We start from the raw sequence: 46,644 nt of genomic DNA on the forward strand, positions 1-46,644 counted from the left end.
AACGATTTATTTGCGTGTCCGGCATAAAGCCGAACAGAAGATTAAATGATAAACTTGTTAAAGAACTCGTCGAGTTTGCAGCAATTGCTGCATGATTCGTATATTAAATAATTAACGAACTATTGATTATACATTCTCAATTAATTTACGTTTACCCATACAAATTCATATAGAACCTTTATTTTTTGCGATTGCAATGGCCGAAATTGATCATTGTGCCGTGATCAAGTAAAAATAGAGACTGCCTCCTACTTTCATTAATTCATACAAACCAAGAAATATCCGACACAAATCCCTCAAAACATAATCATTCCTGCTTTTTCTCATTAATTTATTGGAAATTCGGAACAAAATTGTCATCTTTACGTTTTAAAAAATCACAACAACCGAAAAAAAAACAATGGATACCAACAACCCTATCGGGACGATGGACTTGGATGCCATCGAGGCTCTATACAAACAGTACAAAGATGATCCGAAAAGTGTAGATGCCAGCTTCCAATTTTTCTTTCAGGGATTCGATCTGGCAACTCGCCAATACCCCGTAAAACCGACTACCGGGGTTTCCTACTCCGAAAACTTTGCCAAGGAAATGGCTGTCTTAAACTTGATTGCAGGATATCGGCGTCGCGGGCATTTATTCACAAAAACAAATCCGGTTCGCACTCGCAGAACCTATTCGCCTACACTTGATCTCGAAAATTTCAATCTCACAGAAGGTGATCTGGATACTGAGTTCGAGGCAGGCAACGAAATCGGAATCGGTAGAGCCAAGCTTCGAGATATCGTTTCTCATTTGCAGGAAACTTACTGCAAATCTATCGGCGTGGAATATCGCTACATGACAAAGCCCGAAATCGTGCAATGGCTTCAGAATAAGATGGAAGGATCGAAGAACCAAGAAGTTCTCTCTAACGAAACCAAACTGCACGTTTTAGACTCTTTGGTAGAAGCCTCGGGGCTGGAGGATTATATGCACAAAAAATTTGTCGGTCAAAAAAGATTTTCTCTCGAAGGGTCCGAAGCGATTATTCCCGCTCTCGATACCATCATATCACATGGAGGACAATACGATGCCAACGATATCGTCATCGGAATGGCTCATCGTGGACGGTTAAACGTGTTGGCCAATATCATGAAGAAGCCTTATTGGGAAATTTTTCGAGGATTTATTGCTCAGGGATATGAAGACGGAATCTTATATGGCGATGTGAAATATCATCTGGGATACAATAATACATTCGAGTATAACGGACGAAAAATATCGATCAGTCTCGTGCCCAACCCATCGCATTTGGAATCATCAACACCTGTAGCCGAAGGTGTGGCGCGTGCGATAATCGAAAACGACCGCGATTACAACTATCAGCAAGTGATACCCATTCTCATTCACGGCGATGCCGCCATTGCCGCTCAGGGGGTTGTTTACGAAGCAATTCAATTCTCCAAACTCGATGGATACAAAACCGGTGGAACCATTCATTTCGTGATCAACAATCAAGTAGGATTCACCACAAATTATTTGCAGGGACGTTCGAGTACCTATTGTACCGATATAGCGAAAGTTACCCAGTCGCCTGTTTTCCATGTCAACGGCGACGATGTGGAAGCGATGATTTTTGTTGCCAAACTCGCACTCGAATTTCGTCAGAAATTCAACATCGATGTGTTTATAGATTTGCTTTCGTACCGGAAGTACGGACACAACGAGGGTGATGAACCCCGTTTTACACAACCCAAACTTTATGACATAATTGCCAAGCACAAAAATCCGCGTGAAATTTATGCCGAAAAATTGATGGCCGAAAGTGTGATTTCGCAGCAGGAATATGATCGAAAAGTTTCGGATTTTCACCAACGGATGGAACGCGAATACGAGAAATCAATCGAAAGTCCCCGATTGCGAATTTTACCTTTTCTCCGGGAGAAGTATCAAAATATCCGTTTGCCTCGTGCAGAAGACTTTGAATCACCGGTTGACACGGCTTTCCAAAAGGATGAGTTTCTTGATTTGGCAAGACGAATAACGACTTTGCCTTCTGACAAACATTTTTTCAATAAAACCATTCGTTTGTTCGCACAACGTGCAGATATGATCGAGTCCGACGCCTACGATTGGGCGATGGGCGAGTTGATGGCTTATGCAACACTGGCAAAGGAAATGCATGCCGTACGATTGAGTGGACAGGATTCGGAACGCGGAACCTTTTCGCACCGACATGCCGAAATAGTAACCGAAGACGGCGAGGAAAAATATTTTCCTCTCAAACATTTGGGAGGAGAATTTGCTCCCGTTCGTGTTTACAATTCGCCTCTGAGCGAATATGGTATTCTGGCATTCGAATATGGATATTCACTCGCTTATCCCGACGGACTCACCATTTGGGAAGCACAGTTTGGAGATTTCCTCAACGAGGCACAGGTGGTTGTGGATCAATACATCGCTTCAGCTCAAGAAAAATGGGGGGTAAAATCGGGTTTGGTTCTTTACCTTCCGCACGGTTACGAGGGACAGGGTGCCGAACATTCGAGCGGTCGCGTCGAGCGCATTCTCAGTCTGTGTGCCAATTACAACATGCAAGTGGTAATTCCTTCCACGCCGGCCAATCACTACCATGCCCTGCGCAGACAGCTGCATCGGGATATTCGCATACCTTTAATCGCTTTCACCCCGAAAAGCCTGTTGCGTCACCCCGAGTGTGTTTCGTCTCTTGCCGACTTCACCGAAGGACATTTTCAGGAAGTGATCGCCGATAAATCGGTTTCAGATTTTTCAAGAATAACTAAGTTGGTGCTTTGTACCGGAAAAATATACTACGAACTCGATGCCGCTCGCAAAGAAACCAATGCAGATCATGTTTCGATTGTTCGCCTCGAACAATTGTATCCTTATCCCGAAAACCAACTTAAAGAAATTCTAAAAAATTACGGTCCTAACGTCGAAAAAGTTTGGGTGCAGGAAGAACCCTACAACATGGGTGCCGGCTTGTTCGTCAAAGATCATTTTGGAGAACCTCTCCAAATTATCAGTCGCCCTGCAAGCGGTGTTACCGCCGAAGGATTACCCGCTATGCACAAAGTGAATCAGTCAAAAATTATCCGCGAAGCAATCAAATAACATCTCACAGATATGGCAATTATAGACATAAAAATCCCGACACCGGGCGAATCTATCACGCACGTCGAACTCTATCGTTGGCTCGTTGAGGATGGTGCGATAGTAAAAAAAGGAACAGAGATAGCCGAACTCGAATCGGAGAAGGCTACGCTTACTCTTGTTGCCGACGAGGCAGGCAAAATTTCTCATAAAGCAACCGAAGGTTCCCTATTGGAAGTTGGCTCGGTGGCTTGCACAATCGATACTTCATTCCAACCTGATGCGGCAGAAACTCCTGACGAAACGGTCAAAAAGGAACCTTCGGCGCAAGAGCAAACAAAAGTGGATACCTCACCTCAACCGGAAATACCTGCTTACGAAGAAAAAAGCTCGCCACAAGTCCAAGACAATTCTTCAACTTTCGAGAAGGTAAAAATCACGCCGTTAGCCAAAAAGATGATGCAAGAAAATGGCTTGTCGATAGAAGATGTGATTAACGGCTTGCGTCGGCTGAAAGCTTCGGATATCGAAGCAGCGATGGATGATAGTACAATGGCACCCGGTGTGCGCAAGACAGCAACTCGAGACTACAAAACCGAGCGCATGAGTTCGCTCCGCCGAAAGCTGAGTGAACGCCTCGTTTCTGTAAAAAACGAAACAGCCATGTTGACTACTTTCAACGAGGTGAATATGAAAGCAATTCTCGATTTGAGAAAAAAATATCAGGATCAGTTCGTCGAGAAACATGGCATAAAGCTCGGACTTATGTCATTTTTCATGAAAGCATCTTCTATCGCTTTGCTCGAATATCCCAATGTCAATTCGTCCATCGAAGGCGAGAATATGATTTTCTATAACTATACCGATATTTCGGTTGCGGTAAGTACTCCCAAAGGATTGATGGTACCTGTGGTTCGAAATGTGGAAAGTTTGAGTTTGGCAGAAATCGAGAAACAGGTAGCTTCATTATCCGAAAAAGCTCGAAAAGGGAAACTTTCGATTCCCGAAATGAGTGGCGGCACTTTCACCATCACCAACGGAGGCATTTTCGGTTCGATGATGTCCACTCCGATTATCAACCCGCCTCAGTCGGCTATTTTGGGTATGCACAACATCTTGGAACGTCCGGTAGCCATCGAAGGACAAGTGGCGATACGTCCCATGATGTATGTTGCCTTGTCATATGATCATCGCGTGATCGATGGCAAAGATTCGGTCGGGTTTCTCGTCAGGGTGAAAAAATTGCTCGAAAATCCCGTTGACATGCTTTTCGGAGAAAGCAGTGGCGAACGTGCCTTGCTCGAATTGTAAAACCGGTTTTCAGGAAATGATTTTGAATTTGGCAAATTTCAGTAACAACTGTTTGGTGCCGGCCGATTCAAAATCTACAAAGGCTCGTTTGTCGCTACCCGACTGTTCTATGGCCGAAACCACGCCGCGTCCGAAACGCTCGTGTTCGATGACATTGCCTTCGTGCAATGCTTCTGCTTCTTTCGATAGGGGTGTCGAACTTGCGGAACGTGCAACGGGCGATATCTTTTTCGGTTCATTTATAAACGACGGTTGTTCGGGTTCCTTACGGAAAACCTGCTGATTGCGAAGCGATCCCCAAAATCCGTCATTGGATGCTTCGCGTTGCGTCGAAAGGGTATTGCGTTCCATCGATAGATATTCCGGATCGATATCTCGCAAAAAGCGACTTTCGCGTGCCGGATTGATTTGCCCGTTCTTAAACCGACTTTTGGCGAAGGTAAGGGTGCAGGTTTTTTTGGCTCGGGTGATGGCCACATAAAAGAGCCGGCGTTCTTCTTCCAATCCTCTCATCTCGTTCATGGCCATGCGCGAGGGGAACAGATCTTCTTCCAATCCCACCACGAAAACGTGATTAAATTCGAGACCTTTGGCCGAATGAACCGTCATCAACGTTACCTTTTCGTCTTGGGCTTCCTGATCGGTATCCTGGTCGGTGAGCAACGATACTTCCGAAAGGAAATCGATCAGTCGAATATCTTCCGCGCCTTCTTCAGTGCGCGTCGAAACGAACTCGTTCATTGCATTAAGAAGTTCTTCGATGTTTTCGGCACGGCTCATGCCTTCCGGCGTTTTGTCGTCGTAAGCCTCTCGGTATATTCCCGATTTTTGAACCACCAAATGAGCCAGCTCATAGGCATTGAGCGTTTCGTTCTGTTCGATAAATTCGCTGATCAGTGCACGAAAATCGGCCAGTTTTTTGGCTGTTCCCGAATTGATGTTCAAATTATATTGCAGTGGATCGCTCAACACTTGCCACAGACTCACGCCGTGAAGTTGGGCGGCCGACGCAATTTTCGCGAATGTAGTTTCGCCGATCCCTCTTGCAGGGTAATTGATGATGCGCCGCAAGGCTTCTTCGTCGCCGGGATTGACGATGAGCCGAAAATAGCAGATCACATCCTTGATTTCTTTTCGTTGATAGAACGAAACTCCACCGTAAATGCGATAGGGAATGTTTTTTTTGCGTAAAGCTTCTTCAAAAATACGCGATTGTGCATTGGTGCGGTACAGGATGGCAAAATCACCATACGAAGCATGCTCTTCGTAGCGCATTCGCGCTATTTTATTGGAAACGATCAATCCTTCCTCGAAGTCCGAAAAAGCGCCGGCAACTTCCAGCTTTTCGCCTTCGTCGTTCTTCGAGAATACGTTTTTAAAGATTTGCTCCGTATTTTTCTTGATAAGGCTGTTTGCCGCATTCACAATAGTTTGGGTCGATCGATAGTTTTGCTCGAGTTTGAAAATCCGGGTTTCGGGAAAATTGGATTTAAATTTGAGAATATTGTCGATATTCGCTCCCCGAAACGAATAGATGCTTTGGGCATCATCGCCTACGGCGCAAATGCGGTGATGCTTGTCGGCGAGTTGCTTCACGATAAGGTGCTGCGAAAAATTCGTGTCCTGATACTCGTCAACCAAAATATACTGAAAACGGTTTTGATAATTTTCGAGCACTTCCGGATGGTCACGGAACAGTATATTGGTGTACATGAGCAAATCGTCGAAATCCATGCTGTTGGCCGAACGAAGGCGGTCCTGATATCGTTGGTAGATTTCAAATAGTTGTGGCCGTTTTGCCGCCCGGTCGTATTCCTGAATTTCGGTGTTCTGGGCATACATTTTGGGTGTGATCAGATTGTTTTTGGCCCTCGATATCTGATTATGCACACTGCCCGCTTTGTAAATCTTGTCATCCAGATTCATGTCCTTGATGATCTGTCGGATGAGACTTGCAGAATCTCCCGAATCAAAAATCGTGAAATTCGATTTAAATCCGATGTGTTCGGCTTCGCTGCGCAATATGCGTGCAAAGATGGAATGAAATGTTCCCATCCACAACTGTCGGGCTTTCTTTTCACCTACCAAATCGGCAATCCGCATCTTCATTTCGCGTGCCGCTTTGTTCGTAAAGGTCAGGGCAAGAATGTAATAGGGCGGAAGTCCTTGTGCCAAAAGATAAGCTATCTTGTAGGTCAGCACACGTGTTTTGCCCGAACCGGCGCCGGCTATCACCAGCGATGGTCCGTCGCAATAGGCAACGGCCTCGCGTTGAGCTTCATTTAATTGACCGAGCAGTTTCTCGGAAATATCCGGATCTTTGTCTTGCATAGCTGCAAAAATACAAATTTTATCCGCACGAAAACAGAAAACCGCCTTATAGAAGGGCGGTTTTCTGTTTAATATTCTCTAAAAAATTATCTGAGCGTATAACGCAGAGTCAGTGCAAATCCACTATACCAATAGTCGTTGTAATCGTTTGTGAAGTTAAACGACGGTTTCCAATCCAAAGAGACGGCAAAAGGTGCTTCGGGGAATGTATATTCCAAGCCGCCAATGATGTCTGCCCCAATCAAAAAAGCGTTGTCGTATTTATCCTTGTGATGGTGAATGCCTCCGATATGGGCTCCAAGACCAAGATACCAATCCAGATTGTCGACCCCTTCGAGTGGTCGCTGGTATTCATAGAGTCCTACCAACTGAAAATAATTGGGCGAGATACTCAGGATGCCTTCGAACGCACTGCTATTGGTGAAAAAGTTTTTGTAAGTCAATCCGCTATCGTACCCCAATCGTACGCCAAGACCGGTGTTATAATTCTGCGCACTCAATGTAAATGTAGTGGTCAAAGCCGTCGCCAAAAGTGTGGCAACAAAAAATCTTTTTAGTTTCATACGTCAATGTTTTTGTTAATAGTTTGTTTTGCAAATAAAATAAGATTCCTACTATAATAACGTTATATCTCGGCGATTGTTTATTTTCGTTAATCAAAAAAATCAATTATGCAGATAACATCACGATTTTCAGCAACCGGATAAGCATTTACAATACCGTTTAATCGATGTTTAGAAACTTTTTCAGCCTCTACCCGGAGTATTTTTTCATGCTTTGTTCGTGTTGGGTTTCCGTCGTATTTGCGCCGTACTTGCGTCGTATTTGGTTCGAATAGAGTTTAACCCAAATTTTGGACTTTTGGGGGCTCGATTTCAAGATTCGTATGTGAGAAATAGAGACATTTTTCCGATTTTTAAGATTTTTAAGATGTAAGAAACAGTAAACAATCTTCTTTGCCGAATTTTCTTTATGTGCCGAAGCAGTTGCTCCTATTTTGTTGTGGCCTGCAGATAACAAGTTCGGCACAGTGGCTGATATTCCTGTGTCTCGCCCAGCAATACCTGTTTGTCGATTGCCACAAGTCGATGCGAATAATTGGCCAGCCGGCCACATTTCACGCAAATGGCATGAACTTTGGTTACATCGTCGGCAATGGCACACAAGGCCGGCATTGGCCCGAAGGGGACACGTTTGAAATCCATGTCGAGACCGGCCACGATCACACGAACTCCCTGGTCGGCAAGTGCTTGGCAAACTTCCACCAGGCCTTCGTCAAAAAACTGTGCCTCGTCGATCCCCACCACTTCCACTTCCGAGGACAACAGCAGGATGTTGTTCGAATGTTCCACCGGCGTGGATGGAATGGAATTTTGATCGTGCGACACCACATCGTCTGCCGAATAGCGATTGTCGATGCATGGTTTAAAAATTTCCACCTTTTGATGTGCAAAATTGGCTCGTCGTAATCTGCGAAGCAATTCTTCGGTCTTACCCGAGAACATCGAGCCGCAAATCACTTCGATACGGCCGCTACGAACGGTTTCTTCTATGCTGTTTTCGTTGTACATCTTTGAATAATTGAGGAAAGTTATTTTCCTCTCACGATTTTCTTGATTTCGTTTAATTTGTTGAGCGCTTCAAGCGGCGTCAAATTGTTGACATCCAAATGGAGCAATTCGTCTCGGATTTGGCTGAGCACCGGATCGTCCAACTGAAAAAAGCTCAACTGATAGCCTTCCCGTTTTTCGATGAAATCGTCAATGGGTTTTTTGATGCCGTGTTTGCGGTTTTCCGATTCCATCTGTTTCAGAATGGCTTGCGCTCGCTTGGTGATGCTTTGCGGCATGCCGGCCATTTGGGCTACGTGAATTCCGAAACTGTGCTCGCTGCCGCCGGGTTGTAATTTTCGCAGAAAAATCACGTTGTTATCCACCTCCTTCACCGATACATTAAAATTACGTATCCGCTTAAACGATTTTTGCATTTCGTTGAGTTCGTGATAATGCGTTGCGAAAAGTGTTTTGGCTCGAGCACGCGGATGTTCGTGCAGATATTCCACAATGGCCCATGCAATGGAAATGCCGTCGTAGGTGCTTGTCCCACGACCGAGTTCGTCGAAGAGCACCAGGCTTCGTTGCGAAATATTGTTGAGGATATTGGCGGCTTCGTTCATTTCTACCATGAAGGTGGATTCACCCAACGATATGTTGTCCGAAGCGCCAACACGCGTAAAAATCTTATCTACCAGACCTATTTTTGCCGATTCGGCAGGGACAAAACTGCCGATTTGTGCCATGATGACGATGAGCGCCGTTTGTCGCAGCAAAGCCGATTTGCCTGCCATATTCGGGCCGGTGATGATCAGAATTTGTTGCGATTCGTTGTCCAGAAATACATCGTTCGATATGTAGGGCTCGTCGGGCGGCAACTGTTTCTCGATGACGGGATGGCGGCCTGCCTTGATGTCGATAACGTCCGATTCGTCGATTTCGGGACGAATATATTTGTTTTCCCGGGCCACCTTTGCAAACGACAACAAACAGTCGGCACGTGCTATCACATTGGCATTCACCTGGATGGTCGGAATGTATTCTATCAGGCTTTCTACCAGCGAAGAATAGAGTTGTGTTTCGATAACCGAAATTTTATCTTCGGCACCCAATATCTTTTCTTCATATTCCTTCAATTCCTGAGTGATATAGCGTTCGGCATTCACGAGCGTCTGCTTGCGAATCCAATCGTCGGGGACTTTGTCCTTGTGGGTGTTGCGCACCTCGATGTAATATCCGAATACATTATTAAACCCCACTTTAAGCGAGGGGATGCCGGTTCGCTCGCTTTCGCGCCGCTGGATATGCAGCAGATAATCTTTTCCCGAATAGGCAATTTCGCGCAATTCGTCGAGCTCGGCGTTCACACCTTTCCGAATGATTCCTCCTTTGTTAAGAAGTGCAGGGGGATCGGGCACAATTTCTCTTTCGATGCGGTCGCGAATCACAGGACACGGATTCAGCTTTTCGCCCATTTCTTTCAGACTGATGTTGTCCGATGCCAGAAACGCTTCGCGTATGGGTTCGATGGCTGTCAAAGCTACTTTCAGCTGCACCACTTCACGCGGAGCAATTCGCCCTACGGCTGCTTTCGAAATGATTCGTTCCAAATCGCCGATGAGCGAAAGCTGTTGTTCCAACAGATCTTTCAATTCCGGCTCGCGAAAGAAGTTTTCCACCACATCGAGGCGATTTTCAATCGGTTTTTTGTCTTTCAACGGAAACACGATCCAGCGCCGCAACAGGCGCGAGCCCATTGGCGAAACGGTTTTGTCGAGCACATCGAGCAGACTTTTGCCTCCTTCGTTCATCGGCGCAATCAATTCGAGACTCCGAACGGTGAATTTGTCGAGCCGCACATAGCGGTCTTCTTCGATGCGGCGCAATGCCACGATGTGGCTTATTTGCGAATGTTGTGTGATGTCGAGATAATGAAGAATGGCTCCCGAGGCAATGATGCCGAGCGGCAAATGATCTACGCCGAATCCTTTCAGGTTTTTCGTCTGAAAATGTTTGAGGAGTCTGTCACGAGCGGCATCCGATGTAAAAATCCAATCGTCGAGCTCGAAAAGGAAAAACAACGAACCGAAACGTTCTTCGAATTTTTTCCGACTGCCGCGTTCGATCAGAATTTCTTTCGGAGAAAAATTGGACAAGAGTTTGTCGATGTCGTCTCTCGTTCCTTCCGACGTCAGAAATTCACCGGTTGAAATATCGAGAAAAGCAATGCCGAAATGTTTGCCGTCGGCTGTGTGTATAGCACAAAGAAAATTATTCTCCTTGTGGTTGAGCATATTATCGTCAATGGTAATGCCCGGCGTTACCAATTCGGTAATGCCCCGCTTGACGAGTTTCTTGGTTGTTTTGGGGTCTTCCAACTGATCGCAAATGGCAACTCGTTTGCCTGCTCTCACCAGTTTGGGCAAATAGGTATCGAGTGCGTGATGGGGAAACCCGGCAAGCTCCACAAACTGGGCAGCGCCATTGGCACGTCGGGTGAGCGTTATGCCCAAAATTTCGGAAGCGATGATGGCGTCATCCGAAAAAGTTTCGTAAAAATCGCCTACACGAAACAGCAGTATGGCATCGGGATGTTGTTTTTTGATCTCGATGTACTGCTTCATCAAAGGTGTTTCTACGATTTCTTTGCTCACTGTCTTATTTTTTAGTCGAACAAAGATAGTGATTTCTGAAGATTGATGGTAATTTTGATTGTGAAGAGTTGATCGGTTATTGATCAAAAAAAGCTGGTGAGAATATGAATTTACGGAATGACCTGCGAGGAAGGATTTTTTATATTCTTCTCATAAAACAAAGCTTTCGGCAAAAGATTCAAAGAGCTTTCACGATAACATAAAAAAGAAGGGCTTTCGAAGTCAATCGAAGCCCCTCTTTTTGCATTATGAGAGTAAAAAAACTTTTATTTGATTTTTTTATATCCATAAACGGCGCGATCGCCCAATTCTTCCTCAATGCGAAGTAGCTGGTTATATTTCGCCATACGATCGGAGCGGCTCAGAGAACCGGTTTTGATTTGTCCCGAGTTCGTTGCCACAGCGATATCGGCAATGGTAGCATCTTCGGTTTCGCCCGAACGGTGCGATATTACCGTAGTATAACCGTTGCGCTGAGCCATTTCGATGGCATTGAGCGTCTCGGTTAATGTACCGATCTGGTTGACCTTGACCAGGATGGAGTTCGCACAACCCAACCGTATCCCCTTTTCGAGAAATTCTACGTTGGTTACGAACACATCGTCGCCCACCAACTGACATTTTCCGCCAAGCTTGTCGGTAAGCAGTTTCCATCCGTCCCAGTCATTTTCGCTCATTCCGTCTTCGATGGAATCGATGGGATATTTCGAAATCAGTTGTTCCAGATATTCGGCCTGTTGAGCGGATGTTCTCTTCTCACCTTTACTGCCTTCGAATTTGGTATAATCGTAAATGCCGTTTTCGTAAAATTCGGAAGCCGCGCAATCGAGGCCAATCGTCACGTCTCTACCCGGTTCGTATCCTGCATTTTTGATGGCGATAAGAATCGATTCGAGTGCTTCCTCTGTTCCACCCGAAAGATTTGGAGCAAAACCACCCTCATCGCCTACTGCCGTACTTAATCCCTTATCGTGAAGCACTTTTTTCAGCGAATGGAAGATTTCTGCACCTGCACGCAATCCTTCTTTAAACGATTTCGCACCTACAGGACGAATCATAAATTCCTGAAAAGCGATAGGAGCGTCGGAGTGTGAACCTCCGTTGATAATATTCATCATCGGAACAGGCAACACGTAAGTATTTGTGCCGCCGATGTAGCGATAAAGAGGCAATCCGAGATAATCGGCTCCGGCTTTGGCTACTGCGAGCGATACTCCCAACAAGGCATTGGCTCCGAGATGCGATTTGGTTTTTGTTCCATCAAGTTCGAGCAATTTGGCATCGATTCCCATCTGATCCAATGCGCTCATACCAAGGAGAGCAGGAGCGATCACATCGTTTATATTTGCTACTGCTTTCTGAACGCCTTTTCCCAAATATCTTTTTTTGTCACCATCGCGAAGCTCAAGGGCTTCATTTTCGCCTGTGGATGCTCCGGAAGGAACGGCAGCACGGCCAAAAGCTCCCGATTCGGTAGTTACATCTACTTCTACTGTGGGGTTTCCTCTCGAATCGAGGATTTCACGTCCCAAAATACTTACAATTCTCATGTTTGATTGATTTTGATAAATTAATTATATCTTTTGTGATAATCTAAACTCTTGACCTGTACATCAATTTGATGGCACAAATATACTCTTTTTTTGTTAAATTCGAAATACAGTTGCTCAAAAAAATTGGGAGTAGAATAAAGGGAAAAACAGGGATCGTAAACCGAAAAATCCCTTTTCACTGGAAAGAGGCAATGAGTGTGCTCATGTTGGACGTGAGCAGACGGATAGAAATGGCCATGAGAATGACGCCAAAAAATTTTCGGAGAATATAGGCTCCACTTGCACCTAATATTCTTTTCACAGGATCTAAAAACCGCAAAACCAGATACACAATCGCAAGATTCAATAAAATGGCCACGATGATATTGATCGTTTGATATTCTGCGCGCATCGAAAGCAAGGTAGTGAAACTTGCCGGCCCGGCAATGAGAGGAAATACCACCGGCACCAGAGTGGATGAATTGCTGTCTCCGGACTGATCATTTTTGAATATTTCGACGCCTAAAATCATCTCTACCGAAAGTATCAATAATACAATCGCCCCTGCTACGGCAAACGACGAAATATCGACCTGAAAGAGTCTCAAGATCCATTCGCCTACAAAAAGAAAAAGCAACATGAAAAAAAGCGAATAAATGGCCACCTTCGGCGGATTGATGACCTTGTTTTGGCTACGAAGATTGATAAAAATAGGCACTGATCCAGATACATCGATTATAGCGAACAATACCAGGAATGCACTTACGATTTCAACTCCGTTTATACCCCACATAACAATAAAAAAGAATAAAGTCAGTTTTTCCTATCAATCTGACCACAAAAATAGCAAAATTTGTCTTAACTTCCAATAGCTTCAGAATATTTGTCAAGAGCAGTAATTAGTGAAGTTAATCCAAAGGCATTTTGATGAGCAAAATTCAGATATTTGATAATTTTAAACGCATTAAAATGATGGAAAAATCTTTTTTGAAAGGATTTTAGCGTCGCCGCATTAGCATTGCAATCCTGGATATCGAGCAGAAAATTGTTCTCTGTCAAAAATTCCTGCAACATGGGATGTAGACAGCGGATCATTTCGATGATGCGATCTTGCGACGCGCCGTAAAAACTGTCTTTCATGTCGAAGAACTGTCTCAACGACTGAAACGCTTCAAAGTCATAAACTTTCATCAAGCCATCTTTTTGGGCTATAATCTTTTGCAAAGCAGGGCCGGTACCAAAAGGGACGCGATCCGAAAATCGCGCCATCGGGTAAACCATCACATCGTCGAGCTCTTTTGTCTTTCCCATTTGAAATATTTTTTGCAAAAAATAAAAATCTTCTCCTCCCTGCTGACGCCCCATTCCTCCGACACGCACATAGGCGTCGGCAGTCACCGCAAAAGCAGAACCGATGGTATGATAATAATACGGAAAGCCCGTATATCGAAGTGCGTTCTCGAAATATCTAAGATAAGCTTCGTATTGGCGAACGGCATCTTCTATAGTCGGATCACCATGCTCGACACGGTGATAAAAATTGTGAATGGTGCAGCACAATTTTTCATCTCCGCGGAAACTTTCGGAAATGTCGACCAAAAAATTCGGAGAAACGGTGCAATCCGCATCGAGTGAAACGAGGATACCGGTTGGATTTTCGGTTCGAAGAAAATAATCGACGGCCAAATCCATCCCTATTTTTCGCGCCAATCCCACACCTGCATGTTTGCGTGGAAGTTCCTCACACAGCAATGGCATAAAATGTATTTTCTCATTGCCATGCGCTTGTGAAAAAGCATGCACCAGGCTAAAAGACTCTCTGTTTTGCCGAGCAACATCGGCAGAGCAATTCTCTCTCGAGTTAATCACCACAATCACCAACGTGCCACAAGCAGGAGAAGCACATTCACAAAGACTTTGCAAAGTAGCTTCCAGATTAGGCTCGTTGTAACAAGGAATGACAACGGCCATGCAAGCACTGAAATCAGCCGAAATCAGACTCGCTCTCGGCAGTTTGCTCTTTTTCAAATAGGGTTCCCAATGCTTCATGAGCAGATAAAAAATTAGGCCCTCGATAAAAAGGACCTAATATACACGTTTTCTTTTTGGGTAAAAAAGAATTTATTCCTTTTTCTCATTTGAAGACGAAGGAGCCGTTGCAGGGCCATATTTCTTATTCAGAAAATCAATCACTTCCTTCGTAATATCGTATTTTTTATCGCTGTAAAGAATCGTCCCTGTACCCCGATTACTGAAAATAATTTCGTATTTCTTGTTCTTATTAAATTCTTCCAAACGAACCTTGATGGTATCTTCCATCTGAAAGTTTAGCTTTTGTTGTTCCAAAGCAAATTCCTGAGACAGACGATTTGCCGTTTGCTCATATTCCTGTTGCATGCGCATGATGCGATCATATTCTTGCTGTGCCCTGTCCTGACTCAAAAAAGCGTTGTTCTGTCGTTTACGTTCAAATTCCTGTGCGGCTGTCTGCATCTCACGCTGTTTTTGATTGAGTGTGGCACGACTGCTTTCTTCCTTTCGAATAAGTGCTTCGTTGAGATCTTTTGCAAAATTATAATTCGACAACAAGGAGTCGATATTAACATAGGCAATCGGCAACGTTACGGTTGAATCGGATAAGTTGAATGCTGCACCGTTTTTATCTGAGTTGAGAGACGTTCGTGAGGTAAAAAACAAGATATATAGCACCACCACGGCGACAGCAATTATGCCGCCAATTACATACGAATAGGTATTCTTCATTTTCGATTATTTTTTGTGTTCGGATTTCAAAATCAATTCAACGGGATTTACCTTGGCGCGCATCTGAGTATCCTGATCGGAAGCACAGAGGATGTTTCTATCCTGCATAGCTTTGCTTGCACCGATATGTGTGTTGGGAAACTCTCCGTCTTTCGTAAAAAAGACTTTGACGCCCATCAACAATACTGCCACAAACAGTAAGAGTATACCAATAAATATCGTTTGCATCATATTCTTACCTCAATTTTTGAGCAAAGATAGTTGAATTAGCCAATTAAAGCGAATTTTTTCGTATTAAAGATATTAAATTTTTCTCGAACGAAGATTTCTTGTAAATTTATCGCTCGAATCAAAACAACAATCGATTTTTTGCGTTCAATAAAAAACATTTCACAAATATTTTGAAAGATGACTATCAAAGAACTTCAACCAACTGATCTTTGGAATTATTTCTACGAAATTACCCAAATTCCAAGACCTTCAAAAAAAGAAGGAAAAATTCTGGCCTACTTGCTCGATTTTGCACAAAAACATAATCTGGAAGCGAAACAGGACAAAGCAGGGAATGTACTCATCACAAAACCGGCCACACCCGGTAAAGAAGGCACTCCTACTGTCGTGCTGCAAAGTCATGTGGATATGGTATGCGAAAAAAACAACGACGTAACTCACAATTTCGAAACCGACCCTATCGAAACCATCATCGATGGTGACTGGGTGAAAGCCAACGGCACTACCTTAGGAGCCGATAATGGAGTCGGAGTCGCAGCTGCGCTTGCCATTTTGGCTTCAGACAACATACCACACGGCAAAATAGAAGCACTGTTCACTGTAGATGAAGAAACGGGGCTCACGGGAGCGAACGCATTGGAAAAAAACTTTATTACGGGCGAGATTCTCATTAATCTCGACACCGAAGAAGAAGGCCAAATATACATCGGCTGTGCAGGTGGAAAAGGAACGAAAGCTTACTTCAAATACAAATCGAAAGACGTTCCAAAAAAATATTTCTGGTTTCGTGTCGATGTCAAAGGGCTGCGAGGAGGTCACTCCGGAAGCGATATAGATCGGGGATTTGCCAATGCCAACAAAATATTGAATCGTTTTCTGTATTCGCTTTCGCGAAAAAAATACGGAATGGTACTTTCGGAAATATCCGGAGGCAATCTTCACAATGCCATTCCACGCGAAGCACATGCCATTATCGGCGTAAAAGACAAATACAAGGAAGATATACGCATAAAGCTCAATACATTCCTGGCAAAAGTTCAGGACGAATACAAAGCAGTGGATCCGGGACTCAACATCACCCTCGAGACGGTTGAAATTCCGTCAAAAATTATCAACAAACGCACCACCGAGAACCTGATTCTTTCACTCTACGCATGTCCTCACGGGGTGATTGGTATGAGTCACGATATCCCCGGATTGGTGGAAACATCGACCAATTTGGCTTCGGTAAAAATGATCGACGAAAATATTATTGAGATTGGAACGAGCCAACGCAGCTCGGTGGAATCGTGCAAGGAGGATATTGTGAACATGGTTTCTTCGGTTTTCGAACTTGCCGGCGCAAAAGTAACGCACAACGAGGGATACCCCGGCTGGAAACCCAATCCCGAATCGGAGATTCTGAAAGTAGCACAAAAAACCTATACCGAGCTTTTCAACCAAGAACCTTTGATCAAAGCCATTCATGCCGGATTGGAGTGTGGACTGTTCCTCGAAAAATACCCGCAGCTCGACATGATTTCAATTGGCCCGACTATGACAGATGTGCATTCTCCCAATGAGAGACTGAATATCCCATCGGTTGCCAAATGGTGGGATTTCCTCGTGAAATTGCTTGAAAATATTCCGGCCAAGGCCGAATAACGAATAATTACAGACAACGATTCGCAAGAAACAGATCGATTTAAACGCGGAATGTATAATCCATTGTGACATAAACATTTCGCGTTTATACTTTTCTTCATATCAAGATATTCCGAAATGCAAATAAAACACCTGTTGTTCGTCTCTCTGCTGACTATCCACGGGATATTCTCGGCAAACAAAGCGCTTGCGCAAAACGATTTTCGAATCATGTTCTATAACGTAGAAAATTTGTTTGACACAAAAAACGACGCCGATCATGCCGATGAAGAATTTTTGCCGGATGGCGCCATGAAATGGCAGACGTGGAAATATTGGGAAAAACTGAAAAACATCACACGTGTGATCACAGCCGTAGGGCAAATGCAATCGCCGGCTTTAGTGGGACTGTGCGAAATAGAAAACGACAGTGTCATATTCGACCTTACCCGCCGATCGCCCTTGCGTGCGCAACAATACGAATACGTCGCGACAAACTCACCCGATGAGCGCGGAATCGATGTCGCCCTACTCTATCAACGGGACCGGTTCAGGCTGATTCACAAAAACGAATATCGGATTCCTTTTCGCGAAAAAAACAAAACCTCACGCAACATTCTGCACGTTGTCGGACAACTTGTCAATAAAGATACGCTCGATGTTTTTGTCTGCCATTTCCCTTCCCGCGGAGGTGGGCAACTTGCGACAGAACAGTCGCGTATTGATGCGGCATTTCTGCTGAAGCGCAAAACCGACAGCCTCTTCCACGTACGCAGAAATGCAAACATTGTCATCATGGGCGACTTCAACGATCACCCTGACGACAAAAGCCTTTCACAAACATTGAATGCCCAATCCATAAAAAAGGAAATTGAGGATATGAAGCTGTATAACCTTTTTCGTCATCGCGTCAACGAAAAGGGATTTGGCACCTACAAATATCAAGGCAAATGGGAAATCCTCGATCAATTTATTGTGAGCGGTAACTTGTTACATCACGGATCTATCGAAGTGAAAAACAATTGCGCCCACGTATTCAATGCCGATTTCTTATTGGAAAGAGACGAACGAAATGGCGGCAAGCGCCCCTATAGAACCAATATCGGGCCTCGCTACATCGGAGGATTCAGCGATCACCTACCCATATATATGAATTTGGTTATACGGTAAAAACCACTCACAAAGTTTTTTGAAACTTTATCATAAAATTATTGCCGGCTACCGGAATAAGTGCTATTTTTGCACATAATAAAAAAGTAACAGAATTATCAACAAACCTATGAATCCTCTGCTTATGAACTTAAATGGCTGGGAAATACCGATTATTGTTCTCGTTATACTCATTCTTTTCGGGGGGAAAAAGATTCCCGAATTCATGAAAGGACTTGGAAAAGGCATCAATAGCTTCAAAAAAGGGTTAAACGACATCGAAGAAGATATTAAAGCCGATCCTGCCGACAAAAAATCGGCAGACAATTAGGAGATGAGTAACAAATACTAAACGCTTCATCAAAATGATGAGGCGCTAAAGGTGTATAATATTTCTCGAAAAAGATGACAGGGCTGTGTTTTGCGCTTTTTCGAGTATAATTTTTAACAGGGGTAACGATAATGGCCGAAAAAGAAATGTCCTTCTGGGATCATCTGGAAGAATTCCGGTGGACGATTATTCGTATCCTCATTACGCTTGTCGTTCTTTCCTTAGTAGGATTTATTGTTGTGCCCCGCATTTTCGATTCGATTATTCTCGCACCGCGTTCTTCCGATTTCATCACTTACCGCTTTTTCGAAAAAGCAAGTCAATACATTCCTTTTCTTCCGGACTTTTCGGCAGACTCATTTAATATCAGTTTGTTGAATATCAACATGACGACACAGTTTATGACGTACATTTCCACGTCGTTTGCTTTTGCCGTTTTGTTCAGCATCCCCTATATCCTTTACGAAGTTTGGCGATTTATCAGCCCAGCGCTCTACGAAAACGAGGCAAAAGGCGTAAAAACGGCGTTTGTGTTTGGTGGAGTGATGTTTGTAATCGGCTGCCTTGTAGGTTATTTTCTGGTATTTCCTCTTATCTTTCGATTTCTGATCACCTTCGAACTCAGTGAAGCCATTCACAATACGATTTCGCTCGATTCGTACATGAATAATTTTTATATGCTCATTCTCATCATGGGCGTAGTGTTTGAATTGCCACTCGTATGTTGGCTGCTATCCAATCTGGGATTGCTTTATCGTTCGTTTTTCCGCAAATATCGCAAGCATGCCGTGGTTGGCTCGCTTGTTGCAGCAGCCCTCATAACACCATCCGGCGACCCGTTTTCTCTGATTATTGTCACACTGCCTCTTTACTTTTTGTGGGAAGTGAGCGCACTGGTAGTAAAAAAGGATCCTCCGGAAGAGGAATCTGATGAAGAAAATCTCCCTATTGTTGCCGAATAAAATCTATTTCGTGCAAATTATCCCATCGGCTGTTTTTCCAGAATATATCCGCATATTCGGATTGCTTTTTTTCGTTTTTGCCGGATCACCGGTGAAAATTTGAGTCAACATATCACTATCAGTCCAACAAAAACGGGAAATATTCGTTATCAGTTTTTAATATTTGACAACTTTTTAACCGAGGGTACCAGATTCCATGTAACCTGCTGTTTATCAGCTTTTAAATGAAAAACACGCCTTCTAAAGTTTGTGCGGACGAAACAAGAGCGAAGTACGACGCAAATACGACGCAAATACGACGAAAGTATGATTGAGAGACCAAACAATTAAATAAAGTTAAGGAGATGGGAAGAACGTAAATCAATTGAGAATGTATAATGGATAATGTATAATTAAGAATTGAGAATTTAAGAAGTGAAGAAGTCGGAAGTAGAGGAATATCATAACCCCTGCACTGCCTGGCGGCAGTGCTTGACCCCTTATCTTAAGGGGACTGTTAAGATGTAATGGAGAATTGAGAATTAACAAGAAATAGAGAAATGGGAAGTAGAGAAATAAGGGATAATTGAGAATTGACAATTAAGAATTTAAGAAAGAAGTAAAGAAGTTAGAAATGGGAATTATAAATTACGAATTTTCGTTTTGTTTGTTCTTTTTCGCCGGCATGGATATTCATCTGTGTAACTGTAGTGGTTCTGCCTTTCAGGCAGCAATGGTAGGGACGTCTTTGTCCGCAGGTCGGTGACCTGCGGTTATGAAGGTTATTGCCTTTCAGGCAAAGGCAGCCTTATTGTCGAAGGAAGGCGACACATCGTTTTTCAGAATGTTTTCGGCTTGAAAAGCCGGATTTTCACAAGGATTTGCAAGTTACCAATTACGAATTTTTGTTCTATTCATTTAGATTGAGCCGGTAAATTCACGGATGGAAAAATATCCTAACCCCGCCCCTGCTTGGTGGCAGGGTATCTTTTTAGAGTGAAATAAACACTTATATATTCATAGAGCCATAGAATAGAAAAAACTATGGCTCTATTTTCGACCACCGAAAAACCTTCTACCGTTCAAGTAACCGCGTAAACGAAAGTGAGCCCAATTTCCACTTGCCGTCTATCAGCACATACACCTCTGTAACCACGAAAGGATTGACCACCTCATTCCCTCCAACAATGGCTGTTAGCCTGATCTTATCGAGAATGATGGCTGTCGTGCCAACAAATTGAACGGATGTCTCCTGTATATCGGCATACTTGTAGTGAATACCACCGCTCCTGATAGTATTGAGTTCCTGCTCCTTGTTCATCGTTCCGCCCATGTGTACGAACATGGCATTTTCGTGAAAGAGTTCATTGAGCGATTCTACATCCTTATCAGCCATCCATTGCCATTTTTGTTTGGAAAGGTTGATAAGTTCCTGTTTCGTTTGTTCGTCAAATGTTGTCTGCTGCCAGGCATTTATTGACTGAATGCTTGCCATGACAAAGGTAAGGACGACGATAATAGTTTTCATATCAATAATTATTTGTTGTAGCTGTAATAATGTAATAATCCTCATCACTAACCGGTTCGTACCACACTGCAGGCCCCATATTGCTGCGGGTTCCTATGGCGAGGTGCTCCATCGGGCTGTCGGGTGTTGCACCGTGCCAATGGACCACATCGGGTTTGATCGGGATAATATCTCCTTTTTTGATTAACCGGATAGGGATGCCCCTTTCCTGATAATATCCCTCTCCTGCTATGACAATCAGGATTTGCCCGCCGGGGTGCGAATGCCAACTGTTCCGGCATCCGGGTTCAAATGTTACGTTACCAAGTGTACAGTCGAAGTTTTCGGTATCGTTCATCAACCATTGCAGGTAGGCAACTCCCTCGAAGTTGTTGTTGCCGATTTTTTCTCCTTTAGGAAAAATCGCATTTAAGCAGACATCATTATTACGCCCCATAGTACTTTCAGTATTATCGGACTTGTTGCTGCATGCCGTCATAATAACTACAAGGCATGCCGAAAAAATCACTTTTAATCTATTCATACGATTAAAATTATTTTTTAAAACTCATTCGTCTTTTTCTACGTTCGACAGCGTCAAAACAAGTTCTGATTCCGTATTCACTTTCCGAAAAAGTTCAAATGTATCGTATGGAACTCGCATTTAATCATGCTCTTGTGTGAGAACGGTTATCATGCTCGTTTCAGAACGTTTCTTCATTAGAGATTAGTTTGAAAAAAGCTAACCAGCTTCTTTACTGCTTGTGATACATATTCGGGCTTCCAATAAGTTTGTATATGGGTAGCCCCGTCAATCAGGAACAGTTCCTTATTTTTGGCATTTATCGCTTTGGCAAACGCTTCATCCGTCATATACTTGGTATCGGCCTTGCTTCCTGCCATCATCAAAAGAGGTTGATTGATCATATCCATGTTCGTGGTGGCATCCCAAGTCATCAAGTCGAGTAAACTGCTCATCGTATAAAGGAATGTTGAATTTGGATGTGCGTGTGTCCTGTAATAGTACACATATCCCTCACGATACAGGTCTGTTGCTGTTTTAGCGATCTCCTCATCGGTTATGCTTGCTACACCCGCATAAATTATCTCACCTCCGGCAGCTTCCTGCGCACGTGCTTTGGTAGCTTGTTCCAGGCGTTCCTGAATGGTATTCAATTGTGATTTCTGAAAGCCATTACGCCTTACTTCTCCGGAATTGAACATACTTAAAGTTGCGACGGCTTTGAACCGTTTATCCGATTGGGCGGCTTTCAACGTATAGCCACCCCCACCGCAGATACCAAGTACTCCCAGTCTGTCCGGATCGACCCCCTCATATCGGGAAATGTAATCTGCCATCCCGCGTATATCCTCAACACGGTTTTGAGGTTTGTCCACATGACGGGGCAGTCCACCACTTGCACCCTGATAGGCTGCATCTGCAGCAATTGCGATAAAACCATTCTCTGCCAAATGTTGGGCGTATAAACCCGCTACCTGCTCTTTTACTCCTCCATTGGGGTGTGCAACTGCAATTGCCGGATATTTTTTGGATGGGTCATAGTCGGCAGGGGTATAGACGTTGGCTGCTATATCTAATCCATTCAGTTTATACGTAACCGGATGGATATTCACTTTCCCTTTTTCATTCCGGGTTATTGCGCCATCGTACACGAGGCCATAAGGGTTTTGCTGACGTTCATTCTGAACGGACTGTGCGTTTACCGCATCTATAGCTGCCATTGATGTGGCTAATGCGATTATTGACGTTATTTTCTTCATCCCTTTAAAATTTAATTTTTGATACATACTGTTTCGTTTTTAATGTTTATCCAATCCTTTTTCTTTTAACCATTTCGATAATTGGTCTGCAATTTCAATATTGTTCAAGTCGGAGAACGGAAAATGCGTATTGCCTTTGATTCCTATTTCCGGCAGGTGCACCACTGTGGCATCGCCTCCGTGCTTATTGATAGTAGCCGCCCAGATCCTTGCCATTTCCAATCCCGCGCGCCAATGGTCTTTGTTCCACACGGTTGTCGGTTCCATTGCAATGTTGTCCCCGTAGTATATGATGATGGGAATTTTCGTCAACCTGATAAAATCGGCCAGCGGTATTTCCACTCCCTTCAGTGCGCCAAAAAGGCCGGACGATTCTATCGGTTGGGGCAGTTCACCTTCGGGAAATACAAAGCCGCTGTACGGCTCATAAGCCACTACGGCTCTGACTTTATCATTTTTTATTGCGGTAAGCCAACCCGGGCCGCCTCCCTGCGAATGGGTAACCAGAATGCCATCGCCCACCTTGTCGAATAGCTGCGAAATGGCGTCGGCAACGACATTGGCATCAAAATTACCCGTGTTAGGGGTCATCTGCCTAAAAAACTGTTCCAACGAAGCCTCGTCTTTCGGGAACCGGACACCGGGAAAATAATCGGGATAGTTACCTATCCTGAATTGCGTAAACCAGAACTGTTCATCGGGGGTAGGCGTAATGGTGGCTTGTACGGAGCTTTTACCCGCTTCGCCACGTCTAGGCTGGTCGAGCAAATAAACCCCGAACCCTCTCCTCAGAAAGATATTCTGGAAACCCTCCCGTCCGTCGGGAGTTGTCTCCCACGTTTTCTTCGACTGTCCTGCTCCATGCAGGAAAATCAGGGGTAGCTTCCGGGCCTTTACCGGAACCTGATAAAACACATAAGCATGATCTCCGTGAAAGGTCTGCCCGTCGGGCTTCAACGGGTTGGCCAAATCAAAGTTTCCGGGTTCGGAAATCTTTGTGCCACCCACTGCAAAGCTGCCTTGCGTTTCGATCACCAAAGGCTTTTGTTTCCTTGCTGTCTGGGCATCCATGCTTATGACTATTGATAATAGTGCAAAAACAACTAATAATTTTCTCATCTTTCTTCTATTGTTTCCTGTTTTCAAGAACATCCTCCAATGCCAACCGGGCAGATTTGCCCTCTTTTTCGCCTATGGTCGATTGAACGACATCTACAAATTCACTTAATTGTTGCGGGGTGAGGCCTACGTTCAGGCAAATGGCCAGATGTGAACGAAGCATCGGCTCCGCATTGCCAATCGAACTGATTACCGAAACGGTTACCAGTTCTCTTTCGGCATAGGTAAGTACATCCCTTTCAAAAATATCTGCGAACAGGTGTTCTTTCAGGAACGTGTCTATGATCGGTGCAAAAACCGAATATCCCGAAAGCGTTTCGGGTTGGGGGGTTTGGGTGAGTTCTCCTAAAATCTTCTTGCCCCTTTCATACTTGTTTTCGTCATCGTTTATGGGAGAGGCATCCGCGCCCAATTCATCGGCAATACCGTTGGCTTTTCTCTCGTCCAGCACCTCCATGAAAGTTTGCAGTCCACGGATACTGCGTGGAAATCCGCAATAAGCGTAAAGGTGCACCAATACTTCCTTTATCTGGTTGACAGTAAGACCGGCATCAAGTCCGGCATTCAGTTCCGGTTTCAACCTCTCCAAATCACCTTTTGCCGTAAGTGCGGAAATGGTGATTATCTTTCTTTGTTTCTCGTCCAACATTTTGTCTTGTGCATTTATCTTACCGGATATCCCCAGTAACAGCATGATTATTGCTACGGATAAACTTATTTTCTTCATTTTTTTATATATGTTCGTCTTCTGGACTTGCAAACTTATTTGAGACAAAAAACAATTAAGAACCCATTCCATATTTCGAAAATTAATTTTCCCCTCTACTTCATTTGTAATAATCTATTGCTCTCACCTTCGCCGTCGGCCTGATTTTGCCGGATGGATCATCGTGATTAAATTCCACCCCGTGATTGAATACGGACCCTGTTCGAGCCGGACGACGCCTTTTCAATCACATCCAGCCTCGCTTTTCTGGTATCGGGTTTGCCAACAATATTCCCATCAGGTTGGATATCTAAGATTTCTTCCTTTGCAGTACCGTAATTGGGCCATACCGGCAATCCTGCCCCATTGGGATTCCCTGTTTTGGCAAAATTAGCCCAATAGGTGTTCAGGATACGGGCTACTTCTTCATCTGCCTTTGTGGTTTTATCAGCACCTCGGCGACTGTTGAGGTTGTTAAATACATAGGGAATTTCTGCTCCGTGACCAGCGCCATAACGCATCCGCTCGCGCATGTTGGCGGGGACATAACCATAATGGAAGATATAAGCCGGCATATCACCGGCGGCAAAAAACCTTGCCGCAAATCGGGCAGGTTCAGCCCATACCCAGTCGGTATTAAACAATGTTTGCACCTCGTCGAACTCTTTGTTTCCTTCAGGGTCATAGGCTGCTTTTGCGTCATCTTCCAGTTCACCGAAAAGAGAAAACAGTTCTTCCTTTGTACCGGCGAAATTAACAAAGCTTCCGCCGATTTCGGCGCTGCAACTGCCGATGATGAGTGGAACGTTTAGCTGCCTGCCGGCTTTGTAGGCACTCTCAGCCGTTTCAACGACAAGCTTGCCGTCGAGAATAGGACCGGAATAAGTTCGAGGGCCTCCCTCACCATCACTTTCCTGACCGCCATCCACGATCTCCTCCACACTTAGCGAACGGAGTTTTGCGAGTGCGTTTGCGTCGGTACCGTCGATTCCGTGCCTGCGTGCAAAATTGATACCGATGGTTTCGGCCGAAACGGGATAAAACGGATCAGCATTTTCCTTGTTCATCGGCCTGCCGGTAAGCACACCGTCCCTGCCTCCGCCGGAATGACTGATTGCCTTGTGGAAAAGTCCTTTCGCTTGTGGGATTGTAAGTAGGGAGTGTACAGCAACGCCTCCGGCCGATTGGCCAAAAATGGTTACATTGTTTGGGTCGCCTCCAAAAGCAGCGATATTATCCTGTACCCACTGAAGAGCAGCGATCATGTCCATAAAAGCATAACTTCCCTTCGGTTCATCGGGATGCTCCGCGGATAAAGCAGGAAAAGCAAAGTGTCCGAGACGTCCGAGTCTGTAGTTGAAGGTCATCAAGATGACGCCTTGTTTCGCAAAGGCTTCACCCGAAGTGGCAGCGCTTGCACCACTGCCTCCCACAAAAGCGCCACCGTGAATCCAGACCATCACAGGCAGTTTGTTTTTCGGCCTGGCTCCCGCCGGAATCCATAAATTAAGGTAGAGACAATCTTCTGATGAGCCTTCCCGAATAGTACCGGGAGCAGTACCCCATCCACCTTGTGCGCAGTCTGGTCCAAACGCCAGAGCATCCCGTATTCCTTCCCAGGGGATCACGGGCTGTGGCGGCCGCCACCGATATTCGCCCACCGGCGGAGCAGCATAGGGTATGCCTTTGAAAACGGCAACACCGTCTTGTGCAATCCCTCTTACAATGCCGGATGAAATTCGAACAGAGGGAGACGCAGCATCCCCTATTCCAGGATTTTGCGCTTGCAGGGAACTTCCGATGATAATTATAAGAACGACAAGTACCTTTTTCATACTCTTATCTATTATTTTATTGCATATGCTTTTTATCAATTACAAATTTCGGGCTTTAGTATATCATAATTGTATATATATTCCTGTTTGTTCTACCAATATTACTGATTATCACATAAAAGTACCCAATTCTTACAGGTTTAGCTAATAGCTTTTTTGCTAAACACATGGTTCATTGATTTTTGGGGCTTTGCCCCAAACCCCACATGCTTTTTTGCCTTGATGCAAAAAAGTATGCAAAAAAGATCAAGACTGCATCTCCTCATCGACCCGATAGCTGCTTGTTCGCTAAAAGACAAATAACTCGCCGCCTTGCGGCGGCTCAAACAGCTTGTCTTTTGCCTGAAGGCACGCTCGCTGCGCAGATCGGGTGCCCCGATGATGAGATGAGGTCGAGAAAATAATGGAGAAATGGATAAATGATCATGTGTAATGGGGAAGGAATGAAAGAAGGGAGAATCTGAAATGAGTGCGCCATCCGAAATTCATGAAGCAATCTCAATGTTGATTACCCACACTATTTCAGATAAAACCTTAAATTTGCACTAACAAATTACGACGGCAATGAAAAATGTTCTCCATTTTGATACAATTAGCGAGTATAATGATTTTAACAATCACAAAACGCTACATCCGTTAGTGAGTGTGATCGATTTCTCGAAAGCAAAAGAACGGACAGGGAACAAGATGATTTTCGGGATTTACTGCGTTTTTCTGAAAGATGTTGTTTGTGGCGATTTGAAATACGGACGCCATTATTACGACTATCAGGAAGGGACATTGGTCTTTATTGCCCCCGGACAGTTTATAGACGTTGAAAACAAAACGGACTTCTACCAGCCTATGGGACATGCACTGGTTTTTCATCCCGACCTGATACGTGGCACTTCGCTTGCCGAACGAATGAACGATTACACCTTTTTCAACTACAACACTAACGAAGCGTTACACTTGTCGGCAGAGGAACGGCATCTGGTGTTGGATTTGTTTTCCAAAATAAATGACGAACTGCAACATCCGGTGGACAAGCATAGCAAAAAGTTGATTGCTTCCGGCATCGAGCTTTTCCTGAATTACTGCGAACGTTTTTATGACCGTCAATTCATAACCCGAGAGAATGTCAATAAAGGTATTTTGGAAAAGTTCGAAAACTTGTTGAACAGTTATTTTTCTTCGAATAATCCTACGGAGATAGGGTTGCCGTCTGTGGCTTACTGCGCTGACGAACTTAACTTATCCGCAAATTATTTTGGAGATTTAATCCGAAAAGAAACCGGAAAATCGGCCCAGGAATACATCCAAGCCAAAATCATTGACGTTGCCAAAGACAAACTTTTCGATAGTGATAAGACTATCAACGAGATTGCTTATGAATTGGGGTTTAAATATCCGCAACATTTCAGCCGGATGTTTAAAAAAACGACCGGTACTTCTCCGAGAGAGTATAAGAAAAGAATTGACATTGTTAGTTTACCTTAACATTTGAGTAATTACCCTCAGTGGAAACAAGGAGATCGTGCCGACAAATGGCTTTTGTTTTCAGAAAGTATGGGCATACATTTGAGGATTGACGAAACATCTCCCTTCAATGGCTACTACCGAGTTGTAAAATTTATCGATAGAGGCTACCATCATACGCTGATAGGAACTGCTAATCTGGTCTTTTATCCGCACGTATTCAGAATATGAATAACATAATTTACGCAGGTTTGATATTTTGTATTTAAGAATGTTTTATATTTGTTGCGTAAATAAAATGTTGGGGCCAATTAAAAAAAGCGACAATGAAACAACATACTTCACCGGTAATTATTAAAGATAAAGCAATTCTCACACTTGAAAAAGTATCACTGGATTCAAATCTTTATAATGAAGACTGGATTCAAAATATTTGTTTTCACTGTCCCAACCTATTGCCAGTTGAAGAACTGGAACCAACTTTTGGAGGAATGATACCGATTTGCAGAGAACTTAACACAGAATCTGGTTCAATTGATTTGGTCTATGTAAACGAATACGGTTTTATCACAATTGGAGAATGTAAATTATGGAGAAATCCCGAAGCAAGAAGAAAAGTTATTGGTCAAATTCTTGATTATGCCAAAGACCTGTCAAAATGGAATTATACAAAATTTGAGAAAGAATGCCTAAAAGCTCGGAAAGATAATGGAAAGACTCTTTTTGAGATAGTTCAGGAATTTTATCCAGACACAGAGGAAACCAATTTTATTGACAGTTTACAAAGTAATTTAAGTAAAGGGCGATTTCTTCTTACAATAATTGGAGATGGTATTCGTGGGAATATGGAAGAACTTGCAAACTATATTCACAGAAATGGAAATTTAAACTTCACTCTTGCGCTAATTGAGCTTCCCGTCTATAAAAATCCGATAAATAATGAATTGATTGTTACCCCACGAATACTGGCAAAAACTAAGGAAATTGAACGAATAGTTTATAAGTTCGCCGACAAAAACCTGTCCGACACAGAACCTGAAGAACAAGAAAAAACAGAAAGTAAAACTGTTTCCGAGAAAGTTTTTTTTGAGAGACTGCAAAACGCTATCGGTAAAGAAGAAACTGATACTTTCCAAAAGTTTATCCGTACTTTAAACTCAGAGTTCAATATTTTACCAAAACTTGGACGTGGCAAACGACTGTCTTTAAATCTCAAATCGCCTAACGATATGTTTAATTTTGCTTCAATACAAGAAAATGGAGAAATTTGGTTTTATGGTATTGTAAACAAAACGGAAGAGTTAGGAGATAAACAAATCGGAGTTGACTATCTGAAAGAACTTGCAAAAATAGTTGATGGAAAATTTGACAACACATATAAAGAATGGAATTGGTGTGTTAAAAGAAACGGACACTATTTGAATGTAACTGAGTATATGAAAGTTCAGGATAAATGGATTGAATTAATCTCAAAAACACTTGATAAGATAAACAAACTTGAAGAAAATGAATAAAATCGGCACATAACAATGGGTATAAAACATGGCAGGGCGGTTGCGTGCCCGAAACGTCTCAGCCCGCTCCGACTATCTTTGTCGTGCCGACAATGACACCTTACGCAACCTGCCACGTTCCATACACGCCGCCAGTTGGCGGTCATTGTAAAAAGACAGCGGAACATCAAATAATTATGACAAAAAAATGAAAGGAACTTTTTTAACACTTAATCCAAAAGCGAAAATCTTTGAAGAATTAAAAACTCAACAACTCAAATGGTGGACACTGTTACGTGAAGATAATGAGCTGTATATAGAAATTCGCAAAGACAACTATATCAATGTTTATTATTACGGAGGTTTAGTTGCTAAAATTGATTATGCTAATGGTTTTGTGGCTAAAACTCATCAGAAATATTTGGGCGATGATAAATCTCGTGGAAAAACAAAAAAGGGAACGGGTATATTTAAATATGACCAAATTGATTTAACAAATCTAAACGAAACAAACATTGCAGATATTAAAAATCACATCATGAGTGATTATTTACGACATATCAATGATGAGAATCCGGCTGAAAAATGGATTCAAGGGAAAATGATAAAGCGAAACTCAAATTATATCGACTCAGAGTTCCAGTTCAATCAAGATCCAGAAATTGGCAAATTAAGAATAGATTTGATTGAATTGTCAGGAGGTGTTTTGTCTTTTATTGAATTAAAAGGAATTTCAGACAGTCGTTTAAGGAATGATCCAATAAGGAATCCTAAAACGCCTGAGATTATTGAGCAAATGCGGAAATATCATTTGTTTATCAATAAGTATGAGATGGAATTATTGGATTATTATAAAAAACTCATTGAGATTAAAAATAATTTAGGGTTGACGAAAATCGTTTGCCCAAAACTTACTCTGAATAAAATTCCCAAACTAATAATTGCAAACACATACACCAAAGACACTCTTGGCAGAAGAGAAAGGATTCTAGATATAGAGAAACTTTTAAATAATCATAATATTGATTACAAAATAATAAAATGAAAATAGTCATTCATCGAGGCATAGACCAAATTGGAGGATGCATAACCGAAATTGAAAGTGGCGGCTATAAGATTTTTATTGATTTTGGCGAGCAGTTGCCGGGAACGGAGATTAAAGAATTGAAACCGATAGATGGATTAACTTGTGGTGATGTTTCAAAAAGCGCATTATTCATAACTCACTATCACGGTGACCATATAGGAAAAATTTGCGATACTGTTGTTGATTTACCAATATATGCTGGAAAAACTGCACGCGAAATTTTTAATTGTCTCGAAAGCAGATTATCATATATTCCAGACCCAAACGAGGCAGAAAAACATAAAAGAATTGTTGAACGTATTAAGGAAATTAAAACTTTTGAACAATTACAAAAAATAAATATCGGAGAAATTACCGTTACGCCATTATTTATTGACCATTCCGCTTTTGATGCGTATATGTTTATTGTCGAAGCTGATAACAAACGAATACTTCACACGGGCGATTTTCGTGGACACGGATTTAGAAGTAAGGGACTTATTCCAACGCTAAAAAGATATGCAAAAAACATTGATTACATAATTTCGGAAGGTTCAAATATTCAACGTCCAAATGCGGCAATCCAAACGGAGCAAGAATTACAAAAAGATTTTGAATTGCAATTTAGCAAAAATAAATACAACTTTGTTTTAGTTTCTTCTACTAATATTGACAGAATATTTGCATTATACCATGCTTCAAAAAATGCAAAACGCTGTTTTGTATGTGACAGTTATCAGACAGAAATTTTAAAAATAGTCTCCGAAAATCATAAGCAATACACTAAATTTTACGATATAGATTTCAACCAAACAACAAGCCCTGCTGGTCGTTTCTTTAATTTAAAACGTCAAGGACAAAATCCATTTTCTTTCGATGGTAAATTAAAATCGTATTTAGAAAAAAATGGGTTTTGTATGCTTATACGCTCAAATGATTCATTTCAACCTCTTATCACTGAATATGCTAAATCAAAGGATTCAAAAGTATTTTATTCAATGTGGGATGGATATTTGGATAGTAAGAAACCTGCTTTTAATGAATCGTTATATAATTTTTTGAAGCCTTATAAAATTGAGTATATGCACACAAGTGGGCATGCTGATTTGGGAACACTAAAGACAGTTTTTGAAACAGTTAAACCCAAATGCGGCATTATACCTATTCACACAGAAGCACCTGAAAAATTTCAAGAATTATTTCACGAACAAACTACAATTATTCCTCTTCATGATGGAGATGTATTTGATGTAAAATAAAAACGGATTAATTATGATAAAAAAGAGCGAACGGCTAACAAAGGCTATATGCAATAAGGGTTTTAGTAGTAATTCAAGCATTCTGACCCGCTCAAAATTCGGTGTAGGTGGGCAGGATAGTAGCTTGCAGTCCCTAACTGCATATACACTCAGCCGTTATCGGCAAGTGTAAAAAACGACACAGCGAACAATTTGCTACATAAAGACAGAAAAAAAACGATAAAATGAACAGCCAACCCTCAAAACAACACATTTGCAAACCGATAAGAACTGCTTATATGGTCTTTTATCCGCAAGTATTCAGAATATGAGTAAAATAATTTACGCAGGTCTGATATTTTGTATTTAAGAATGTTTTATATTTGTTGCGTAAATAAGACGTTGAGTGCAATTGCAGAAGAGCCCTACAACATAAATAAAATCGCATAGATGGATAAAAAAATTATAGAATTTATACGAACAAAAGATTTTATTTACCTTGATGAAATAGGTCAAGGAGGAACAGGAAAAACAATCCTCTTGAAAGATGAGATAATTGATGAAACTTTTGTTTGTAAAAAGTACTCTCCATACTATGAAGAACATAAAGATTTATTTTTTAAAAATTTTGTCGATGAAATAAAAATACTTCATAAAATATATCATAAAAACATTGTCAGGGTTTTTAATTATTACCTCTATCCAGAACAAAAAACTGGGTATATATTAATGGAATTTATTGATGGTCAGAATATAAAAACATTTGCGGAGAATAATCCGCATTTGATTAATAATTTATTTGAACAGACCATTGATGGATTCAATTATTTGGAGCAGAATCAGATATTACATAGAGACATTCGACCCGATAATATATTGGTTTCATCCAATGGAGTTGTAAAAATTATTGACTTTGGTTTTGGAAAACGATTAAAGTTTGAGGATGATTTTGATAAAAGTATATCACTTAATTGGCAATTCGAACCTCCAAAAGACTTTGAGAACAAATTTTATGATTTTAGAACTGAGATATACTTTATAGGAAAATTGTTTGAAGAGATACTTAAAGAAAACAAAATTGATAATTTTACTTATAAAGGAGTTTTATCGGAAATGATAAAAACGGATTTTAATGAACGTATTTCCAGTTTTTCGCTGATTGAAAGAAACATTCTTTCTGAAGAAAATATAGAATTAGATTTTTCATACGAGGACAAAGAAACTTATAAAAGATTTGCAAGTTCATTGACTTCAATATTCAGTGAAATTGAAAATAGTACTGGATATAATTCTGATTTAGAAAAAATCATTGCTGACTTAGAAGAAATTCACAGAAACTCAATGCTTGAAGATTATATTCAGAATCCAAATTTAATAGCAAGGTGTTTTGTTAATGGAAGCTACAAATACTTTAAACGTGTAGAATTTCCAATATATGTATTAAAGGATTTTATAAAATTAATAAAGTCTGTATCTGTTGACAAAAAGAAAATAATATTAAATAATTTATGGCAAAGACTTGATTCAGTTGAAAGATTTACTGATTATAAAGATGATTTACCATTTTAAAAAGCAACAGCACCCAACACACAATATAAAACAGTTGGGATTCAGTGGTTTGCGGGCGCTTGGTTCGCTTCAACTTTCTGCAACGGTGGATACGAACGCACTCCGAAAACCCAACCGTTTCATATTGTCAAACGTTATAGTGCATTTAAAAAAAAACGACATGATTACAGTTCAACATAGATTTTTAGACCACCAAATAAGTCCAAAGACAGAAACCCTGATAATTGGAACATTTAATCCTGAAACAGCGGACAATGACGCTGAATTTTTCTATGGAAGAAGCAGAAACTATTTGTGGAGACTTCTACCGACAGCCTTTGGCAAGACAGACTTAAAAGGCGCTTCCAAACAGGAAAAGTTAGATTTTATCAAGGAACATAGAATTGACTTTACCGACCTGATTGAAGAAATTCAAGTTGAAGAAGGTCAAGAAGCCAATTACTATGACGGCTACATCGACAACAAAGTAACTCGATGGAAAAACATCATCACGCTAATTGACACTCTTCCAAACTTGAAAAGGGTTTGCTTTACACGAAAAACCTTCTCTAATATACCGAACATGAAAACAAAGTTATCGGAAATTCAAAAGCATTGTGAAAACAAAGGCATTGCTTTCCAGGCTCTAACCACACCGGCTCGATTTTACCGAGAAGACAAACAAACCGAATGGACAAATTTTCTATTGAATGGTAACAGGTAAAGAAACAAATACGGTTTATTTTTCTGAAAGGCTGCTGTCTGACGAGCGGTTTACAAAGACCTGCAACGCTATAAATGAACTTCTTGAAAAGCATTCTATTAAGTATGGTTTTTTAAAAGCCACAAAAGACATTTGGTGCAGAGACTACATGCCTATTCAGATTGAAAAGGGAAAATTTGTTCAATTCCGTTATGAACCTTCCTATTTAAAGGACGAATTGGAACTTCAATCAGACCCAAAAGAAGTTTGTAAGGCCAACAACATTGATCCAATTTTTTCCAAAATTAATCTTGACGGTGGCAATGTTGTGAATTGGTCAGACAGAGCAATTATTTCAGACCGAGTTTTTGACGAGAACCCGGAATACTCAAACAAAAACAAACTAATAGCTGAAATTGAAAAACTTCTTGAAGTTGAGATTATCGTAATTCCACAAATAAAATCTGATATGACAGGTCATGCAGACGGAATGGTTCGATTTGTTGACAGAAACACAGTGCTTGGGAATGTCCGTGAACAGGAGTTTAAATATTGGAAGAACGGAATCAACAAAATCCTGAAAGAAAAAGGGATTGACTATATCGACATCCCTTTTCTTGAACATAAGGAGAAAAAATATCCTTACCATGCAATTGGTTGCTACGTGAATTACTTGGAAGTTCAAGACTTGATTGTGCTACCAATATTTGAAACAGAGAAAAACAAAGACCAAGAAGTTTATGATAGGTTCAGACAGATTTTCCCAGACAGAAAAATTGAGACGATAAACTATAATGAAATCGGACTTCATGGTGGTCTGTTGAACTGTACGACATGGACGATAAAAGACTGAAAAAGAAAAAAACGATAAAATGAACAGTCCACGCACAAAACAACACATTTGGCTGCCCCGACACACGGGCGACCACTACGCTGCCAAAAGAGCCTTCATTTTACCTACGCACCACTGAAAGACAGCGACTTATTTGAATAATTGGCATTGAAAATTTATGACTAACTTTGCGATTATAAAATAGAACAGCATTGCGATGTCAAAAGAAGCTAAAGCAAGAATAAAAATCAATAAACTGCTTGAAGAAGCAGGATGGCATTTCTTTGACTCCGAAGAAGGCAGAGCCAATATTGTACTTGAGAATAAAACAAAACTAACTCAAACTGAATTAGATGAATTCGGTGAGGATTTTGAAAAAACGAAAAATGGCTTCATTGACTATCTGTTACTTGATGACAAAGGTTTCCCTTTCATTGTTTTAGAAGCAAAGAAAGAGGAAATTAACCCGCTTTTTGCTAAGGAACAAGCCAGAAAGTATGCGCAATCTCAAAACTGTAGATTCGTAATTCTTTCAAATGGAAATTTGCATTATTTCTGGGATTTACAGAGAGGTAATCCGAATATTATTGCAACATTTCCTAAACCAGAAACTGTAATCGGATATACGGAATTTAAGCCAAATGCCGAAGCGTTAATAAATGAAACTGTAAAAGAAGATTACATTGTAAAAACTCAAAAACCAGATTACGCAAGCGACCCGAGATATATTGACGAATCACAACGCTCAGCTTTTATTGAAGAAAATAAATTAAGGTTTTTGCGTAAGTATCAGGTTAGGGCTATTGAACGGATACAGGAAGAAGTAAAAGCAGGCAAAGACCGTTTCTTATTTGAAATGGCAACCGGCACTGGTAAAACTTTAACTTCAGCAGCAGTTATAAAATTGTTTTTACGAACTGGAAACGCAAGAAGAGTTTTGTTTTTGGTTGACCGTTTGGAATTGGAGGACCAGGCAGATAAAGCATTTAAAGAATATTTAAGAACTGATTATAAATGCAGTATTTACAAAGAAAATAGGGATGATTGGCGACAAGCAGAAATTGTTGTTTCGACAGTGCAATCATTTCTTTTCAAAAACAAATACAAAAGAATTTTTACTCCTACTGATTTTGACCTTGTGATTTCGGATGAAGCACATAGAAGTATCGGTGGAAACAGCAGAGCTGTTTTTGAATATTTCATTGGCTACAAGTTAGGTTTGACAGCTACACCAAAGGACTATTTAAAAAAGATTAATGCGGGTGCGTTAAGCGAAAAAGACCCAAGAGAATTAGAAAGGAGAATGCTTTTAGACACTTACACAACCTTTGGTTGCGAAGATGGAAAGCCAACCTTTCAATACAGCCTTTTACATGGTGTAAAAGATGGTTATTTGGTTAATCCTTGCGTTGTAGATGCAAGAACGGAAATAACCACACAGCTTTTAAGTGATGAAGGTTACACGGTAGAAATAACAGACGATGAAGGCGAAGAAACTTCAACCACTTTTTCGCAACGTGATTTTGAAAAGAAACTGTTTTCTGAAAACACAAACCGCATTTTTTGTAAAACATTTTTAGAAAACGCATATAGAGACCCCATATCAGGCGAAATTGGTAAATCAATCGTATTCTGTGTAAGCCAAAACCATGCTGCTAAAATCACTCAAATTCTCAATGAATTTGCCGATAAGATGTTTCCAGGCAAATATCAATCTGATTTTGCCATGCAGGTTACCTCATGGATTCCCGATGCACAGCAATTAACGATTAACTTTACCAACAATCGTTTAGGAGGTAAGGGTAATTTTCATGATTTATACCAAACAAGCAAAACCCGTGTATGTGTTACAGTCGGAATGATGACAACAGGATATGATTGCCCTGATATTTTGAATGTTTGTTTGATGCGACCAATTTTCTCTCCAACCGACTTTATTCAAATCAAAGGTAGAGGAACAAGAAAATACAATTTTGCGAATAAAGAGGTTTTGAAGGATAAAAGTTTAATCGACAATATACCTAAAGAAAACCTGCAAAAATCAAGATTTAAACTTTTTGACTTCTTTGCAAACTGCGAGTTTTTTGAGGAAAAATTCAATTACGATGAAGTTTTAAAGTTACCTCCAAAAGGAACTTCTACCGAAGGCGGTGGTGGAGGTGGTTATGTTGTTGATGAATACGATAGCACAAAACACGACCCCTTAAAAACCTTTACAGTCAATGAAATTGGAGTTGAGGGAATGAAGATTGACCGAATGTATTTTGAAAAATTTGAAGATAAAGTAAAAGAGGATGACAAAATCAAAGAATTAGTTCAGCAAAAGGATTTTGATGCAATAGAACAATACATTATCAGTCAAATTTTTGATAAACCGGAGGAGTATTACAATATAAGCAAACTACGGAATGCTATAAAAATTGACAGGCGTTTATCATTAAGGGAAATCATTGAAAAAATCTTTGGTTTTATTCCTTATTTTAAATCTAAGGACGAACTCCTTGACGATGAATTTGAAAAGTTTGACAGTCGTTATTTACCACCCGAAGAATATTTCACGTTCGCAAAGGATTATTTTAAAAGTTACATTACAGACTCTGAGTTCAGAGATATAATCGAGAATAAAAAATATGCATTATTAAACACCAATCCAAATGGTGATGTATTCAGAAAACTACCGCCAGAGTTGCGTTTTGCGATACCTGAGTACATAAAAGATAATGTATCACTAAATAAATTTGTTCCATAGATGGCAAATACCTACTCACAAATCAACATTCATTGCGTTTTTGCCGTTAAAGGCAGAGAAAATATGATAACTGATAGGTTTCGTGACAACTTGCATAAATATATGTCGGGAATTTTAAGAAATGAGAATGCTTTTCCTTTAGCTGTTGGTGGCTGGAGAGACCACGTCCATGTTTTTTTTGAATTACCTCCGAATTTGAGGGTTTCTGATTTGATGCGAGATTTAAAAGCTGTTTCTTCCAAATGGATTAATGATAATCGTTTCGTCAAGGGAAAGTTTCAGTGGCAAGAGGGATATGGAGCATTTTCATATTCACGTTCTCAACGTAATAATGTCATTCAATACATTATGAATCAGGAAAAACACCATAAAGGGAAAACGTTTAAGGAAGAATATCTGGATATGTTGATTAAATTTAAAATTGAATTTAAAGACGAATATGTATTTGATTTTTATGATTAAAGAAAAGGTCGCCCCAATGGGGCTTAGAAAAATGGTTGTGTGAATCAATTTTCTACCATATGTATGCTCCTATGGAGCTTGTGAAATGAATATTGTCCCTCGTAGGGACAACCTTTTGGTAGAAAATAAAACGAACAAAAGCAAAAGTCCCGTAGGGATGACCTTTTCGTAACAATAAAGAATAAGAACAAAAAAAATCCATTAACGACGAATCTATAAAAAATAATGTTAGACCAAGAAACAAAACGCAGGATTGATACTGCAAGAGATATTTTGGTAGGAAAATTACCAAACCCACAAAGTCAGGTGGAGCAAATTACCATTGCCATGATATACAAATTTATGGACGACATGGATAAGGAAGCAATGGAATTTGGAGGAGAAGCTACTTTTTTTACAGGTGATTACGAAAAATATAGTTGGACGAAAATATTTGACCCGAAATTGGGCGGATATGAGATGTTAGCACTTTATGGAGAAGCCATTGTAAAGCTCAACCAAAATCCAAACATACCGCAACTTTTCAGGGATATTTTTAAAAATGCTTATCTACCTTACAGAGACCCAGAGACTTTGAAAATGTTTCTGAAAGTTATTAATGAGTTTCATTACGACCACAGCGAAAAATTGGGCGATGCTTTTGAATACCTTTTATCAGTTTTAGGCAGTCAGGGTGACGCAGGACAATTCCGCACACCCCGCCACATTATTGATTTTATGGTTGCCATTATGCAGCCAAAAAAAGATGAAAGCATTTGCGACCCGGCATGTGGGACTGCCGGTTTTTTAATTTCTTCATATAGACACATTCTTAACGAAAACACTAAAAAGGACAAAGGCGATTTACTTACTCCCGATGAACGGAAAAAGTTAATAAATAACTTCGTCGGTTATGATATTTCTTCCGAAATGGTGCGTTTGAGTTTGGTAAATATGTATCTGCATGGATTTACCACGCCAAAAATTTACGAATACGACACTTTAACCAGCACTGACCGCTGGGGCGACACCTTTGACATTATCATGGCTAATCCGCCATTTATGACCCCTAAAGGAGGTATCCGCCCGCACAAGAAATTTGCAATGCAAGCAAATAGAAGCGAGGTGCTATTTGTGGATTATATCATGGAGCATATTAATCCGACAACCGGACGTGCAGCGGTGATAGTTCCCGAAGGTATTATTTTTCAAAGTGCTACGGCTTACAAAGCATTACGAAAATTATTGGTTGAAAATAACTTTCTTTATGGAGTAGTTAGTTTGCCTGCCGGAATTTTTCAGCCTTATAGCGGTGTTAAAACTTCCATTCTATTATTAGATAAAACCCTTGCAAAAAAAACTGATAAAATCCTTTTCGTAAAAATTGAAAATGATGGTTATAGTTTAGGTGCCCAAAGAAAAGAACTCGCCACAAGTGATTTGCCTGACGCTACAAATTTCATAAAGCAATACATTACAGCTATTCGTAATAATGACTTTTCGCTAATTGATTTTGAACATTTGCCATTAAACTCGATTGCAGTTGAAAAAAGCAGAATAGCTGAGAACGGGGATTATAATTTAAGTGGCGATAGATATAAAGACAGTATTGCAAAAAAGCATTCCAAATTCGATTTAGTTGAATTAAGCGAAGTTTGTGACCTTTATCAACCTCAAACTATTAGCGCAAGTGATTTCAAAGAAAATGGGGAATACAAAGTTTTTGGTGCAAACGGTGTAATTGGTTATTACGATAAATATAATCATGAAGAATCAGAAGTTCTAATAACATGTAGAGGGGCTACATGTGGTACAATAAATTTTTCTGAACCTAAATCTTGGATTACGGGAAATGCAATGGTTGCTAAACCAATTGATAATAGAATTAATAAGAGATTTCTATTTCATTTATTAAAGGCTTCAGATTTGAGTTCCGTAATTACAGGTGCTGCACAACCCCAAATTACACGAGCTTCATTGTCTCCTTTCAAAATACCATTGCCAACAATTACCGTTCAATTAGAAATCGAAGCAAAAATAGAGCAATACGAAAAAATCATAGCCGGTGCAAAGCAGGTAGTAGAAAACTACAAACCCCAAATTGATATAAAACCCGAATGGGAAATGGTGGAGTTAGGAAGTATAACAAATATTACTTCAAGCAAAAGGATATTCCAAGAAGAATACACCGATGAAGGTATTCCTTTTTATCGAACTAAAGAAATTGTCGAATTAAGTCAAGGAAAGGAGATAAGTTTAGAACTATATATTTCTAAGGAACGTTTCAAGGAACTAAAAACTAAAAATGATATTCCTAAAAAGGGCGAACTTTTAATTTCGGCAGTTGGAACTTTAGGTATTATTTGGGTTATCTCTGATGATCGGGAATTTTATTTTAAAGACGGGAATTTGATTTGGGTAAAAGACTTAAAGGGAGTAAATCCATTTTTTTTGAAGTACATTTTAGAAAATGCTTTTTCATATCGAATGGCAGAACTATCTAATGGTGCTGCATATAATGCGATAACAATAGTAAAACTTAAACAACTTGGCATTCCAATTCCCCCGCTTTCCGAGCAGGAGGCAATAGTTTCCCAAATCGAAAAAGAGCAACAATTGGTAAATGCCAGTAAAGAGCTGATTAAGATATACGAGCAAAAAATAAAAGACGAAATCAATAAACTTTGGGAAGAATAATGGCAAATGCAATTGACATACTGGAATATTTGCCAAACTCTTATAAAACAAGGGATGAGCAAGATTACATAAATTTCCTTTGGGAAAGTTTTGAAAGCAATTACAATAATGCAAAATATCCCTTTGCTTTTATTGCTTACCACATGCTTTATATGAGTTTTGTATATTTTGAGGTATGGCAAATCAAAGAAAACAGAAAAACAGATTTTGAGAAAGCGATGGTTGGGTTGAGCAACGACATGGAAAATGATTTCATTAACGCTGTAACGCCATTTGCTTTTGTAAAATCAAACGAAGCACCATTTTTCAAGTTTTTCAAGCTTCTTGGTTGCGATAATTCAAAAATTGGCACTTACAAAAAAAGTGTTGATGACCGAAATAATTCGTCACATAGCAATGGAAAAATATTATTCAATGACAAAAATATTATCGACAGAAAGATTGATGATGTTTTACGTGCAGTTGATGATATTCAAAATCACTCAAAACCAATTATTGAAGAATGCCTTGCAAAATTTTTAATTGAAAATCACGACCCCGACAAAAGACAATATTACGATGACTTAGACCAGATTAGAGAAATCCTAATACATGGTAATTATCTCTCACAGAAAGACATTGAGCATTTACTGACTTTTGACATTACAATTCTATCGAAAAGAAAAAACTATGAAGCTATGAAAAGTTTATTTGAAACATTTGTGGAAAATTATAAAACAACATAGCCCTCGCTTCGTAGTCAAGCACATTTGCAGGTCGCACCAGCCAACGCCAAGAACAAAACCTGCAAAAGAGCTTGCCAACCCCGACGCACGGACAGAAAGACAATGCAGCAAAAATGACGAGAAAAAACAACGAACCGCCTAAAAAAGGCTTTATACAATAAGGGTTTCAATGGTTATTCAAGCAATGTAGCCCGCTCAAAATTTCGTGTCGGCGAACAAATTGCTACATAAAGACAGAAAAAGAAAAAACGATAAAATGAACAGTCCACGCACAAAACAACACATTTGCAAACCGATAGGAACTGCTTATATTGTCCTTATTTCCGGTAAACGTATTTTTCAATTTCATTTTCATTTAATTCGTCGGTTGATCAACCCGCTTTTCCGCCACTTGAAGGAAACTCCTCACCGAACTGCTGTAATTTTTTGATGGAACCGGCGCTGTACCTTTAGAGCATGAGTTTCCGTTCGAAAACTGCGATTAAATATTCGATGTCCATTTTTTTTAGATTTAACCACAGCAAAATTAATCGTAACATTCGTGAATGCAACTTTTTTATAATAAAAAAAATTATCTTATTCGGTTGATATATTGTCTTTTATCCATAAGTATGAATATGAATAAAATGATTTACGCAGGTTTGATATTTTGTATTTAAGAATGTTTTATATTTGTTGCGTAAATAAGACGTTGGGCGCAAGGCTGAGAAACCGACAGCATTTCATATATTTGATGGAAGAATTTTAAAAATTGACAGAATATGATTTTATTAAATATTTTTGAGACAACATTACCTTTGACTAATCCGGTACTGAAATTTCTGGTTATTCTCATTATTATATTATCTGCCCCGATTCTTTCAAATAAGCTTAAAATACCTCATATTCTTGGACTTATTATAGCAGGAGCCGTAATTGGTCCTAATGGATTTAACCTTTTGTTGCGAGACAGCAGTATAATATTATCAGGCACAGCAGGGTTGTTGTATATTATGTTTCTCGCAGGCTTGGAGATAGATTTGGGAGAATTCAAAAAGAATAGTGCTAAAAGTTTGTTGTTCGGACTATATACTTTTTTGATACCCATGACCCTCGGCATATTGTCAGGTATTTATATTCTTGATTTTTCAATTCTCACATCCGTTTTGCTTGCCAGTATGTATGCATCGCATACATTAATTGTTTATCCAATGCTCAGCAAATTTGGAGTAACAAAAAATCGTGCTGTAAATATTGCCGTTGGTGGTACAATGATTACTGACACCCTTGCCCTTTTAGTTCTTGCCGTTATTGTTGGCATGACTCAAGGTGAAGTAAACTCTACATTTTGGACTAAACTTTCAATTTCAATTTTAGTTTTTGGTTTAATTGTAATGTTTCTTTTTCCAATCATAGGTCGTTGGTTTCTTAAAAGGTACGAAGACAATGTTTCACAATATATTTTTGTTCTTGTAATGGTTTTTCTTGGTGCTGTACTTGCCGAGGCAGCAGGCATAGAGGCGATTATTGGTGCATTTTTATCAGGCTTGGCACTTAATCGCCTAATTCCTTCTACATCATCGTTAATGAACAGGATTGAGTTTGTAGGAAATGCAATTTTTATACCATTTTTCCTTATCGGAGTAGGAATGCTTGTTGACTATCGAGCGTTCTTTAACGACTTTGAAACAATAAAAGTAGCAGCTGTAATGACAATAGTTGCTACTTCTGCAAAATTTATCGCAGCATGGCTTACTCAAAAGTCATTTAAGCTTTCAATTGACGAACGCAGATTAATCTTTGGATTGAGTAATGCACAGGCAGCAGCTACCCTTGCGGCTGTTTTGGTTGGTTATAATGTTATAATCGGGGAAACTGCCAACGGTGAACCAATTCGGTTATTAGGCGAAAGCATCTTAAACGGAACAATTATAATGATTCTTATTACTTGCACTATAGCATCATTTGCTGCTCAAAAAGGTGGTAAAAATATTTCATTACAAGAGTCATCTGCGGTTGAAAGCGAGAATGTTGAAGACTCTGAAAGAATATTAATTCCTATAAGTAATCCAGAAACAATTGAGGAATTAATTAATCTAAGTTCGATACTTAAATCAAAAGGAAATAAAAAGGGTTTATTTGCACTTAATGTTGTCACTAATGACTCTTCGGAATCTAATAATCAGGCAAAAAAGATACTCGACAAAGCTGTTTTTACAGCTTCAGCGAGTGACATACAATTAAATAAACTATTGAGATATGATATAAATCCAACAAATGGAATAATTGGTGTTATTAAAGAACAAAATATTAGCGACTTAGTTTTAGGACTTCATGTAAACAAAGGCATTTCAGAATCATTTCTTGGAAAATTAACGGAAGGTATTTTGACGAAATGCAATACAACTACCTTTGTATATAAACCAATACAGCCAATTTCTACAATAAAAAGACATATTGTAATTGTACCGCCAAATGCTGAGAAAGAGATAGGGTTTCCATTTTGGTTGTCGAAAATATGGAATATTTCCAAAAACACAGGTGCAAGAATTGTTTTCTATGCCAATGAATCAACCCTTGCATATATTAAGAAAATTCATTCAAAACACCCCATTGAAGCAGATTTTAAAATTTTTGACGATTGGAATGACTTTTTGAATATTTCACGGGACATTAGAACTGACGATAATTTATTAATAGTATTAAGCAGGGCAAATAAACCTTCCTACGATGTGAATATGAGCAATATCCCTACATTTTTGAATAAATATTTCAAGAGAAATAGTTTTATTCTTATTTATCCAATGCAGCAAGGAGTTGTTGATAACGAAGAGATAGACCTAAATAATCCATCATTGATTGAACCAATTGAAAAACTTGACGAAATAGGTAAAAATATTATGAAATTATTCAGACAAAAATAAGCCCAGCGCCCGTCATCGTATATAAAACATTTGGCAGTCGGTAGGTTATCGAGCATTTCAGCCCGTATCAAAAGTACTTTTTAGCTTGACCGGAATGTGCTTCGAAATCGGCAACAAAAACATACCGCCAATCCGTTGGGCGCAGGGCAAGAAAAAAAACGTACAACTTGACAGATTTCTGAAATTAGCTTATATATTTGTAACCTAATAAACAGATAATCAACTGAACAATGAGAGATAAGACTCTATATAAATTACATGCAAATATTTTGTAAAGCGTTGGCAAATCCTATCCGAATTGAGATTATTGACGTATTGAATGATAAGGAATTAACTTTGGGAGAACTTCAGAATGAGACAGGAGTTTTAAAATCAAATCTTTCTAAACACCTTTCGTTAATGGTATCTAATGGGATTTTAGTACAAAGGAAAGAAGGTTTAAATGTTTATTTCAAATTATCAACAGACAGAATTACAACTGCTTGCAGAATAATGCGAGAAGTGTTAATTGATAATTTAAGAAAGCAAAGTGAACTGATAAACAATCTGAAATAACATCATGAAAGTAAGAGACAGCGGAATGCCAGACGAGATGATTTGGAATAAGTTTTTTGATATAGATTTGATTTTATCCGAATTACAAATAGACGACAAGATTAAAGATTTAGTTGAAATTGGTAGTGGCTATGGTACATTTACCATTCCTGCATCAAAGAAAATCAAAGGCAAATTATATGCTTATGATATTGATAATGAAATGATTGAAAAATTAAAGAATAAAATTGAAAATCAGAAAATAGAAAATATTGTAATTACCCATCGAGACATCTTAACACAAACAACCGGATTGCAAGACAATTCAATTGATTATGTAATGTTGTTTAATATACTTCATCATGATTCACCATCAGATTTTTTTAATGAAGCTCATCGGATTTTAAAACCAAATGGTAAAATTGGAATTATTCATTGGAGGAGCGATATTAAAACACCACGTGGACCTGAATTAACGATAAGACCTAAACCCGAGCAAATTATCGAATGGATTGACAATACAAAATTTCTTGTAACAAAGAACCCTTTTTTATTAGAGCCATATCACTACGGATTATTAATTACTAAAATTTGAATTTTTTGAATATGAAAATCGGAATCATTTTAGAAACAAAAGAATTAGAAAAGGCATGGAATGCTTTTAGATTTGCGGTAACAGCAAAAAAACAAGGACATGAAGTAAAGGTTTTTCTAATGGGAGAAGCCGTTGAATGCGAAGGTTTAACTCACGAGAAATACAATGTTGATGAACAATTAAAAGCATTTGTGAATGTTGGAGGAGAAATTCTTGCTTGTGGAACATGCCTTAAATCAAGACAATTAAATGAATCAGATGCATGTCCGATGTCGACAATGATTGATTGTGTTAATTTAGTTGTTTGGGCGGATAAAACCCTGACATTCTGATAAAATAGAGAAGAATGCCCAGTAACGGACATCGTGTATAAAACATTTGGCAGTCAGTGTGTTGTCGAACATTTCAGCCAGTATCAAAAGTAGTTATAACTTGACGGGACAGTGCTTCGAAATCGGCAACAAAAACATACTGCCAATCCGTTAGGTGAAATGGCAAAAAACAAGAGTGCAACAAGAAGAGTGCAACAAGAAACCAACGTGATGAAAATCGGAAAAAGGTCGAATTATCGTGATATTAAAAAGAATGGCTGAACCAGAAAAAAATAAATGCAATAAACTATAATGACAAATTATCCACTCATTGTCAAAAAAATCGACAACTCATTTCTACATGTTTTCGGCAAAATGTTTGACCAAACAAAAAAATCACCTACGGATTTTGACCGTAAGTGATTGAGCGGCAAACGAGGCTCGAACTCGCGACCCTCAGCTTGGGAAGCTGATGCTCTACCAACTGAGCTACTGCCGCCTTTCGCAATGCAAATGTAGCAGTTTTTTATTTTGTAGGAAATTTATTTCCAATTTTTATTGATATTTTATAGCGAAAAATCATTAACTTTGCGCTCGCAAAAAGCAATCGGGATGTAGCACAGTTGGCTAGCGCGCCACGTTCGGGACGTGGAGGTCGGGTGTTCGAGTCACCTCATCCCGACAAAAAGGACGAAAGAGATAACACTTCCGCCCTTTTTTGTTTTCACACATATCGATTCACAATCAAAATGCCTGACTGTGGATATTCCGGAGCATACTGACCCCCCATTCCGGGCATACTGACCCCCCGGGAAACCAGGGTAAACAGATACATTTTAACTGTCATTCCGGCGGTTATTGACCCCTCTGAAAGAAAACAATATAA

The 46,644-nt window shown here is 40.2% G+C and carries 36 protein-coding genes and 2 tRNA genes; 22 read left to right on the forward strand and 16 right to left on the reverse strand.

Going from position 1 to position 46,644, the window contains the following annotated elements; genetic code table 11:
• Positions 1 to 400 precede the first annotated feature (400 nt).
• Entirely contained in the window at positions 401 to 3,118 is a 2,718-nt protein-coding gene (locus EJN84_RS10995; protein WP_129595468.1) for a 2-oxoglutarate dehydrogenase E1 component, read from the forward strand.
• 12 nt (positions 3,119 to 3,130) lie between these two features.
• Positions 3,131 to 4,408, forward strand: a complete 1,278-nt coding sequence (odhB, locus tag EJN84_RS11000; RefSeq protein ID WP_129595469.1) for a 2-oxoglutarate dehydrogenase complex dihydrolipoyllysine-residue succinyltransferase — start codon at positions 3,131 to 3,133, stop codon at positions 4,406 to 4,408.
• Between the two features lie 9 nt (positions 4,409 to 4,417).
• Here the strand turns inward: odhB and EJN84_RS11005 are convergent, their stop codons facing one another.
• The 9 genes from EJN84_RS11005 to EJN84_RS11045 form a co-directional block, all read right to left on the reverse strand.
• Positions 4,418 to 6,739, reverse strand: coding sequence for an ATP-dependent helicase (locus EJN84_RS11005; protein ID WP_129595470.1), 2,322 nt, complete (start codon positions 6,737 to 6,739; stop codon positions 4,418 to 4,420).
• Between the two features lie 86 nt (positions 6,740 to 6,825).
• Positions 6,826 to 7,302 carry a hypothetical protein gene (locus EJN84_RS11010; RefSeq protein ID WP_129595471.1) on the reverse strand — a complete coding sequence of 159 codons (477 nt, stop codon included), beginning with the start codon at positions 7,300 to 7,302 and terminating at the stop codon, positions 6,826 to 6,828.
• 429 nt (positions 7,303 to 7,731) lie between these two features.
• Positions 7,732 to 8,310, reverse strand: coding sequence for a thymidine kinase (locus tag EJN84_RS11015; RefSeq protein ID WP_129595472.1), 579 nt, complete (start codon positions 8,308 to 8,310; stop codon positions 7,732 to 7,734).
• A gap of 20 nt (positions 8,311 to 8,330) precedes the next feature.
• The gene (gene mutS, locus EJN84_RS11020) at positions 8,331 to 10,916 is read right to left on the reverse strand and encodes a DNA mismatch repair protein MutS (RefSeq protein ID WP_394343095.1); all 2,586 of its coding nucleotides are present in this window, start codon (positions 10,914 to 10,916) and stop codon (positions 8,331 to 8,333) included.
• Between the two features lie 296 nt (positions 10,917 to 11,212).
• Positions 11,213 to 12,496 (reverse strand): phosphopyruvate hydratase, encoded by a 1,284-nt coding sequence (gene eno, locus EJN84_RS11025; RefSeq protein ID WP_129595474.1) that lies wholly within the window; start codon positions 12,494 to 12,496, stop codon positions 11,213 to 11,215.
• Between the two features lie 178 nt (positions 12,497 to 12,674).
• Positions 12,675 to 13,271, reverse strand: coding sequence for a MarC family protein (locus EJN84_RS11030; protein ID WP_129595475.1), 597 nt, complete (start codon positions 13,269 to 13,271; stop codon positions 12,675 to 12,677).
• Positions 13,272 to 13,336: 65 nt separating this feature from the next.
• Positions 13,337 to 14,527, reverse strand: coding sequence for a glycosyltransferase (locus EJN84_RS11035; protein WP_129595476.1), 1,191 nt, complete (start codon positions 14,525 to 14,527; stop codon positions 13,337 to 13,339).
• 72 nt (positions 14,528 to 14,599) lie between these two features.
• Positions 14,600 to 15,241: an OmpH family outer membrane protein gene (locus tag EJN84_RS11040; protein ID WP_129595477.1), complete on the reverse strand. Its 642-nt coding sequence runs from the start codon at positions 15,239 to 15,241 to the stop codon at positions 14,600 to 14,602.
• Positions 15,242 to 15,247: 6 nt separating this feature from the next.
• Positions 15,248 to 15,472: a hypothetical protein gene (locus EJN84_RS11045; RefSeq protein WP_129595478.1), complete on the reverse strand. Its 225-nt coding sequence runs from the start codon at positions 15,470 to 15,472 to the stop codon at positions 15,248 to 15,250.
• Between the two features lie 177 nt (positions 15,473 to 15,649).
• Between EJN84_RS11045 and EJN84_RS11050 the strand changes: the two genes are divergently transcribed.
• The 4 genes from EJN84_RS11050 to tatC all read left to right on the forward strand — a co-directional run bounded on the left by EJN84_RS11050 (position 15,650) and on the right by tatC (position 19,537).
• A complete protein-coding gene (locus EJN84_RS11050; protein WP_129595479.1) occupies positions 15,650 to 17,116 on the forward strand; it encodes an aminoacyl-histidine dipeptidase in 1,467 nt (488 codons plus the stop codon).
• A 117-nt stretch (positions 17,117 to 17,233) separates the two neighbouring features.
• The gene (locus EJN84_RS11055) at positions 17,234 to 18,265 is read left to right on the forward strand and encodes an endonuclease/exonuclease/phosphatase family protein (protein WP_317125865.1); all 1,032 of its coding nucleotides are present in this window, start codon (positions 17,234 to 17,236) and stop codon (positions 18,263 to 18,265) included.
• Between the two features lie 109 nt (positions 18,266 to 18,374).
• Complete coding sequence (locus EJN84_RS11060) at positions 18,375 to 18,575, forward strand: Sec-independent protein translocase subunit TatA/TatB (RefSeq protein WP_101487751.1); 201 nt, start codon at positions 18,375 to 18,377, stop codon at positions 18,573 to 18,575.
• Positions 18,576 to 18,706: 131 nt separating this feature from the next.
• Positions 18,707 to 19,537: a twin-arginine translocase subunit TatC gene (gene tatC / locus EJN84_RS11065; RefSeq protein WP_129595480.1), complete on the forward strand. Its 831-nt coding sequence runs from the start codon at positions 18,707 to 18,709 to the stop codon at positions 19,535 to 19,537.
• Positions 19,538 to 20,591: 1,054 nt separating this feature from the next.
• On the opposite strand, the gene EJN84_RS11070 is transcribed toward tatC, so the two are convergent.
• The 6 genes from EJN84_RS11070 to EJN84_RS11095 all read right to left on the reverse strand — a co-directional run bounded on the left by EJN84_RS11070 (position 20,592) and on the right by EJN84_RS11095 (position 26,465).
• On the reverse strand, positions 20,592 to 21,044 hold the full coding sequence (locus EJN84_RS11070) for a nuclear transport factor 2 family protein (RefSeq protein ID WP_129595481.1): 453 nt from the start codon (positions 21,042 to 21,044) through the stop codon (positions 20,592 to 20,594).
• Position 21,045: 1 nt separating this feature from the next.
• The gene (locus tag EJN84_RS11075; protein ID WP_238944010.1) at positions 21,046 to 21,567 is read right to left on the reverse strand and encodes a cupin domain-containing protein; all 522 of its coding nucleotides are present in this window, start codon (positions 21,565 to 21,567) and stop codon (positions 21,046 to 21,048) included.
• Positions 21,568 to 21,743: 176 nt separating this feature from the next.
• Positions 21,744 to 22,805, reverse strand: a complete 1,062-nt coding sequence (locus EJN84_RS11080) for an alpha/beta hydrolase (RefSeq protein ID WP_129595482.1) — start codon at positions 22,803 to 22,805, stop codon at positions 21,744 to 21,746.
• A 39-nt stretch (positions 22,806 to 22,844) separates the two neighbouring features.
• Positions 22,845 to 23,924 (reverse strand): alpha/beta hydrolase, encoded by a 1,080-nt coding sequence (locus EJN84_RS11085; protein WP_129595483.1) that lies wholly within the window; start codon positions 23,922 to 23,924, stop codon positions 22,845 to 22,847.
• A 7-nt stretch (positions 23,925 to 23,931) separates the two neighbouring features.
• Complete coding sequence (locus EJN84_RS11090) at positions 23,932 to 24,651, reverse strand: carboxymuconolactone decarboxylase family protein (RefSeq protein ID WP_129595484.1); 720 nt, start codon at positions 24,649 to 24,651, stop codon at positions 23,932 to 23,934.
• Between the two features lie 167 nt (positions 24,652 to 24,818).
• Entirely contained in the window at positions 24,819 to 26,465 is a 1,647-nt protein-coding gene (locus EJN84_RS11095) for a carboxylesterase/lipase family protein (RefSeq protein ID WP_129595485.1), read from the reverse strand.
• A gap of 564 nt (positions 26,466 to 27,029) precedes the next feature.
• On the opposite strand from EJN84_RS11095, the gene EJN84_RS11100 reads away from it, so the two are divergent.
• The 15 genes from EJN84_RS11100 (at position 27,030) to EJN84_RS11175 (ending at position 45,779) form a co-directional block, all read left to right on the forward strand.
• Positions 27,030 to 27,944 carry a helix-turn-helix domain-containing protein gene (locus tag EJN84_RS11100; RefSeq protein WP_129595486.1) on the forward strand — a complete coding sequence of 305 codons (915 nt, stop codon included), beginning with the start codon at positions 27,030 to 27,032 and terminating at the stop codon, positions 27,942 to 27,944.
• 305 nt (positions 27,945 to 28,249) lie between these two features.
• On the forward strand, positions 28,250 to 29,437 hold the full coding sequence (locus tag EJN84_RS11110; RefSeq protein ID WP_129595488.1) for a hypothetical protein: 1,188 nt from the start codon (positions 28,250 to 28,252) through the stop codon (positions 29,435 to 29,437).
• Positions 29,438 to 29,624: 187 nt separating this feature from the next.
• Positions 29,625 to 30,461, forward strand: coding sequence for a hypothetical protein (locus EJN84_RS11115; protein ID WP_129595489.1), 837 nt, complete (start codon positions 29,625 to 29,627; stop codon positions 30,459 to 30,461).
• On the forward strand, positions 30,458 to 31,741 hold the full coding sequence (locus tag EJN84_RS11120; RefSeq protein ID WP_129595490.1) for an MBL fold metallo-hydrolase RNA specificity domain-containing protein: 1,284 nt from the start codon (positions 30,458 to 30,460) through the stop codon (positions 31,739 to 31,741). The genes EJN84_RS11115 and EJN84_RS11120 overlap by 4 nt, the downstream gene beginning before the upstream one ends.
• Positions 31,742 to 32,170: 429 nt before the next feature.
• Complete coding sequence (locus EJN84_RS11125; protein ID WP_129595491.1) at positions 32,171 to 33,289, forward strand: protein kinase family protein; 1,119 nt, start codon at positions 32,171 to 32,173, stop codon at positions 33,287 to 33,289.
• Positions 33,249 to 33,992, forward strand: a complete 744-nt coding sequence (locus EJN84_RS11130) for a uracil-DNA glycosylase family protein (RefSeq protein WP_129595492.1) — start codon at positions 33,249 to 33,251, stop codon at positions 33,990 to 33,992. Before EJN84_RS11125 ends, EJN84_RS11130 begins: the two co-directional genes overlap by 41 nt.
• Complete coding sequence (locus EJN84_RS11135) at positions 33,979 to 34,824, forward strand: agmatine deiminase family protein (RefSeq protein WP_129595493.1); 846 nt, start codon at positions 33,979 to 33,981, stop codon at positions 34,822 to 34,824. The genes EJN84_RS11130 and EJN84_RS11135 overlap by 14 nt, the downstream gene beginning before the upstream one ends.
• Before the next feature lie 196 nt (positions 34,825 to 35,020).
• Positions 35,021 to 37,552 carry a DEAD/DEAH box helicase family protein gene (locus EJN84_RS11140; protein WP_238944011.1) on the forward strand — a complete coding sequence of 844 codons (2,532 nt, stop codon included), beginning with the start codon at positions 35,021 to 35,023 and terminating at the stop codon, positions 37,550 to 37,552.
• On the forward strand, positions 37,553 to 38,014 hold the full coding sequence (tnpA, locus tag EJN84_RS11145; RefSeq protein ID WP_129595495.1) for an IS200/IS605 family transposase: 462 nt from the start codon (positions 37,553 to 37,555) through the stop codon (positions 38,012 to 38,014).
• A 225-nt stretch (positions 38,015 to 38,239) separates the two neighbouring features.
• Entirely contained in the window at positions 38,240 to 40,690 is a 2,451-nt protein-coding gene (locus EJN84_RS11150; protein ID WP_129595496.1) for an N-6 DNA methylase, read from the forward strand.
• Complete coding sequence (locus EJN84_RS11155) at positions 40,690 to 41,415, forward strand: hypothetical protein (RefSeq protein WP_129595497.1); 726 nt, start codon at positions 40,690 to 40,692, stop codon at positions 41,413 to 41,415. The genes EJN84_RS11150 and EJN84_RS11155 overlap by 1 nt, the downstream gene beginning before the upstream one ends.
• 761 nt (positions 41,416 to 42,176) lie before the next feature.
• Positions 42,177 to 44,318 carry a cation:proton antiporter gene (locus EJN84_RS11160; protein ID WP_129595498.1) on the forward strand — a complete coding sequence of 714 codons (2,142 nt, stop codon included), beginning with the start codon at positions 42,177 to 42,179 and terminating at the stop codon, positions 44,316 to 44,318.
• 279 nt (positions 44,319 to 44,597) lie between these two features.
• Positions 44,598 to 44,873: an ArsR/SmtB family transcription factor gene (locus EJN84_RS11165; RefSeq protein ID WP_165004295.1), complete on the forward strand. Its 276-nt coding sequence runs from the start codon at positions 44,598 to 44,600 to the stop codon at positions 44,871 to 44,873.
• A gap of 4 nt (positions 44,874 to 44,877) precedes the next feature.
• Entirely contained in the window at positions 44,878 to 45,447 is a 570-nt protein-coding gene (locus EJN84_RS11170; RefSeq protein WP_129595500.1) for a class I SAM-dependent methyltransferase, read from the forward strand.
• An 11-nt stretch (positions 45,448 to 45,458) separates the two neighbouring features.
• The gene (locus tag EJN84_RS11175; RefSeq protein ID WP_129595501.1) at positions 45,459 to 45,779 is read left to right on the forward strand and encodes a DsrE/DsrF/TusD sulfur relay family protein; all 321 of its coding nucleotides are present in this window, start codon (positions 45,459 to 45,461) and stop codon (positions 45,777 to 45,779) included.
• Positions 45,780 to 46,184: 405 nt separating this feature from the next.
• Here the strand turns inward: EJN84_RS11175 and EJN84_RS11180 are convergent.
• A tRNA-Gly gene (locus EJN84_RS11180) sits at positions 46,185 to 46,257 on the reverse strand.
• Positions 46,258 to 46,366: 109 nt separating this feature from the next.
• Here EJN84_RS11180 and EJN84_RS11185 point away from each other — a divergent pair.
• Positions 46,367 to 46,440 (forward strand) — tRNA-Pro (locus EJN84_RS11185).
• Positions 46,441 to 46,644: the final 204 nt, after the last annotated feature.

Origin of the sequence: Seramator thermalis (genome assembly GCF_004138125.1) — a bacterium.
Taxonomy (GTDB): Bacteria; Bacteroidota; Bacteroidia; order Bacteroidales; family Dysgonomonadaceae; genus Seramator; species Seramator thermalis.

Bases quoted from the DNA above. Each gene is read 5' to 3' on its own strand.
- EJN84_RS11005 (WP_129595470.1), bottom strand. From the start codon at position 6,739: ATGCAAGACAAAGATCCGGATATTTCCGAGAAACTGCTCGGTCAATTA.
- mutS (WP_394343095.1), bottom strand. From the start codon at position 10,916: ATGAAGCAGTACATCGAGATCAAAAAACAACATCCCGATGCCATACTG.
- EJN84_RS11010 (WP_129595471.1), bottom strand. From the start codon at position 7,302: ATGAAACTAAAAAGATTTTTTGTTGCCACACTTTTGGCGACGGCTTTG.
- EJN84_RS11060 (WP_101487751.1), top strand. From the start codon at position 18,375: ATGAATCCTCTGCTTATGAACTTAAATGGCTGGGAAATACCGATTATT.
- EJN84_RS11115 (WP_129595489.1), top strand. From the start codon at position 29,625: ATGAAAGGAACTTTTTTAACACTTAATCCAAAAGCGAAAATCTTTGAA.
- EJN84_RS11030 (WP_129595475.1), bottom strand. From the start codon at position 13,271: ATGTGGGGTATAAACGGAGTTGAAATCGTAAGTGCATTCCTGGTATTG.
- EJN84_RS11120 (WP_129595490.1), top strand. From the start codon at position 30,458: ATGAAAATAGTCATTCATCGAGGCATAGACCAAATTGGAGGATGCATA.
- EJN84_RS11160 (WP_129595498.1), top strand. From the start codon at position 42,177: ATGATTTTATTAAATATTTTTGAGACAACATTACCTTTGACTAATCCG.
- EJN84_RS11070 (WP_129595481.1), bottom strand. From the start codon at position 21,044: ATGAAAACTATTATCGTCGTCCTTACCTTTGTCATGGCAAGCATTCAG.
- EJN84_RS11125 (WP_129595491.1), top strand. From the start codon at position 32,171: ATGGATAAAAAAATTATAGAATTTATACGAACAAAAGATTTTATTTAC.
- EJN84_RS11100 (WP_129595486.1), top strand. From the start codon at position 27,030: ATGAAAAATGTTCTCCATTTTGATACAATTAGCGAGTATAATGATTTT.
- EJN84_RS11170 (WP_129595500.1), top strand. From the start codon at position 44,878: ATGAAAGTAAGAGACAGCGGAATGCCAGACGAGATGATTTGGAATAAG.
- EJN84_RS11155 (WP_129595497.1), top strand. From the start codon at position 40,690: ATGGCAAATGCAATTGACATACTGGAATATTTGCCAAACTCTTATAAA.
- EJN84_RS11055 (WP_317125865.1), top strand. From the start codon at position 17,234: ATGCAAATAAAACACCTGTTGTTCGTCTCTCTGCTGACTATCCACGGG.
- EJN84_RS11035 (WP_129595476.1), bottom strand. From the start codon at position 14,527: ATGAAGCATTGGGAACCCTATTTGAAAAAGAGCAAACTGCCGAGAGCG.
- EJN84_RS11110 (WP_129595488.1), top strand. From the start codon at position 28,250: ATGAAACAACATACTTCACCGGTAATTATTAAAGATAAAGCAATTCTC.
- EJN84_RS11045 (WP_129595478.1), bottom strand. From the start codon at position 15,472: ATGATGCAAACGATATTTATTGGTATACTCTTACTGTTTGTGGCAGTA.
- eno (WP_129595474.1), bottom strand. From the start codon at position 12,496: ATGAGAATTGTAAGTATTTTGGGACGTGAAATCCTCGATTCGAGAGGA.
- tatC (WP_129595480.1), top strand. From the start codon at position 18,707: ATGGCCGAAAAAGAAATGTCCTTCTGGGATCATCTGGAAGAATTCCGG.
- EJN84_RS11140 (WP_238944011.1), top strand. From the start codon at position 35,021: ATGTCAAAAGAAGCTAAAGCAAGAATAAAAATCAATAAACTGCTTGAA.
- EJN84_RS11050 (WP_129595479.1), top strand. From the start codon at position 15,650: ATGACTATCAAAGAACTTCAACCAACTGATCTTTGGAATTATTTCTAC.
- EJN84_RS11135 (WP_129595493.1), top strand. From the start codon at position 33,979: ATGGTAACAGGTAAAGAAACAAATACGGTTTATTTTTCTGAAAGGCTG.
- EJN84_RS10995 (WP_129595468.1), top strand. From the start codon at position 401: ATGGATACCAACAACCCTATCGGGACGATGGACTTGGATGCCATCGAG.
- EJN84_RS11090 (WP_129595484.1), bottom strand. From the start codon at position 24,651: ATGAAGAAAATAAGTTTATCCGTAGCAATAATCATGCTGTTACTGGGG.
- EJN84_RS11080 (WP_129595482.1), bottom strand. From the start codon at position 22,805: ATGAAGAAAATAACGTCAATAATCGCATTAGCCACATCAATGGCAGCT.
- EJN84_RS11150 (WP_129595496.1), top strand. From the start codon at position 38,240: ATGTTAGACCAAGAAACAAAACGCAGGATTGATACTGCAAGAGATATT.
- EJN84_RS11175 (WP_129595501.1), top strand. From the start codon at position 45,459: ATGAAAATCGGAATCATTTTAGAAACAAAAGAATTAGAAAAGGCATGG.
- EJN84_RS11085 (WP_129595483.1), bottom strand. From the start codon at position 23,924: ATGAGAAAATTATTAGTTGTTTTTGCACTATTATCAATAGTCATAAGC.
- odhB (WP_129595469.1), top strand. From the start codon at position 3,131: ATGGCAATTATAGACATAAAAATCCCGACACCGGGCGAATCTATCACG.
- EJN84_RS11015 (WP_129595472.1), bottom strand. From the start codon at position 8,310: ATGTACAACGAAAACAGCATAGAAGAAACCGTTCGTAGCGGCCGTATC.
- EJN84_RS11075 (WP_238944010.1), bottom strand. From the start codon at position 21,567: ATGAATAGATTAAAAGTGATTTTTTCGGCATGCCTTGTAGTTATTATG.
- EJN84_RS11095 (WP_129595485.1), bottom strand. From the start codon at position 26,465: ATGAAAAAGGTACTTGTCGTTCTTATAATTATCATCGGAAGTTCCCTG.
- EJN84_RS11040 (WP_129595477.1), bottom strand. From the start codon at position 15,241: ATGAAGAATACCTATTCGTATGTAATTGGCGGCATAATTGCTGTCGCC.
- tnpA (WP_129595495.1), top strand. From the start codon at position 37,553: ATGGCAAATACCTACTCACAAATCAACATTCATTGCGTTTTTGCCGTT.